55 protein-coding genes and 4 tRNA genes are annotated in these 56,378 nt (G+C 74.6%); 42 read left to right on the forward strand and 17 right to left on the reverse strand.

Annotation, left to right across the window (positions count from 1 at the left end; all coding sequences use genetic code 11):
* Window positions 1–55 precede the first annotated feature (55 nt).
* Genes ACK586_RS11405 through ACK586_RS11420 form a run of 4 tightly spaced genes read right to left on the reverse strand, consistent with a single transcriptional unit; the run spans window position 56 to window position 4,185 of the window.
* Window positions 56–913 carry an ABC transporter ATP-binding protein gene (locus ACK586_RS11405; RefSeq protein WP_409330599.1) on the reverse strand — a complete coding sequence of 286 codons (858 nt, stop codon included), beginning with the start codon at window positions 911–913 and terminating at the stop codon, window positions 56–58.
* Window positions 910–1,923, reverse strand: a complete 1,014-nt coding sequence (locus ACK586_RS11410) for an ABC transporter ATP-binding protein (protein ID WP_409330600.1) — start codon at window positions 1,921–1,923, stop codon at window positions 910–912. The genes ACK586_RS11405 and ACK586_RS11410 overlap by 4 nt, the downstream gene beginning before the upstream one ends.
* On the reverse strand, window positions 1,913–2,929 hold the full coding sequence (locus ACK586_RS11415) for a branched-chain amino acid ABC transporter permease (RefSeq protein WP_409330601.1): 1,017 nt from the start codon (window positions 2,927–2,929) through the stop codon (window positions 1,913–1,915). The genes ACK586_RS11410 and ACK586_RS11415 overlap by 11 nt, the downstream gene beginning before the upstream one ends.
* Before the next feature lie 5 nt (window positions 2,930–2,934).
* On the reverse strand, window positions 2,935–4,185 hold the full coding sequence (locus tag ACK586_RS11420) for a branched-chain amino acid ABC transporter permease (protein ID WP_409330602.1): 1,251 nt from the start codon (window positions 4,183–4,185) through the stop codon (window positions 2,935–2,937).
* Window positions 4,186–4,488: 303 nt separating this feature from the next.
* Here ACK586_RS11420 and ACK586_RS11425 point away from each other — a divergent pair, with 303 nt between their 5' ends.
* Window positions 4,489–5,136, forward strand: coding sequence for a GNAT family N-acetyltransferase (locus tag ACK586_RS11425; RefSeq protein WP_409330603.1), 648 nt, complete (start codon window positions 4,489–4,491; stop codon window positions 5,134–5,136).
* A 6-nt stretch (window positions 5,137–5,142) separates the two neighbouring features.
* On the opposite strand, the gene ACK586_RS11430 is transcribed toward ACK586_RS11425, so the two are convergent.
* On the reverse strand, window positions 5,143–5,550 hold the full coding sequence (locus tag ACK586_RS11430; protein WP_409330604.1) for a PaaI family thioesterase: 408 nt from the start codon (window positions 5,548–5,550) through the stop codon (window positions 5,143–5,145).
* A gap of 81 nt (window positions 5,551–5,631) precedes the next feature.
* Between ACK586_RS11430 and polA the strand changes: the two genes are divergently transcribed.
* Complete coding sequence (gene polA, locus ACK586_RS11435; RefSeq protein WP_409330605.1) at window positions 5,632–8,370, forward strand: DNA polymerase I; 2,739 nt, start codon at window positions 5,632–5,634, stop codon at window positions 8,368–8,370.
* A 202-nt stretch (window positions 8,371–8,572) separates the two neighbouring features.
* Here polA and ACK586_RS11440 read toward each other — a convergent pair whose 3' ends face one another.
* Complete coding sequence (locus ACK586_RS11440) at window positions 8,573–9,403, reverse strand: class I SAM-dependent methyltransferase (RefSeq protein WP_409330606.1); 831 nt, start codon at window positions 9,401–9,403, stop codon at window positions 8,573–8,575.
* A gap of 233 nt (window positions 9,404–9,636) precedes the next feature.
* On the opposite strand from ACK586_RS11440, the gene rpsA reads away from it, so the two are divergent.
* Entirely contained in the window at window positions 9,637–11,100 is a 1,464-nt protein-coding gene (gene rpsA / locus ACK586_RS11445) for a 30S ribosomal protein S1 (protein ID WP_409330607.1), read from the forward strand.
* Window positions 11,101–11,268: 168 nt separating this feature from the next.
* Here rpsA and ACK586_RS11450 read toward each other — a convergent pair whose 3' ends face one another.
* Window positions 11,269–11,538, reverse strand: a complete 270-nt coding sequence (locus tag ACK586_RS11450) for a hypothetical protein (protein ID WP_409330608.1) — start codon at window positions 11,536–11,538, stop codon at window positions 11,269–11,271.
* A 148-nt stretch (window positions 11,539–11,686) separates the two neighbouring features.
* Here ACK586_RS11450 and coaE point away from each other — a divergent pair, with 148 nt between their 5' ends.
* The gene (gene coaE / locus ACK586_RS11455) at window positions 11,687–12,289 is read left to right on the forward strand and encodes a dephospho-CoA kinase (RefSeq protein ID WP_409330609.1); all 603 of its coding nucleotides are present in this window, start codon (window positions 11,687–11,689) and stop codon (window positions 12,287–12,289) included.
* A gap of 74 nt (window positions 12,290–12,363) precedes the next feature.
* Here the strand turns inward: coaE and ACK586_RS11460 are convergent.
* The 4 genes from ACK586_RS11460 to ACK586_RS11475 form a co-directional block, all read right to left on the reverse strand.
* Window positions 12,364–12,435, reverse strand: a tRNA-Val gene (locus ACK586_RS11460).
* Between the two features lie 50 nt (window positions 12,436–12,485).
* Window positions 12,486–12,556 (reverse strand) — tRNA-Cys (locus ACK586_RS11465).
* A gap of 43 nt (window positions 12,557–12,599) precedes the next feature.
* A tRNA-Gly gene (locus ACK586_RS11470) sits at window positions 12,600–12,672 on the reverse strand.
* A gap of 67 nt (window positions 12,673–12,739) precedes the next feature.
* Entirely contained in the window at window positions 12,740–13,180 is a 441-nt protein-coding gene (locus ACK586_RS11475; protein ID WP_409330610.1) for an SsgA family sporulation/cell division regulator, read from the reverse strand.
* Window positions 13,181–13,308: 128 nt separating this feature from the next.
* Here ACK586_RS11475 and ACK586_RS11480 point away from each other — a divergent pair, with 128 nt between their 5' ends.
* The 4 genes from ACK586_RS11480 to ACK586_RS11495 all read left to right on the forward strand — a co-directional run bounded on the left by ACK586_RS11480 (window position 13,309) and on the right by ACK586_RS11495 (window position 15,504).
* The gene (locus tag ACK586_RS11480; RefSeq protein ID WP_409330674.1) at window positions 13,309–13,938 is read left to right on the forward strand and encodes a sigma-70 family RNA polymerase sigma factor; all 630 of its coding nucleotides are present in this window, start codon (window positions 13,309–13,311) and stop codon (window positions 13,936–13,938) included.
* Entirely contained in the window at window positions 13,935–14,870 is a 936-nt protein-coding gene (locus tag ACK586_RS11485) for an anti-sigma factor domain-containing protein (RefSeq protein WP_409330611.1), read from the forward strand. The genes ACK586_RS11480 and ACK586_RS11485 overlap by 4 nt, the downstream gene beginning before the upstream one ends.
* 26 nt (window positions 14,871–14,896) lie before the next feature.
* Complete coding sequence (locus ACK586_RS11490) at window positions 14,897–15,406, forward strand: PGPGW domain-containing protein (protein ID WP_409330612.1); 510 nt, start codon at window positions 14,897–14,899, stop codon at window positions 15,404–15,406.
* Between the two features lie 26 nt (window positions 15,407–15,432).
* Window positions 15,433–15,504, forward strand: a tRNA-Val gene (locus ACK586_RS11495).
* Window positions 15,505–15,562: 58 nt separating this feature from the next.
* Here the strand turns inward: ACK586_RS11495 and ACK586_RS11500 are convergent.
* A complete protein-coding gene (locus ACK586_RS11500; protein ID WP_409330613.1) occupies window positions 15,563–16,114 on the reverse strand; it encodes a dihydrofolate reductase family protein in 552 nt (183 codons plus the stop codon).
* Window positions 16,115–16,250: 136 nt separating this feature from the next.
* Between ACK586_RS11500 and ACK586_RS11505 the strand changes: the two genes are divergently transcribed.
* The 22 genes from ACK586_RS11505 (at window position 16,251) to ACK586_RS11610 (ending at window position 37,749) form a co-directional block, all read left to right on the forward strand.
* Window positions 16,251–16,670 carry an acyl-CoA thioesterase gene (locus tag ACK586_RS11505; protein WP_409330614.1) on the forward strand — a complete coding sequence of 140 codons (420 nt, stop codon included), beginning with the start codon at window positions 16,251–16,253 and terminating at the stop codon, window positions 16,668–16,670.
* A 44-nt stretch (window positions 16,671–16,714) separates the two neighbouring features.
* Window positions 16,715–17,104 (forward strand): HNH endonuclease, encoded by a 390-nt coding sequence (locus ACK586_RS11510; protein ID WP_409330615.1) that lies wholly within the window; start codon window positions 16,715–16,717, stop codon window positions 17,102–17,104.
* Between the two features lie 10 nt (window positions 17,105–17,114).
* On the forward strand, window positions 17,115–17,693 hold the full coding sequence (locus ACK586_RS11515; RefSeq protein WP_409330616.1) for an MOSC N-terminal beta barrel domain-containing protein: 579 nt from the start codon (window positions 17,115–17,117) through the stop codon (window positions 17,691–17,693).
* Between the two features lie 190 nt (window positions 17,694–17,883).
* Window positions 17,884–18,864 carry a CapA family protein gene (locus ACK586_RS11520; RefSeq protein WP_409330617.1) on the forward strand — a complete coding sequence of 327 codons (981 nt, stop codon included), beginning with the start codon at window positions 17,884–17,886 and terminating at the stop codon, window positions 18,862–18,864.
* A 97-nt stretch (window positions 18,865–18,961) separates the two neighbouring features.
* Complete coding sequence (gene thrS / locus ACK586_RS11525; protein WP_409330618.1) at window positions 18,962–20,989, forward strand: threonine--tRNA ligase; 2,028 nt, start codon at window positions 18,962–18,964, stop codon at window positions 20,987–20,989.
* Window positions 20,986–21,558, forward strand: a complete 573-nt coding sequence (locus ACK586_RS11530) for an HIT family protein (RefSeq protein ID WP_409330619.1) — start codon at window positions 20,986–20,988, stop codon at window positions 21,556–21,558. The genes thrS and ACK586_RS11530 overlap by 4 nt, the downstream gene beginning before the upstream one ends.
* 1 nt (window position 21,559) lies before the next feature.
* A complete protein-coding gene (gene pgsA / locus ACK586_RS11535; RefSeq protein WP_409330620.1) occupies window positions 21,560–22,192 on the forward strand; it encodes a phosphatidylinositol phosphate synthase in 633 nt (210 codons plus the stop codon).
* A complete protein-coding gene (locus ACK586_RS11540; RefSeq protein ID WP_409330621.1) occupies window positions 22,189–23,187 on the forward strand; it encodes a phosphatidylinositol mannoside acyltransferase in 999 nt (332 codons plus the stop codon). Before pgsA ends, ACK586_RS11540 begins: the two co-directional genes overlap by 4 nt.
* Window positions 23,187–24,347: a glycosyltransferase family 4 protein gene (locus ACK586_RS11545; protein ID WP_409330622.1), complete on the forward strand. Its 1,161-nt coding sequence runs from the start codon at window positions 23,187–23,189 to the stop codon at window positions 24,345–24,347. Before ACK586_RS11540 ends, ACK586_RS11545 begins: the two co-directional genes overlap by 1 nt.
* 59 nt (window positions 24,348–24,406) lie before the next feature.
* Window positions 24,407–24,946 carry a LemA family protein gene (locus ACK586_RS11550; protein ID WP_409330623.1) on the forward strand — a complete coding sequence of 180 codons (540 nt, stop codon included), beginning with the start codon at window positions 24,407–24,409 and terminating at the stop codon, window positions 24,944–24,946.
* A gap of 65 nt (window positions 24,947–25,011) precedes the next feature.
* A complete protein-coding gene (pdxS, locus tag ACK586_RS11555; protein WP_409330624.1) occupies window positions 25,012–25,917 on the forward strand; it encodes a pyridoxal 5'-phosphate synthase lyase subunit PdxS in 906 nt (301 codons plus the stop codon).
* Window positions 25,918–25,936: 19 nt separating this feature from the next.
* Window positions 25,937–27,061: a heparan-alpha-glucosaminide N-acetyltransferase domain-containing protein gene (locus ACK586_RS11560; protein ID WP_409330625.1), complete on the forward strand. Its 1,125-nt coding sequence runs from the start codon at window positions 25,937–25,939 to the stop codon at window positions 27,059–27,061.
* A gap of 11 nt (window positions 27,062–27,072) precedes the next feature.
* Window positions 27,073–27,735, forward strand: coding sequence for a pyridoxal 5'-phosphate synthase glutaminase subunit PdxT (pdxT, locus tag ACK586_RS11565; RefSeq protein WP_409330626.1), 663 nt, complete (start codon window positions 27,073–27,075; stop codon window positions 27,733–27,735).
* Window positions 27,732–28,481, forward strand: coding sequence for a YebC/PmpR family DNA-binding transcriptional regulator (locus tag ACK586_RS11570; protein ID WP_409330627.1), 750 nt, complete (start codon window positions 27,732–27,734; stop codon window positions 28,479–28,481). Before pdxT ends, ACK586_RS11570 begins: the two co-directional genes overlap by 4 nt.
* A gap of 130 nt (window positions 28,482–28,611) precedes the next feature.
* Window positions 28,612–29,172, forward strand: a complete 561-nt coding sequence (gene ruvC, locus ACK586_RS11575; RefSeq protein WP_409330628.1) for a crossover junction endodeoxyribonuclease RuvC — start codon at window positions 28,612–28,614, stop codon at window positions 29,170–29,172.
* Window positions 29,157–29,813, forward strand: a complete 657-nt coding sequence (gene ruvA / locus ACK586_RS11580) for a Holliday junction branch migration protein RuvA (protein WP_409330629.1) — start codon at window positions 29,157–29,159, stop codon at window positions 29,811–29,813. Before ruvC ends, ruvA begins: the two co-directional genes overlap by 16 nt.
* Window positions 29,810–30,934 (forward strand): Holliday junction branch migration DNA helicase RuvB, encoded by a 1,125-nt coding sequence (gene ruvB, locus ACK586_RS11585; protein ID WP_409330630.1) that lies wholly within the window; start codon window positions 29,810–29,812, stop codon window positions 30,932–30,934. The genes ruvA and ruvB overlap by 4 nt, the downstream gene beginning before the upstream one ends.
* A 172-nt stretch (window positions 30,935–31,106) precedes the next feature.
* Window positions 31,107–31,460: a preprotein translocase subunit YajC gene (gene yajC, locus ACK586_RS11590; RefSeq protein WP_409330631.1), complete on the forward strand. Its 354-nt coding sequence runs from the start codon at window positions 31,107–31,109 to the stop codon at window positions 31,458–31,460.
* 7 nt (window positions 31,461–31,467) lie between these two features.
* Window positions 31,468–33,189, forward strand: a complete 1,722-nt coding sequence (gene secD / locus ACK586_RS11595) for a protein translocase subunit SecD (RefSeq protein WP_409330632.1) — start codon at window positions 31,468–31,470, stop codon at window positions 33,187–33,189.
* Window positions 33,186–34,583, forward strand: a complete 1,398-nt coding sequence (gene secF, locus ACK586_RS11600) for a protein translocase subunit SecF (RefSeq protein WP_409330633.1) — start codon at window positions 33,186–33,188, stop codon at window positions 34,581–34,583. Before secD ends, secF begins: the two co-directional genes overlap by 4 nt.
* Complete coding sequence (locus ACK586_RS11605) at window positions 34,580–35,173, forward strand: adenine phosphoribosyltransferase (RefSeq protein ID WP_409330634.1); 594 nt, start codon at window positions 34,580–34,582, stop codon at window positions 35,171–35,173. Before secF ends, ACK586_RS11605 begins: the two co-directional genes overlap by 4 nt.
* Window positions 35,174–35,289: 116 nt before the next feature.
* On the forward strand, window positions 35,290–37,749 hold the full coding sequence (locus ACK586_RS11610) for a RelA/SpoT family protein (protein ID WP_409330635.1): 2,460 nt from the start codon (window positions 35,290–35,292) through the stop codon (window positions 37,747–37,749).
* Between the two features lie 93 nt (window positions 37,750–37,842).
* Here the strand turns inward: ACK586_RS11610 and ACK586_RS11615 are convergent, their stop codons facing one another.
* From ACK586_RS11615 to ACK586_RS11625, 3 genes are read right to left on the reverse strand one after another with little or no spacing between them, the layout of a single operon-like run.
* The gene (locus ACK586_RS11615; RefSeq protein ID WP_409330636.1) at window positions 37,843–38,418 is read right to left on the reverse strand and encodes a thioredoxin-like domain-containing protein; all 576 of its coding nucleotides are present in this window, start codon (window positions 38,416–38,418) and stop codon (window positions 37,843–37,845) included.
* Entirely contained in the window at window positions 38,415–39,122 is a 708-nt protein-coding gene (locus ACK586_RS11620) for a peptidylprolyl isomerase (RefSeq protein ID WP_409330637.1), read from the reverse strand. Before ACK586_RS11620 ends, ACK586_RS11615 begins: the two co-directional genes overlap by 4 nt.
* Window positions 39,119–39,964, reverse strand: a complete 846-nt coding sequence (locus ACK586_RS11625) for a peptidylprolyl isomerase (RefSeq protein WP_409330638.1) — start codon at window positions 39,962–39,964, stop codon at window positions 39,119–39,121. Before ACK586_RS11625 ends, ACK586_RS11620 begins: the two co-directional genes overlap by 4 nt.
* A gap of 177 nt (window positions 39,965–40,141) precedes the next feature.
* On the opposite strand from ACK586_RS11625, the gene ACK586_RS11630 reads away from it, so the two are divergent.
* The 5 genes from ACK586_RS11630 (at window position 40,142) to ACK586_RS11650 (ending at window position 46,130) form a co-directional block, all read left to right on the forward strand.
* Window positions 40,142–40,840, forward strand: coding sequence for an MBL fold metallo-hydrolase (locus ACK586_RS11630; RefSeq protein WP_409330639.1), 699 nt, complete (start codon window positions 40,142–40,144; stop codon window positions 40,838–40,840).
* Between the two features lie 17 nt (window positions 40,841–40,857).
* Entirely contained in the window at window positions 40,858–42,120 is a 1,263-nt protein-coding gene (gene hisS, locus ACK586_RS11635) for a histidine--tRNA ligase (protein ID WP_409330640.1), read from the forward strand.
* The gene (locus tag ACK586_RS11640) at window positions 42,117–43,103 is read left to right on the forward strand and encodes an aldo/keto reductase (RefSeq protein ID WP_409330641.1); all 987 of its coding nucleotides are present in this window, start codon (window positions 42,117–42,119) and stop codon (window positions 43,101–43,103) included. The genes hisS and ACK586_RS11640 overlap by 4 nt, the downstream gene beginning before the upstream one ends.
* Before the next feature lie 31 nt (window positions 43,104–43,134).
* Entirely contained in the window at window positions 43,135–44,922 is a 1,788-nt protein-coding gene (aspS, locus tag ACK586_RS11645) for an aspartate--tRNA ligase (protein WP_409330642.1), read from the forward strand.
* A 116-nt stretch (window positions 44,923–45,038) separates the two neighbouring features.
* Complete coding sequence (locus ACK586_RS11650) at window positions 45,039–46,130, forward strand: pyridoxal-phosphate-dependent aminotransferase family protein (protein ID WP_409330643.1); 1,092 nt, start codon at window positions 45,039–45,041, stop codon at window positions 46,128–46,130.
* A gap of 84 nt (window positions 46,131–46,214) precedes the next feature.
* Here the strand turns inward: ACK586_RS11650 and ACK586_RS11655 are convergent, their stop codons facing one another.
* Window positions 46,215–47,072: a hypothetical protein gene (locus tag ACK586_RS11655; protein WP_409330644.1), complete on the reverse strand. Its 858-nt coding sequence runs from the start codon at window positions 47,070–47,072 to the stop codon at window positions 46,215–46,217.
* Between the two features lie 172 nt (window positions 47,073–47,244).
* Window positions 47,245–48,117: an aldo/keto reductase gene (locus ACK586_RS11660; RefSeq protein ID WP_409330645.1), complete on the reverse strand. Its 873-nt coding sequence runs from the start codon at window positions 48,115–48,117 to the stop codon at window positions 47,245–47,247.
* A 57-nt stretch (window positions 48,118–48,174) separates the two neighbouring features.
* On the opposite strand from ACK586_RS11660, the gene ACK586_RS11665 reads away from it, so the two are divergent.
* The 7 genes from ACK586_RS11665 (at window position 48,175) to ACK586_RS11695 (ending at window position 56,367) form a co-directional block, all read left to right on the forward strand.
* Complete coding sequence (locus tag ACK586_RS11665) at window positions 48,175–49,515, forward strand: replication-associated recombination protein A (RefSeq protein WP_409330646.1); 1,341 nt, start codon at window positions 48,175–48,177, stop codon at window positions 49,513–49,515.
* Window positions 49,516–49,629: 114 nt separating this feature from the next.
* Entirely contained in the window at window positions 49,630–50,055 is a 426-nt protein-coding gene (locus ACK586_RS11670; RefSeq protein WP_409330647.1) for a DUF948 domain-containing protein, read from the forward strand.
* Complete coding sequence (locus ACK586_RS11675; protein ID WP_409330648.1) at window positions 50,055–50,342, forward strand: hypothetical protein; 288 nt, start codon at window positions 50,055–50,057, stop codon at window positions 50,340–50,342. Before ACK586_RS11670 ends, ACK586_RS11675 begins: the two co-directional genes overlap by 1 nt.
* 54 nt (window positions 50,343–50,396) lie before the next feature.
* Entirely contained in the window at window positions 50,397–53,099 is a 2,703-nt protein-coding gene (gene alaS / locus ACK586_RS11680) for an alanine--tRNA ligase (RefSeq protein ID WP_409330649.1), read from the forward strand.
* Window positions 53,100–53,105: 6 nt separating this feature from the next.
* Window positions 53,106–53,786, forward strand: a complete 681-nt coding sequence (ruvX, locus tag ACK586_RS11685) for a Holliday junction resolvase RuvX (protein ID WP_409330650.1) — start codon at window positions 53,106–53,108, stop codon at window positions 53,784–53,786.
* Window positions 53,783–55,546, forward strand: coding sequence for an endolytic transglycosylase MltG (gene mltG / locus ACK586_RS11690; RefSeq protein ID WP_409330651.1), 1,764 nt, complete (start codon window positions 53,783–53,785; stop codon window positions 55,544–55,546). The genes ruvX and mltG overlap by 4 nt, the downstream gene beginning before the upstream one ends.
* On the forward strand, window positions 55,546–56,367 hold the full coding sequence (locus ACK586_RS11695; protein ID WP_409330652.1) for a shikimate dehydrogenase: 822 nt from the start codon (window positions 55,546–55,548) through the stop codon (window positions 56,365–56,367). The genes mltG and ACK586_RS11695 overlap by 1 nt, the downstream gene beginning before the upstream one ends.
* Window positions 56,368–56,378: the final 11 nt, after the last annotated feature.

Raw genomic sequence — 56,378 nt, forward strand, 5'->3', positions numbered from 1 at the left:
CCCCCCCCCCCCCCCCCCCCCCCCCCCCCCCCCCCCCGCCGGGGGAGCAGGGAGGTCAGTGGGCCTTGGCCAGCGTCCCCAGGTAGAGCTCGATGACCTTGGGGTCGTTCATCAGCGACCTGCCGGTGTCGGTGTAGGCGTTGCGGCCCTGGTCGAGCACGTAGCCCCGGTCGCAGATCTGCAGGCAGCGCCGGGCGTTCTGCTCGACCATGATGATCGAGACCCCCGTCGCGTTGATCCGCCGGCAGCGGATGAAGACCTCGTCCTGGTACGCCGGCGACAGACCCGCCGACGGCTCGTCGAGCAGCAGCACCGACGGCGACATCATCAGCGCCCGGCCCATGGCCACCATCTGCCGCTCGCCGCCCGACAGCGCCCCGGCCTTGCCCTTGCGCCGCTCGCCGAGCAGGGGGAACAGGTCGACGACGTAGTCGAAGCGCTCCGCGAATGTCTTCGGCCGCAGGTAGACGCCCATCTGCATGTTCTCCTCGATGGTGAGCGAGGGGAACACGTTGTTGTTCTGCGGCACGTAGCCGACCCCGAGCGACACCAGCCGGTGGGCCGGCGCGGACGTGATGTCCTCGCCGCGCAGCGTCACCGACCCCGAGCGCACCGGGATCAGGCCGAAGAGGGTCTTGAGCAGGGTGGACTTCCCGGCGCCGTTGGGGCCGATGATGCCGACGAGCTCGCCGTCCTGCAGGTAGAAGTCGGCGCCGCGCAGGATGTTGACCCCCGGCACGTAGCCGGCGACGAGGTCGTCGGCGCGCACGAGGGCGCCCTCGGCCAGCCGCAGGTGCTCCTCCCGCGTCGCGGCCTTCTCCGCGGGGGAGAGCTCGGCGGTACCGACGGCGGCCTCGTCGGCCCGGGTGACGTCCTCGCCGGACTCGTCGACGTCGAACAGCGGCTCGCTCATCGCTGGGTCCCCTCGCGGTCGGTCTGCTCCGAGCTCAGGACCTCACCGTCGATGCCCTCCTCGGTGGCGATGGCCGCCTGGGCCTCGGCGAGCACCCGGTCCTCCTCCTCGACGGTCAGCGGCGCGTCGTGGTGGGCGCCCAGGTAGGCGTCGACGACGGCCTGGTTCTGGCTGATCGACTCGGGCGGGCCCTCGGCGATGACCCGGCCGGCGGCCATGACCACCACCCAGTCGCTGATGTCGCGGACGACGTCCATGTCGTGCTCGACGAAGATCACGGTCATGCCCTGCTCGCGCAGGTCCTTCACGTGGCCGAGCAGGCTCTGGGTCAGGGCGGGGTTCACCCCGGCCATCGGCTCGTCGAGCATGACGACCTTCGGGTCGCTCATCAGCGCGCGGGCCATCTCGAGCAGCTTGCGCTGACCGCCGGACAGGGTGCCGGCGAAGTCGTCCTTCTTGGCGTCGAGCTTGAAGCGGGCGAGCAGGTCGAGGGCCTTCTCGGTGTTCGCCCGCTCCTGCGCCCGCCAGGCGCCGGGGACCAGGGAGCGGAAGAAGTTCTCCCCGCGCTGGTCCTGCGCGCCGAGCAGCATGTTCTGCAGGACCGAGAGCCGCGACAGGGCCTTGGTCAGCTGGAAGGTCCGGACGACGCCGAGCCGGGCCACCTGGTGCGGCGACAGCTTGCCCAGCGGGCGGCCGTCGAACGACCACGTGCCGGAGTTGGGCTGGTCGAAGCCGGTGAGCAGGTTGAACAGCGTCGTCTTCCCGGCACCGTTGGGCCCGATCAGCCCGGTGATCCCGCCCCGCTGGATCTCGAGGTGGTCCACCGACACGGCGGTGAGGCCGCCGAACGTGCGGGTCACGCCGTCGACGACGACCGCCGCGTCCGGCTTGGCGACGCCGACCTCCCAGGGCACGTCCCGCAGGGCGGCCTGGGCGAGCCGGGCCGGAGCGGCGCCGGTCGCGGACGACTGCGACGCCGCGGTGGCTCCGTGCGGCTGGTCAGCGGGCATCGAGCATCACCTCTCGTCGGTCACCCAGGATGCCCTGGGGCCGGAAGATCATGAGGAGCATCAGGCCCACTCCGATGATGATGAACCGGATGTAGGCGATGTCGGTGGTCGACAGCAGGTCGTTCCACTGGAACAGGCCGAAGAACGAGCTGCCCTCCGACACCAGGGCGGCCAGCGCGCTGTCGGAGAACGCGATGATGAACCACAGCAGCATCGCGCCGATGACCGGTCCGATGACGGTGGCCGCGCCGCCGAGGATCAGCGCGCCGTAGGCCAGGAACGTGTTGGCGTTCTGGTACTGGTCGGGGTTCTGCGACCCGGTGCCGACGGCGTAGATCATGCCGCCGAGCGCCCCGAAGAGGCCGCCGAGGACCAGCGACTGCATCTTGAACGCGTAGACGTTCTTGCCCAGCGCCCGCGCGGCGTCCTCGTCCTCGCGGACGGCGCGCAGCACGCGGCCCCACGGGCTGCGCATCAGCGCCCAGACCAGCAGGCAGGCGAGCAGCACGATGGACCAGCCGATGGTGATCACCCACAGCTCGCTGCCGCGCCAGCGGGTGCCGAGGATGTCGAAGCGGCCGCTGACCGACCACGGGCAGAGGGCGAAGAAGCTGCTGTTGAAGTTGAACAGGCCCGAGGTGCTGCCGGTGATCTCCGAGGAACCCACCGACCGGAACAGCAGTCGCAACGCCTCTGCCGACGCGATGGTGACGATCGCCAGGTAGTCGGCGCGCAGGCGCAGCGTGGGCAGGCCCAGCAGCAGCGCCAGGATGACCGCGGCGCCGAGGCCGACGACCACGCCGACCCAGAACGGCAGCCCCCACTGGGCGACGGAGATGGCGATGCCGTAGCCACCGACCATCGCGAAGGCGATCTGCCCGAAGTTGAGCAGGCCCGTGTACCCGAAGTGCAGGTTCAGCCCGATGGCCAGGAGCGCGAAGAACACGGCCTGGTAGGCGAACATCGCACGGATGCCCAGGACCAGGGCGTCGAGGAACTCACCCATGGCGGTCAGCCGATCCGGGCGCGGCTGCCCAGGATGCCCTGGGGCCGGACGACGAGGATGAGGATCAAGAGCAGCAGCCCTCCGACGTACTTCATGTCGTCGCGGATGACGAGCGTGGACATCTGCACGAAGACGCCGACGATGATGCTGCCGACGAGGGCGCCGTAGGCCGTTCCCAGACCGCCGAGCGTGACGCCGGCGAACATGAGCAGCAGGAGCCGGAAGCCCATGTCCCACTGGACCTGGTCGGACAGGCCGAGCAGCACGCCGCCGAGGGCGGCCAGCGCACCGCCCATGACCCAGACGACCAGGATGACCCGGTTGACGTCGATGCCCGACGAGGCCGCCAGGTCCCGGTTGTCGGCGACCGCGCGCATGGCCTTGCCGATCCGGCTGCGCTGCAGCATCACCGCGACGCCCACGAGCACGATCAGCGAGATGATGATCGAGAACAGGTCGCGGTCGGTGAGCGCGAAGGCGCCGTAGTCGCGGGCTCGCTGCGACTGGTAGTCGATGTAGGGGTTGGAGCGCCCGCCGTAGACGGTCTGGATGAGGTAGCGCGCCGCCAGCGACAGGCCGATCGAGACGACCAGCGCCGCGATCAGCCCGGTTCCGCGCCGGCGCAGGGGCCGCCAGAGCCCGAGCTCGTTGAGGGCGCCCACCAGGCCGCCGATGATCACGGCGATGACTGCCGAGGCGATGAGCGGGATGCCGCCGTCGACGTTGAGGTAGAAGGCGACGATCGCGCCGATGGTGACCAGCTCGCCGTGCGCGAAGTTCGTCAGGCCCGTCGTCCCGAAGATCAGCGACAGGCCGACCGCGCTGATGGCGATGAGCAGCCCGAAGCGCAGTCCGTCGACGAAGAGCTGGACGGCGAGGATGCGCCCGCTGCCGCCCCCGCGCTCGCCGTCGGAGAGCGCGAAGTTGACCGGCAGCCGGCGGCCCTCCTCGACCGAGACCTGCACGGAGTCCCCGGCCGATCCGAGGGACACCCCCTCGGGCAGGGCGTCGGCGTCGAGCGAGACGACGTAGTCGCCGGGACCGGGCAGGTCCACGGCGAAGCGGCCCCGGTCGTCGGTCTCGACCGTGTCGACCTCGTCCCCGCCGGCGGTCTCGACGGTGACCTCGACCCCCGCGATCGGGCCGGTCGCGCCGGTGGTCAGCGTGCCGCGGACCTGCTCACCCTCGGCGGAGGCGATACCCGGCGTCAGCGCCGTGATCGCCAGCCCGAAGAAGGTGACCAGCAGCAGCCGCAAGAGGACGTGCCGCCGGTGCGACGGTCGGTGGCCGGTCGTGCCGGCCTGCCCCGCGGTAGGGGACGGCGTCCGACGGGGGTCTTCCCGGCGGACGCGATCTGGCGCGTGCGTCACGCGTGCTCCCTGCGTGTGAGTGGAGCACGGAAGGTAACCCACACATGGTGCACAACAGTTCCGTCCCCGGTCACCTGTGACCGTTCCGCGACCAGCACTCCTGCCACGGCAGTCACGCCGACGGCGTGCCGAGGTGCTCCCCGCGGTCGCCGGTGCCACTCTGCGCCCACCGTCCAGGGGAGGCATCCGGTGCCCGGTTCCGGTTCTCTGTCGCGCGTCCCGACGCGCCCCGCGCGTCCCGACGACCTGCCCGCCGTGCTCGACCTGGTCCAGCGGCACCGGGCGGAGTCGCACGCGGAGGAGGTCCTCTCGGGGCGGCCGCCGGGCGCGTCCGCGGCGGCGGGTCTGCGCCGGTTGCTGGCCGATCCCGGGTTCAGCGTCGTCCTCGCCGTCCTCCCCGGGCCGGCCCCGACCGGGGGCGGACCCGCCGGGGAGCAGGTCGCGGGCCTGGTCGTCCTCGGCCTGGACCCGCTGTCGGTCGTGCTGGGCCGGCCCCAGGTGACGGTGGACGGCCTCGTGGTGCACGCCGACCACCGACGCCGCGGTGTCGGGGCGGCCCTGCTGGGTGCGGCCGCCGCGCACGCCGAGCGCTGCGGCGCAGCGCACGTGGTCGCCGCGGCCGGGCAGGGTGCGGAGCGGCAGCGGTTCTTCGCGCGGCTGGGGTTCGCCCCGCTGCACACGCGGCGGATCGTGTCCCGCGGCACCCTGGTCCGGGCGCTGGGCGCCCGGCAGCGGGGGGACCTGCTCGGATTCGTGGCTCGGCGGGCACCCGCGCGCCGGCGCCTGCCGCTGCGGGCCGCACCGGTGCCCGGTGGAGCACGGGTCCGCGGCGCCTGACCGGTCTCAGGCGCCGGCGGCCAGGCAGGTCAGCCGCGCGGTCGCGGTGACCCGGCCGGCGTCGTCGGTGACCTCGACGAGGAATGTCGAGAGGGTGCGACCCCGCTTCACCGGGGTGGCGACGGCGGTGACGCTGCCCGAGGTGGCCGCGCGCAGGTAGCTGGCGTTGAGCTCGACGCCGACGACGCGCCGGCCCGGGCCGGCGTTGACGGCGGCGGCGACCGAGCCGACGGTCTCGACCAGCGCGCAGGTGGCGCCGCCGTGCAGCAGGCCGTAGGGCTGCTCGTTGCCCGCCACCGGCATCGTCGCCGCGACGCGTTCGGGGGAGAAGTCGGTGATCCGGATGCCGAGCTTCTCGTCGAGCGGGCTGCCCGGCAGCGTCCCCATCCAGTCCGGCGGTGCGGTGGTCGTCACTCACGGCACGCTAGCCACGGGACCGCGGCGCACCGCTCGCGGGCCCGGGGCTGTCGGTGGGCGCACCTAGGATCGCGGGCGATGTCCGCACCGGTCACCACCTCCGCGCCCGCCGCCCCCTCGACGTCGAGCGGGCCGCGCCCGCGTCTGCTGCTGCTCGACGGGCACTCGCTGGCCTACCGGGCCTTCTTCGCCCTGCCGGTCGAGAACTTCTCCACGACCACCGGCCAGCCGACCAACGCCGTCTACGGCTTCACGTCGATGCTGATCAACGTGCTGCGCGACGAGGCGCCCACGCACCTCGCCGTCGCGTTCGACGTCGGCCGCACGACCTTCCGCAGCGAGATCTACGCGGAGTACAAGGCGAACCGGTCGGAGAGCCCGACCGACTTCCGCGGGCAGGTGAGCCTGATCCAGGAGGTGCTCGCCGCGCTCCACGTGCCGGTGATCACCGCCGAGGGCTTCGAGGCCGACGACGTCATCGCCACGCTCACCGTGCAGGCCGTCGACGCCGGCATGGACGTGCTGATCTGCACCGGTGACCGCGACGCGCTGCAGCTGGTGAACGAGCACGTCACCGTCCTCTACCCGCGCAAGGGCGTGTCCGACCTGACCCGGTTCACGCCCGAGGAGGTCGAGGCCAAGTACGGCCTGACCCCGGCCCAGTACCCGGATTTCGCGGCGCTGCGCGGCGACCCGAGCGACAACCTGCCCAGCATCCCGAGCGTGGGGGAGAAGACCGCGGCCAAGTGGGTCCGGGAGTACGGCTCGCTGGACCAGCTGGTCGACCGGGTCGACACGGTGAAGGGCAAGGTGGGCGAGAAGCTGCGCGAGCACCTGTCGTCGGTGCTGCAGAACCGGCGGCTCACCGAGCTCGACCGCGCGGTGCCCCTGGAGCTCGGCCCGGTCGACCTCGCGGTCCGGCCGTGGGACCGCAACGAGGTGCACACGCTGTTCGACAACCTGCAGTTCCGGGTGCTGCGGGACCGCCTGTTCGCGACCCTGTCGAGCGCGGAGCCGGAGGTCGAGGGCGGCTTCGAGGTGACCGCCGACGACCTCGCGCCGGGCGGGCTCGGGGCGTGGCTGGACGCGCACGCGCGCGGGCGCACCGGGCTGGTCTTCCGTGGCACGTGGGGCCGGGGCACCGGTGAGCTGACGGGGCTGGCGCTGGCCGCCGGCGACGACCACGCGACCTTCGTCGACCTCGGCGCGGACCTCGACGCCGGCGACGAGCAGGCGCTGGCCGCCTGGCTGGCCGACGCAGACCGCCCGAAGGTCGCCCACGACGTCAAGGGCCCGCTGCTGGCGGTCTGGGCGCGCGGCTGGGAGCTGCGCGGGCTGGTCAGCGACACCGCACTGGCGGCGTACCTGGCCACCCCGGGGCAGCGGTCGTTCGACCTGGCCGACCTCGCGGTGCGCTACCTGCGCCGCGAGCTGAGGGACGCCGCCGCCCAGGAGGGCCAGCTGACGCTGGAGGGGATGGGGCCCAGCGAGGCCGATCTCGCGGCCGAGGCGGCGCACGCCGACGTCCTCAAGTCGGTGGCGGTCAACGACCTGTCCGACGCGCTGGAGTCCGTGCTCGGCCAGCGCGGTGGCGACTCGCTGCTCGGTGGGATCGAGCTACCCCTGACCCGGGTCCTCGCCGCGATGGAGTACCGCGGCATCGCCGCCGACCTGGACTTCCTGCACGAGTTGCAGCGAGAGTTCGCCGACGGCGTCGCGGCCGCGGCTGCCGAGTGCTACGCGGTCATCGGCCACGAGGTGAACCTCGGGTCGCCCAAGCAGCTGCAGACCGTGCTGTTCGACGAACTCGCGCTGCCCAAGACGAAGAAGATCAAGTCCGGCTACACGACCGACGCCGAGGCGCTCACCTCCCTGCTCGCGCAGACGGGGCACCCCTTCCTCGAGCACCTACTGCGCCACCGGGACGTGACGCGGCTGCGCACGGTGATCGACGGGCTCATCCCGATGGTCGACGACGGCGGCCGCATCCACACGACGTTCCAGCAGACGATCGCCGCCACCGGCCGGCTGTCCTCGACCGACCCGAACCTGCAGAACATCCCGATCCGCACGGCCGAGGGCCGCCGCATCCGGCAGGCGTTCGTGGTCGGGAGCGGCTTCGAGTCGCTGATGACCGCCGACTACAGCCAGATCGAGATGCGAATCATGGCGCACCTGTCCGGCGACGCGGGGCTCATCGAGGCCTTCACCTCGGGGGAGGACCTGCACTCCTTCGTGGCGTCGAAGGCCTTCGACATCCCGATCGAGCAGGTCGACCCGGAGATGCGCCGGCGGATCAAGGCGATGAGCTACGGCCTGGCCTACGGGTTGTCGGCCTACGGGCTGGCCCAGCAGCTGCGGATCACCCCCGAGGAGGCGCGCGGCCAGATGCACGCCTACTTCGAGCGCTTCGGCGGCATCCGCGACTACCTCGACTCCGTCGTCGACGAGGCCCGGCAGACCGGCTACACGGTCACCACGCTGGGCCGCCGCCGGTACCTGCCCGACCTCACCAGCGACAACCGGCAGCGGCGCGAGATGGCCGAGCGGATGGCGCTGAACGCGCCCATCCAGGGATCGGCCGCCGACGTCATCAAGGTCGCGATGCTCCGCGTGGAGGAGGCCATCGCCGCGGAGGGGCTGCGGTCGCGGATGCTGCTGCAGGTCCACGACGAACTGGTGCTGGAGGTGGCACCGGGGGAGCGCGCGGCGCTGGAGGCCCTGGTCCGCCGCGAGATGGCGGGTGCCGCCGAGCTGTCGGTTCCGCTGGAGGTCTCGGTCGGCTTCGGCTCGAGCTGGGACGCGGCGGCGCACTGAGTGATCCGTCGGCCTCCGGCCGACACCGCCGCCAGGTGCCGTCCCCCGTTGCGTGGAGCCGTTGCCCATGTCCGGACCGGGGGACCCTGCGGGCCCCCGCGACCGGTCCACTCCGGCGTGCTGCCGTTCCCGACCGGACCGGCCCCGATCGCGGACCGGCCGGAGCCACGGGACTCCCTCACCCTCGACGTGAGGTGGAGGGTCAGGGTCGGTGCGCGACCAGGATCAGCGTGCCCGGCACGAGCGCGCCGCGGGCGGGGGACCACTGCCCCCACTCCTGCGTCCGGCCGGGGGTCCACTCCGGCTCCACGAGGTCCTCGAGCACCAGTCCCGCACCGACCACCGCCCGCACCCAGTCACCGACCGTGCGGTGGTGCTCGACGTAGGTGGCGCGGCCGTCGTCGTCGGTCTCCACGTACGGGGTCCGGTCGAAGTAGGACGACGTCACGGTCAGGTCGGCCGGATCGGGGGAGTCGGGCAGCGGCCAGCGCATCGGGTGGTTCACCGACGCGACGACCCGGCCACCGGGGCGCAGCACCCGGGCCACCTCGCGCAGGGCGCCCTCGACGTCGGCCACGAACGGGAGACCGCCGAAGGCCGAGCAGACGACGTCGACCGACGCACCGGCCAGCGGCAGCGCCCCGACGTCGGCCTGCAGCAGCGGGACGTCCACCCCCGTCTCCCGGTTCAGCCCGGCCGCCCGAGCCAGCATCCCGGCGGACAGGTCCAGCGCGACGACGTCGGCGCCGGCCCGCCGGAGCCAGCGGGCGCAGGGCGCGGATCCGCAGCCCACCTCGAGCACCCGGCGTCCGGCGACGTCCCCGAGCAGCCGGGCGTCGGCCTCGCGCAGCCCCTCGGGGCACCACAGGAAGTCGACGTCTCCGAGGTCGGCGCCGTGCTCGGCGAGGTAGGCCGGGGCGGCCGCGTCCCACCAGCGGCGGTTGGCGCGGACCGACTCGTCGTCACCGGCGCGGCGGCGCGCGACACCGCCGGCGGCGGGGTAGCCGTCGGGGCCCAGGGGCAGGGAGCTCATCACCCCGGAGCGTGACACGCCGGGGCTGCCCTCCCCGTGCGGACCCAGGTGGACCCCGGTGCCCGGGGCTCCGTACCATGGGGAATGCGCCAGAGGTCTGTCAACGCTGTCCCTCACCGGGGGTTCCTGCCCTTCTCGAGTTCCAGCGCGCGCCGGCTCTCCCCGCTCCCCGCGGTCACCCGGCCGCGGGACGTCCTGTCCCTACGCATCCCCCGTCCGGAGCACTCGACCACATGACCTCCACCCAGGTCCGTCCGAACAGCACCCCGCAGGTCGCGGTGAACGACATCGGCACCGCCGAGGACTTCCTCGCCGCGATCGACCAGACGATCAAGTACTTCAACGATGGCGACATCGTCGAGGGCGTCATCGTCAAGGTCGACCGGGACGAGGTGCTGCTGGACATCGGCTACAAGACCGAGGGCGTCATCCCCTCGCGCGAGCTGTCCATCAAGCACGACGTCGACCCGAACGAGGTCGTCAGCGTCGGTGACGAGGTGGAAGCCCTCGTCCTCCAGAAGGAGGACAAGGAAGGCCGCCTGATCCTGTCCAAGAAGCGCGCCCAGTACGAGCGCGCCTGGGGCACGATCGAGGCGAAGAAGGAAGCCGACGAGGTCGTCACCGGCACCGTCATCGAGGTCGTCAAGGGCGGTCTCATCCTCGACATCGGCCTGCGCGGGTTCCTCCCCGCCTCGCTGGTCGAGATGCGCCGCGTCCGCGACCTGCAGCCCTACGTGGGCCGCGAGCTCGAGGCCAAGATCATCGAGCTCGACAAGAACCGCAACAACGTCGTCCTCTCCCGTCGCCAGTGGCTGGAGCAGACCCAGTCCGAGGTCCGCAGCGAGTTCCTCAACAAGCTCGCCAAGGGCCAGGTCCGGACCGGCGTCGTCTCCTCGATCGTCAACTTCGGTGCCTTCGTGGACCTGGGTGGCGTCGACGGCCTGGTGCACGTGTCCGAGCTGTCCTGGAAGCACATCGACCACCCGTCCGAGGTCGTCGAGGTGGGCCAGGAGGTCACCGTCGAGGTCCTCGACGTCGACCTGGACCGCGAGCGCGTCTCCCTGTCGCTGAAGGCGACGCAGGAGGACCCGTGGCGGCAGTTCGCCCGGACGCACCAGATCGGCCAGGTCGTGCCCGGCAAGGTCACCAAGCTGGTTCCCTTCGGCGCCTTCGTCCGCGTCGACGAGGGCATCGAGGGCCTGGTGCACATCTCCGAGCTGGCCGAGCGCCACGTGGAGATCCCCGAGCAGGTCGTGCAGGTCGGCGACGAGATCCTGGTCAAGGTCATCGACATCGACCTCGACCGCCGGCGGATCTCGCTGTCGCTCAAGCAGGCCAACGAGGGCGTCGTCGGCGAGGAGGACCAGTTCGACCCGGCCGCCTACGGCATGGCCGCGTCCTACGACGCCGAGGGCAACTACATCTACCCGGAGGGCTTCGACCCGGAGACGGGCGAGTGGCTCGAGGGCTTCGACGAGGCCCGCGAGACCTGGGAGCGGCAGTACGCCGAGGCCCAGGCCCGGTTCGAGGCGCACCGCAAGCAGATCGCCGCGGCCAAGGAGGCCGACGCCGAGGCCGCCGCGGGCGGGAACTACTCCTCCGGCGCGGACGAGGGCCCGTCCGACACCTCGGGCGGCACCCTGGCCAGCGACGAGGCGCTCGCCGCGCTGCGGGCCAAGCTCGCCGGCGGGGAGTGAGCTCCTACGTGCTGAGGTGAGCTGACGCGCTCGACCACGGAGGCCCAGGACCGACCGGTCCTGGGCCTCCGTGCTGTCCGGGGCCCGGCGGCGATCCGGTCGTGCGTGCCGGCGCGGGGGAGTGCGGACGGCGGGGGCGGGCGGGTGCGCGCTCCCGCCCCCACCGCGTCAGAGGCTGAGGATGATGGCGAAGGCGGTGCGCGGGCGGCCGCCGGAACCGGCGAGGAACGCCCAGGTGTGCCGCCCTGCCGGCGCGCTGGTGGTCAGCCAGCGGAGGAAGGCGTTGCGCGGCCGGACGTCGGCCGCCTCGCGCTGCGCGAGCCGCTCGCGGACTCCGGGCAGGTCGCTCGCCCGCACGCCGGAGGGCCGGTCGAGCCGGTGCCGGCCGCGGGAGCCGGCGGGGGAGGACGGGGTGGTGGCCTGCAGGGGACGGGACATCGCGGTTCTGCCTTCCTCGGTGGCGTGGGGTGATCGCCGGGGCGGACGTTATGCAGCGTGACCCGTGTGACTGGTGCGACGCGCCGGGCGGGACGGGCGCGTGTTACCTGTCCGTGATCGTTCCCGGCGTGCTGGCTACTGTCCGTACGTGCTGCGCATCGGGTTGACGGGTGGGATCGGGTCGGGGAAGAGCACCGTGTCGCGGCTGCTCGCCGAGCGCGGAGCGGTGGTGGTGGACGCCGACGCCATCGCCCGCGAGGTCGTCGAGCCCGGCACGCCCGGTCTCGCGGCGGTCGTGGCCGCCTTCGGCGAGGGAGTCCTCGCCCCTGACGGTGCGCTGGACCGGCCGGCGCTGGGCGCGATCGTGTTCGCCGATCCGGGCGCCCGAGAGCGGCTGAACGCGATCGTGCACCCGCTGGTGCGCGAGCGGGCCGCCGAGCTGGCGTCCGCGGTCCCCGCCGACGGGGTCGTGGTGCACGACATCCCGCTGCTCGTCGAGTCGGGGCAGGGCCGGGCCGGTGCCCACGACCTCGTGCTGGTCGTCGAGACCGATCTGCACACGCGCCTGGAGCGGCTCGTGCAGCGGGGGATGACCGAGGCCGACGCGCGGGCGCGCATCTCCGTGCAGGCGACCGACGAGCAGCGGCGGGCGGTCGCCGACGTCGTCCTCGACAACAGCGGGACGCCCGGCGAGCTCGCCGCCCAGGTGGACCGGTTCTGGACCGAGCACGTGGCGCCCCGGCTGGGGTGACCCGCCGCGGGCCGGGGCGAGGGCCCCGGGACGACGAGGGGCCCCGACCTGCTGGTCGGGGCCCCTCGTGCCGGTGGGCGATACTGGGTTCGAACCAGTGACCTCTTCCGTGTCAGGGAAGCGCGCTACCACTGCGCCAATCGCCCGGGGTCCGGTCTGCCGACCGGCCCGCTCCACCGCTCTCGCGAGCGAGACGAGGTGGAGACGGGATTTGAACCCGTGTAGACGGCTTTGCAGGCCGTTGCCTCGCCTCTCGGCCACTCCACCGCACACACGGGCGCCGGTCTCGCGACCAGCGCCCGAGGTTCCGAGCGGACGACGGGATTCGAACCCGCGACCCTCACCTTGGCAAGGTGATGCTCTACCAACTGAGCCACGTCCGCGTTACAGAGAGAACACTACACGGCCGGGCGGACCGGTTTCACGGGGGGTCCCGTGCCGGTTGCGCGGTCAGTGGCCCCCGGGGTCCGTGCCGCCGGACAGCAGCGCCGCGAGCTCGTCGTCGACCTGCAGCACCGACGCCTCCGCGCCGACGGGCACCAGTTCCTCGGTCCGCCGCAGGAAGGTCGCGACCACCGCGCGCGACACCTCGAAGAGGGCCTCGCCGGACGGTGCCCGCAGGTGCAGGAAGAGGACGTCGCCGGTGGCGCGCACCGGCCAGAGCCGGACGTCGCCGTCGCCGGCGGGTCGGTCCAGCCCCGTCCGCAGCAGATCGCGGGCCACCAGCCAGGAGACGCCGTCGTCGGCGTCCGCGTCGCCGAACGAGATCCGCACGGCGAAGGGGTCGGCCACCTCGTAGCCGAGCGTCGCGGGCACCTCGGTCCAGGAGTGCGGGCCGACGAGGTGCAGCGTCGTGCGGGAGGAGTGTCCGGGGGTGGAGCGGCGCGCCATGACGGTGCAACGACCGAGGGGCGGCCGGGGTCACGCAGCCGAACACCCGGGCGTGTCGCGATCACGCGCCGGGGTCGGGGCGCAGGGCGAACCGACTCGGTGCCGGAGAACGAAGGACCCGTGTGACGATGGGAACCGTGAGCCGTCCCGCGCGTCGACTCGGGGACGATCCCGGGGACGCCGACCTCGTCGCCCGGCTGCGCGCGGGTGACCGGTCGGCGGTCGACGACCTCTACGAGCGCTTCCGCCGCCCGGCCTACGCGCTGGCCCGCCGCGTCCTCGCCGACGACGTGCTGGCCGAGGACGTGCTGCAGGACGCCTTCCTCGCCGTGTGGCGCGACCCCGGCGCCTTCGACGGCGCGCGCGGGAGCTTCTCCTCGTGGTTCCTGGCGATGGTCCACCACAAGGCCGTCGACGCCGTCCGGCGGGAGGAGTCGCAGCGCCGCCGCCAGGCGCGCGCCGAGGACGAGGTCGCGCTGGCCGAACCCACCGCGACCGCCGACGTCGAGGACGACGTCTGGGGACGGGTCGTCGCCGACCGCGTCCGCAGCGCACTGGGCAACCTGCCGGAGGCCCAGCGCGAGGCGCTGACGCTGGCGTACTACGGCGGCTACACCCAGCGGGAAGTGGCGGCCCTCACCGACGCGCCGCTGGGCACGGTGAAGACGCGCATGCTGGCCGGGATGCGACGGCTGCGGACCGAGCTCGGCGGGACCGCGGGCGCGGCGCTCGGCGGTGCCCTGGGGACGACCCGATGAGCGAGCGGCGGGTGTCGCGGCCGGACCCCGGCGGGCACGGGACCTTCGACGAGTTCGCGGTCGGCTGGGCGCTGCACGCGCTCGAGCCGGAGGACGAGATCGTCTTCTCGGCCCACCTGCCCGGCTGCGCCCGCTGCGCGCAGACGGTCGCCGAGACCACCGAGGTGATGGGCGCCCTCGCCCAGGACATCCCCCGGGCCGAGCCGGGCCCCGGTCTGCGCGACCGGCTGCGCGCGGCCGTGGAGGAGACGCCGCAGGTGCCGTCGCCTGCCGTGCCGCCACGCCCCGAGCAGGCCGCCGAGCCGCCCGCCGGCGAGAGCACGGAGCCTCCCGCAGCCCCCGCCGCGCCGCGGTCCGCCCCGGCAGGCGACCCGGGGCCGGCCGCCGGGGCGGCCCGGGCCACCGGCTTCCCGGCCTACCGACCGCGGGACGCCGAGCCGTCTCCGGCCGACCCGCCGCCGCCCTGGCGCCGGGTGCTCCCCAACGCGCTCGTGGCCGCCGCCGTGGCCGCGATCCTCGGGTTGGGCAGCTGGAACGTCGTCCTCAGCGACGCTCGGGACGACGCCGTGGCGCGGGCCACCGAGCAGGCCGAGGTGGTGCAGTCCCTCCTGGAGCCGGGGACGGCGACCATCGCCCCGCTCTCCGGGGACGACGGGCAGGTGGCCACCGTGGTGGCCCGCGACGCGCAGGTGCAGGTGGTCACCCAGGGGCTGGCGCTCAACGACCGGGAGTCGCAGGTCTACGTCGTGTGGGGCATGAGCGGAGGGGCACCCGCGCCGCTGGGTACCTTCGACGTGACTCGTTCACGAACCGACGTGCAGACCGTACGCTCCACCACGACCGGGCTGGACGACTTCGAGGGCTACGCCATCAGCCTCGAGCCGGGCCGTGCGGCGCCGTCGGAACCGACGGTGGTGGTGGCGAGCGGGTAGGTGACGAGCTGAGCGAGCAGGAGACGGTGGCCGCCCCCGGGCGCGCCCCGCTGCCCGGGCCCCGGCGCGGCGAGCCGGCCGGTGGCGGGCCGCCCTCGGCCGACGAGAAGCGGCGGGCGCACTTCGCCGAGGACGGCGTCCGGTCGCTGCGCGAACGCGTCGCCGAGACCGCCTGGCGCCGCCGGATCGCCGCCCGGCGCAGCACCGACCACGCCTACCGCGTCGGCGTCGGCATCGTCGGCGGGCTGATCGTCGCGGTCGGGCTGGTGACCATCCCGCTGCCCGGTCCCGGCTGGCTGACCGTCATCGCGGGGCTCTTCGTGCTCGCCAGCGAGTTCTTCTGGGCCGAGCGCCTGCTGGACTTCACCCGGCGCAACGTGAAGGCCTGGACGGACTGGCTGGGCCGCCGGCCGATCTGGGTCCGCGGCCTCGTGGGGCTGGCCACCGCGGCGTTCGTGTACGGCGTCCTCGTGGTGACCCTGCACCTCACCGGCGTCCCCTCGTGGGTGCCGGGGTGGGTTCCGCTCTGGCGGTAGGCGTCTGGCACAATCGACGGCGCACCGGGCGATTGGCGCAGTGGTAGCGCGCTTCGTTCACACCGAAGAGGTCACTGGTTCGAACCCAGTATCGCCCACCCGCACGAGGGTCCCAGGTCGGCAGACCTGGGGCCCTCGGCGTTCCGGGGGGCGCGGTCAGCGCGCGGCCGGGCCGTAGGTCAGGTGCGCGACCCCGTTGGACAGCGCGTCGGCGCCCAGCAGCGACAGCGGGGTCTTCGCCGTCCCCTCCGGGAACAGGCGGATCCCCTCGCCCACGGCCACCGGGTAGACGAACAGGTGCAGCTCGTCGACGAGTCCGTCGGCGACCAGGGCACGGACCAGCGTGGCGCTGCCGCTGACGTACAGGTCGCCCTGGGCCCTGAGCTCCCGGATGCGGTCGGCGTCGTAGCCGCCGAGCACCGAGGAGTTGCGCCAGACGGACTCCGCGTCGGTCAGCGTCGAGGAGACGACGTGCTTGGGGGTGTCGTTGAAGAACGGTGCGCCGGGGTCGTCCTCGACGGTGCGGGTGGACCACGCCGGGGCGAACATCGTGAACGTCGTGCGGCCCAGCAGGATGCCCTTCGCGGGGGCCGTCAGCGAGCCGATCGACGCGGCCAGGTCGTCGGGGAACCCGTAGTCCATCGTCCACATCGGGGCGTCGACGACGCCGTCGACCGTCGTGAACTCGTGCACCCTGATCGCGCCCATGTCTCCTCCTGAGTGGCTCGCAGCGGCCCGGCGGCCGCCGGGGGAAGTCTGTCGGAGCAGGGACGGCGGACGGCGCGACTACTCATCGGTGGTGGCCCGGCCGCGGTCCGGGACCGCCCGGCTAGCGTGGGCGGACGTGCCCGTGCTCACCCGCCCCGTTGCCGCCCGGCCGTACCCGGACGGGTCCGAGCGCGAGGGTGCCCACGCCCCCCACTACCTGGTGGTCGAGGCGGTGTCCCAGGTGTGGGAGCAGGTGCTGCTGGACCTGGACGACGGGGTCCTGGCGCCGCGCGACATCGCGGTGGTCCGGGCGGCCTTCGACTACCGGCACGAGGTGTTCGTGGCGCCGGCGGACTTCGAGGTGGACGTCGTCCGGATCGGGCGCACCTCGGTGGAGCTGGCCGTCCGCGTGCGCCAGGGCGGCCGGCCCGTCGTCGACGCGCAGGTCGTCGTGGCCCACGTGGACCCCGCCCGCACCGCCGCCGTCCCGCTCAGCGACCGCCAGCGCGCCGCGCTGGCGACGATCGCCGTCCCGGCGCCGGCCCCGGCCGGCTGACCGCCGGCCCTGCGCGGGGCGCCGATCGCGCGGACCATGGGGGAGTGCCCCAGCCCGATCGCGCCGCCCGGTTGACCGCGGCGCTGGACCGGGACGGCGCCACGTGCATCTGGTGCGGCCGGGTCCTCGGCGGGCTGGTGCCCCCGACCACCGAGCACGTCGTGCCCCGGGTCAAGGGCGGCCCCTCCTGGCCGGAGAACGAGGTCGCGGCCTGCCGCCGGTGCAACGCGGCCCGCGGTCACGTGGCGCCGGTGGAGTGGCTGGAGGAGTGCCGCCGGCGGGGCTGGGCACCCGACGCGGCGCGGCTGGAGCGGTCGCTCACCGCGCTGGCCGCGGCGATCGCCGAGCGGGGCGGCCAGCGGCGCGCCCGGCCCTACCTCGACGCCCAGCTGCGCCGGCTGCGGCGCCGGGCCCCGCGCGCGGCCGGTGCGTAGCGTGCCGACCGTGGAGACGGTGGTCGGCACGGTCGAGCAGGTGGCCGTGTACCCGGTGAAGTCCCTCGGCGGCCGCACGGTGCGCGCGGCGGACGTCGACGCCGCCGGGCTGCGCGGCGACCGGGCGTACGCGGTGGTCGACGCGACGACCGGTGAGCGGCTGACCGTGCGGACGACGCCGCGGATGCGCGAGGTCGTCGCCACCGGGGACGCCGCGGCCGACACCGGGACGCTCACCGCGGTGCTGGGCCGACCCGTGCGGCTGGCCGCCTCCGCGGCCGGCCCGCAGGTCGACGCGGCCGCCGTCCACCTGGTCAGCCGGCAGGCGGTGGACCGGGCCGCGGCCGGGGACGTGCCCGAGGGGTGCTCGGCCGGCGACCCGAGGGCCAACCTGCTCCTGGACCTGGTGGACGGCGCCGCCGACGAGCGGTCCTGGATCGGCCGGCACCTGCACGTGGGGGACGCGGTCCTGCGGCTGACCCGCCTGCCCAAGCACTGCCTCGGGGTCTATGCCGAGGTCGTGCGCGCCGGCGCCGTGGCGGTCGGCGACCCGGTGAGGCTGAGCGGTCCGGAACCGTCGCGCGGCTAGCCTGGCGGGCGTGCCGACGCCGGGGTCGCGCTGCCGCGCCGCAGCGTTCGCCGCCGTGCTCCTGCTCGCCGGGTGCGGCTCCGCGGCGCCGGAGCCCGGACCGGCGCCGGGGCCCGGACCGGAGCCGGCGTCGGAGCCGGCCCGGACGGAGCCCACCGCCCCGGTCCCCCCGACGCCGACGCCGGAGGAGATGACCCTCGTCGCGACCGGTGACGTGCTGGTGCACCAGGGACGGGCGCTCACCTCCGGTGCGGAGCTCCCGGGGGGCGGCTACGACTTCTCCCCGGTGCTCGCGCCGATCGCGCCGATCGTGTCCGCGGCCGACCTCGCCGTCTGCCACCTGGAGACGCCGGTCGCTCCACCCGGCGGGCCCTACTCCGGGTATCCCCGCTTCGCCGTGCAGCCGGAGATCGTCGACGCCCTGGCCGCGGCCGGCTACGACCTGTGCTCCACGGCGTCCAACCACTCCCTCGACGCCGGCACCGCCGGCCTGGTCCGCACCCTCGACGCCCTCGACGGTGCCGGGATCGCGCACACCGGGACCCATCGCACGGAGGCGGAGGCCACCACGCCGACCCTCGTCGAGGTCGGCGGGGTGACCGTCGGGCACGTGGCGGCCACGTTCTCCCTCAACGGCGTGCCGCTGCCCGACGGCTACGAGTGGTCGGTGGACGTCGTCGAGGTGCCCGACGTGGCGCCCCTGCTCGAGGCGGCGGCCCGGGCTCGTTCGGCCGGGGCCGACATCGTGGTCGCCAGCCTGCACTGCTGCGCCGAGTACGACCACGAGCCGACCGCGGCGCAGGAACAGGCGGTGGCGGCGCTGCTCGCCTCGCCCGACGTCGACCTCGTGCTCGGGCACCACGCCCACGTGGTGCAGCCGATGGCCCGCATCGGGGACGAGTGGGCGGCCTACGGGCTCGGCAACGCCCTGGCCGAGCACGCGACCCGCGGTCACGCCACCGAGGACTCCGTCATCGCCCGCTTCACCGTCGCGCGCGGGACCGACGGGCGGTACGGCGTCGTCCTCGCCGAGGCCGTGCCCGTCACCATCGAGCTCGGAGCGGACGCCGTCCGCGTCGTCCCGGCCGGCCCGGAGGCGTACGCGCGGATCGCCGCCGTGCTCGACGCCCGTGGCGCCGTGGCCGACGGTCTGCGGATCGTCCCGCGCTGACCGGCGACGCGCTCCGAACGGGGGTGCGCCGGTGGATACCCTGCAGGTGTCCCGGCCGCCCGGCCGGGACACCGCCGGACCACCCGTAGGAGACACCGTGCCTGCCGCGCCCACCCCCGCCGCCGTCGCCCCGATCCGGGTGCCGGCCGGGACGACGGCCCAGCAGGCGCTCAAGGACGCCGGCATCCCGCTCAAGGGACCCGACGGCGCCGTCGTCGTCCGCGACCTGGCGACCGGTGACCTGAAGGACCTCGCCTGGACTCCGGAGGCCGAGGCGGAGGTCGAGCCCGTACCGGCCGCCAGCCCCGACGGGCGCGCGGTCATCCGGCACTCGGCCGCGCACGTGCTGGCCCAGGCCGTCCAGGACCTGTTCCCCGGGACCCGGCTGGGCATCGGCCCGCCGGTCGAGAACGGCTTCTACTACGACTTCGACCCCGAGCGGCCCTTCACCCCCGAGGACCTGCAGGCGCTCGAGAAGCGGATGACCGAGATCGTCCGCGCCGGGCAGCACTTCGCCCGCCGGGAGATCAGCGACGCCGACGCCGAGGCCGAGCTCGCCTCCGAGCCGTACAAGCTCGAGCTCATCGGGCTGAAGGGCGGCGCCGGGGAGGTCGCCGAGGGCGCCGACGTCGAGGTCGGCGGCGCGCAGCTGACCATGTACGACAACCTCGACGCCCGCACCGGCGACCGGGTCTGGACCGACCTGTGCCGCGGGCCGCACCTGCCGCGCACCAGCACGATCCCCGCGTTCTCGCTGACCCGCAGTGCCGCCGCCTACTGGCGGGGGAGCGAGAAGAACCCGCAGCTGCAGCGCGTCTACGGCACCGCGTGGGAGAGCAAGGAGGCCCACAAGGCCTACCTCGAGCAGCTGGCCGAGGCCGAGCGCCGCGACCACCGCCGGCTGGGTGTCGAGCTCGACCTGTTCAGCTTCCCCGACGAGATCGGCTCCGGTCTGGCCGTCTTCCACCCCAAGGGCGGGGTCGTCAAGCGGGAGATGGAGGACTACGTCCGCCGCCGGCACATCGAGGAGGGCTTCGACTACGTCGGCAGCCCGCACATCAGCAAGGGCGGCCTGTTCGAGACCTCCGGGCACCTGCCGTACTACGCCAACACCATGTTCCCGCCGATGGAACTGGAGAACAGCGAGTACTACCTCAAGGCCATGAACTGCCCGATGCACAACCTGATCTTCCGGTCGCGCGGGCGGTCCTACCGCGAGCTGCCGCTGCGCTTCTTCGAGTTCGGGTCGGTGTACCGGTACGAGAAGTCCGGCGTCGTGCACGGCCTCACCCGGGTCCGCGGGCTGACCCAGGACGACTCGCACAGCTACGTCACCCCCGAGCAGGCACCCGGGGAGATCCGGCACCTGCTGGCCTTCGTGCTCGGGCTGCTGCGCGACTTCGGCCTCGACGACTACCACCTCGAGCTGTCGACCCGCGGGGAGTCGGAGAAGTTCATCGGCTCCGACGAGGAGTGGGCGCAGGCCACCGCCGTCCTCGAGGAGGCGGCCCGCGAGACCGGCCTGGAGCTCGTCCCCGACCCGGGCGGCGCGGCGTTCTACGGGCCGAAGATCTCCGTGCAGGCCCGCGACGCCATCGGCCGGACCTGGCAGATGTCGACCATCCAGTACGACTTCAATCAGCCCGCCCGCTTCGGCCTCGAGTACACGACCCCCGGCGGCGACCGGGCGCAGCCGGTGATGATCCACTCGGCGAAGTTCGGCTCCATCGAGCGGTTCTTCGGCGTGCTCACCGAGCACTACGCGGGCGCGTTCCCCGCGTGGCTCGCGCCGGTCCAGGTCGTCGGCGTCCCGGTCACCGACGAGCAGGTGCCCTACCTGACCGACGTCGCGCTGCGGTTGGAGGCGCGGGGCATCCGGGTCGAGGTCGACGACTCCGACGACCGCATGCAGAAGAAGATCCGGACGGCCAGCAAGCAGAAGGTGCCCTTCGTGCTCATCGCCGGGGCCACCGACGCCGAGGCCGGCGCGGTCTCCTTCCGCTTCCGCGACGGCAGCCAGCACAACGGCGTCCCCGTGCAGCAGGCCGTCGACGCGATCGCCGGCTGGGTGGCCTCGCGGGCCAACGCCGACCCGTCGGCCGACGCGCTGCAGGTGGCCGGATGACGGAGCAGGACGACGGCGTCACCATCGCGGTCTCCAGCGACGACGGCGGCCCGGCGACCGTCTTCGAGCACCTGTGGACGCCGTACCGGATGGCCTACATCCGCGGCGAGGGCAAGCCGACCGGCACGCACGACTGCCCGTTCTGCCTCATCCCGCAGATGGACGACGAGGAGGGGCTGGTCGTCGCCCGCGGGCGCACGGTGTTCGCGGTCCTCAACCTCTACCCGTACAACGCCGGGCACCTGATGGTCGTGCCCTACCGGCACGTGCCCGACTACACCGACCTGACGCCGGCGGAGGTCGCCGAGCTCGGCGCCTTCACGCAGACGGCGATGCGGGTGGTGCGCTCGGTCAGTGGCGCGCACGGGTTCAACATCGGCATGAACCAGGGGTCGGTCGCCGGCGCCGGCATCGCCGACCACCTGCACCAGCACGCCGTGCCGCGCTGGGGCGGGGACACCAACTTCATGCCGGTCATCGGGCTGACCCGGGTGCTGCCGCAGGTGCTGCGCGAGACGCGGGCGCTGCTGGCGGCCTCGTGGCCCGGGGCCGGCGCCGGGGAGGGCTGAGGTGCTCGGCTCGGGAGCCCGGGCAGCCGTCGGGCGGCTCTGGGCGCCGGTGGTCGCCACGCTCCTGCGCGCGGGGGTCACCGCCGACGCGGTGACGGTGACCGGCACCCTGGGGGCGGTCGCCGGCGCGCTCGGTCTCCTCGCGACCGGCCACCTGTTCTGGGGCGTGTTCACCGTGACCGTGTTCGTGCTGCTCGACATGCTCGACGGCGCGCTGGCCCGCGCCCGCGGCGGCGGCTCGGTGTTCGGCGCGGTGCTCGACTCCAGCCTCGACCGGCTGGTCGACGCCGCGGTGTTCGGCGCGCTGGTGTGGTGGTTCACCGGCGCGGGGGACAACCGGCTGCTGGCCCTGCTCGCGCTGCTCTGCCTCGTCCTGTCGGTGCTGACCAGCTACGTCAAGGCACGTGCCGAGGGCGTGGGCCTGCGCTGCGACGTCGGGATCGTGGAGCGCACCGAGCGCCTCATCCTGGTCCTGACCGGCACCGGGCTGTACGGGCTCGGTGTGCCGTACGCGGTCCACGTCGGGCTGTGGCTGCTGCTGGCGGGCAGCCTCGTCACCGTCGTGCAGCGGGGCGTGGAGGTGCACCGCCAGGCCCGGGGGCGGCGGCTGCCCAGCGCCCCGACGGCGCCGTGACGGCACAGCCGCGGGAGGCCGCCGTCCCGGTCGCCGAGGGTGCTCCGCCCGCCGGGGTGCGGGAGCGGGTCACCGCCCGGCTCACTGACCTGGGCTTCGCCGCCGGGTGGGGCGCGGTCAAGGCGCTGCCCGAGCCGGTGGCCCGCGCCGGCTTCGTTGCCGCCTTCGACCGGGTGGCCCGCCGCGACGGGCGCGGGGTCCGCCAGCTGCGCGCCAACCTGCGGGCGGTCACCGCCGCCGGCGGTCTGGACGAGGCGGCGCTCGACGCGCTGACCCGCCGGGCGATGCGCTCCTACGGCCGGTACTGGCAGGAGGCCTTCCGGCTGCCGCGGCTGGATCCCGCACGCATCGTCCGGGACACCGTGACCGAGGGCCGTGAGCACATGGACCGGGCCCGGGCGGCCGGCCGGCCGGTGGTCGCCGCCCTGCCGCACAGCGGGAACTGGGACGCCGCCGGGGTCTGGTTCATCGAGTACCTGGGCGGGCCGTTCCTGACCGTCGCCGAGCGGCTGCGGCCGGAGTCGCTCTACCGGCGCTTCGTCGCCTTCCGCGAGTCGCTGGGCATGCGGGTCGTGCCGCTCACCGGCGACCCGCAGCCCAGCGGCACCGTGCTCCGGGAGTGGCTGGACGGGGGCGGCGCGGTCTGCCTGCTCTGCGACCGGGACCTCGGCCGGCCCGGCGTGCCGGTGACCTTCGCCGGGCGGCCGACCACGATGCCCAGCGGCCCCGCGCTGCTCGCGGCCCAGACCGGCGCGGCGCTCGTCCCCGCCGTCCCCTCGTTCACCGCCCGCGGATGGCGGGTGGTGTTCCACCCCGAGGTGCCCCTCGACGGCGGCGGGCGGCTGCGCGACCGGGTGCACGCGGCGACCCAGCAGGTCGCCGACGCGTTCGGGGGCACCCTCGCCCGGTACCCCGAGGACTGGCACATGCTGGCGCGGATCTGGCCCGACGTACCGCCGGACCCTGCCGCCGCGGACCGGCCGGAGCGCGCCTGATGCGGATCGGGCTGGTCTGCCCCTACCACTGGGACCGTCCCGGCGGCGTCCAGTACCACGTGCGCGACCTCGCCGAGACCCTGCGCGAGCTGGGCCACCACGTCGAGGTGCTGACGCCGGCCGAGCACGAGGAGTCGCTGCCCGCCGAGCACGTCACCTTCGCCGGGCGGACGGTCCCGATCCCCTACAACGGGTCGATGGCCAGCGTGCAGTTCGGCCCGATCTCGGCCGCGCGGGTGCGCCGCTGGCTGCGCGAGGGCCGCTTCGACGTCGTCCACGTGCACGACCCGGCGCCGCCCTCGATCGGGCTGCTCGTGCTCATCCTCGCCGAGGGCCCCATCGTGGCGACGTTCCACGCGGCGACCGTGCGGTCCAAGTGGCTCGTCGCCTGGGGCCCGGTGATCCGCCCCTGGCTGGAGCGGATCAGCGGCCGGATCGCCGTCTCCGACTTCGCCCGCCGGCTGCAGGTCGAGCACCTCGGCGGCGACGCCGTCGTCATCCCCAACGGCGTGCACGTCGCCGTCTTCGCCGAGGGCCCGGAGCTGCCCGGCCGCAGCCGCGGCTCCGCGAACCCGACCATCGGCTTCCTCGGCCGCTACGACGAACCCCGCAAGGGGCTGCCGGTGCTGCTCGAGGCGATGCGCGACGTCGTCCGGCGCCACCCGGCCGCCCGCCTGCTCATCGCCGGCCGCGGCAACCCCGACGCGCTGCGCGCGTCGATCGCGCCGGACCTGCGGCCGCACGTCGAGCTGCTCGGCGAGCTGCCGGAGGCGGACAAGGCGGCCTTCCTGCGGTCGGTCGACGTGTACTGCGCGCCCAACCTGCTGGGGGAGTCCTTCGGGATCATCCTCATCGAGGCGCTGGCGGCCGGGGCGCCGATCGTCGCCAGCGACCTCGACGCCTTCGCCGCGGTCCTGGAGGACGGCGCCGTGGGCGACCTGGTCCGCCGCGGCGACGCGACCGCGCTGGCGGCCGCGCTCGGGGACCTGCTGGCCGACCCGGCCCGGCGCGCGGAGCTGTCGGAGCGCGGCCGGGCGGCGGCCCGGGGCTACGACTGGTCGGTCGTCGCCCGGCGCGTGCTGGCTGTCTACGAGACCGTCGTGCTGCCCGACGGTGCAGCGGTGACCGCCACCGACGACGACGCCGGGGTGTCGGGCTGACCGGGGGCGGGCCGGGCCGGCAGCCCCTGCGGCGGCGCGTGCGGCGCTAGCCTCCGGCCGTGGGTCTCTCCGTCTGGACGGTCGTCGCCGGCGTCGTCGTCGCGCTGCTCGTCGCCTGGACCGTGTGGACCCTCACCCGGCTGCGCCGCCTGGAGGGACGCGTGGACCGCGCGCGCACGGCGCTGGAGACCCAGCTGCGGCGGCGGGCGGCCCTGGCCGCCGAGATCGCGCGCGGCGGCGCCGCGGCCCTCGAGCCCGAGCGCGCCGGCCGCCTGGCGCGGGCCGCCGACGGTGCCCGGCTGCCCTGGACGCCGGACCGCGAGCAGGCGGAGAACCTGCTCGGCCGGGAGCTGCGCGGGCTGGTGCAGGAGCTGCCCGCGACGGAGAAGGCGCTGGCCGCCGACCTCGCCGGTACCGCGCAGCGGGTCGCCCTGGCCCGACGCTTCTACAACGACGCGGTCCGCGACACCCGGGAGCTGCGCGGCCGCCGGTTCCCCCGGCTCCTGCGGCTGCACGCCCGTCGCCCGCTGCCGCGCTACTTCGACATCGACGACAGCTACGGCGAGCTGGTGCGCACCGCCGGGCACCGGCGCCCCTGACCGCTCCGTACGATGGAGGGGGTCCACCGAGGGACCGACCCCCGATCTGCTGCGAGGCCACTTCCATGTCGACGTCCGACCGACCCACCCCGGCCACCGGCACGACCGCGGTCAAGCGCGGCATGGCCGAGCAGCTCAAGGGGGGCGTCATCATGGACGTCGTCACCCCCGAGCAGGCGAAGATCGCCGAGGACGCCGGCGCGGTCGCCGTCATGGCGCTGGAGCGGGTGCCCGCCGACATCCGCGCGCAGGGCGGGATCGCGCGGATGAGCGACCCGGACATGATCGAGGGGATCGTCTCGGCGGTCTCGATCCCGGTGATGGCCAAGGCGCGGATCGGGCACTTCGTCGAGGCGCAGGTGCTGCAGAGCCTGGGCGTGGACTACGTCGACGAGTCCGAGGTGCTCACCCCCGCCGACGAGGCGCACCACATCGACAAGCACGCGTTCACCGTGCCGTTCGTGTGCGGGGCCACCGACCTGGGCGAGGCGCTGCGCCGCATCGCCGAGGGCGCGGCGATGATCCGCTCCAAGGGCGAGGCCGGCACCGGCAACGTCGTCGAGGCCGTGCGGCACATGCGGGCCATCCGCGCCGGCATCCGCCGGCTGACGACCCTCGACGAGACCGAGCTGTTCGTCGCCGCCAAGGAGCTGCGCGCCCCGCACGACCTGGTGGCCGAGGTCGCCCGGACCGGCGCGCTGCCGGTCGTGCTGTTCACCGCCGGCGGCATCGCCACCCCCGCCGACGCGGCGATGATGATGCAGCTGGGCGCCCAGGGGGTGTTCGTCGGCTCGGGCATCTTCAAGTCCGGCGACCCCGCCCAGCGCGCCGCCGCGATCGTGCAGGCCACCACCTTCCACGACGACCCCGATGTGATCGCCAAGGTCTCCCGCGGCCTGGGCGAGGCGATGGTCGGCATCAACGTGACCACGCTGCCGGAGTCCGAGCGGTTCGCCACCCGCGGCTGGTGAGCCGGCCCGCCGCGGCTCGGTGAGCCCTGCGGCCGCCGGCGGCCGGATCGGCGGTGTGGACCTCGCCCGTGGCGTCGCGGTCCTGGGCATGTTCGGCGCCCACATGGGCATCGGGCGCGACGCGGAGCTGGACTGGGCCCCGTCGACGTGGCCGGCCGTGGTCGACGGGCGCTCGGCGGTCCTCTTCGCCGTCCTCGCCGGGGTGTCGATCGCCCTGCTCTCCGGCGGGCGGGAGCCGGCGGCGGGGGAGGAGCTGGTCCGGGCGCGGGTGCGCGTGCTCGTGCGGGCCGCGTGGATCTTCCTGATCGGCGGTCTGCTGGAGCTGCTCGGCACGTTCGTCGCGGTGATCCTCGGGGTCTACGCCGTCCTGTTCGTGCTCGCCGTGCCCTTCCTCCGCTGGCCACCCGGCCGGCTGCTCGTCCTCGCCGCGGTGCTCGCCGTCGTCGCCCCCGTCGTGGACCTCGTCGCCGGGCAGCTGGTCACCGAGCGCGGCGGGACGGACCTGCCGTTCGCCCGGCTCGTCGTCACCGGCTTCTACCCGGCGCTGATCTGGTGGACGTTCGTCCTGGTGGGGCTCGCCGTCGGGCGGCTCGACCTGCGCGCGGCACGGACGCGGGCCGGCCTGGTGGGCGCCGGCGCGGCGCTGGCCGTGCTCGGCTACGCGGGCGGGTGGCTGACCACGCGCACCTGGGCCGGCGGCCGGGCCTCCGACCGCATCGGCGAGGGGTACCGGCACGTCGGGGAGCTCGACCCGGCGTGGCTCAGCGGCGCGGCGCCGCACGGCGGGACGACGTTCGAGGTCGTGGGCTCCACCGGCGTGGCGCTGGCCGTGCTGGGGCTGTGCCTGGCGCTGGCCGACGGCGCGCCGTGGCTGGTCCGGCCGGTCGCCTCCGTCGGCGCCCTGGCCCTCTCCGTGTACGCCGCGCACCTGGTGGCGATCGCGCTGATCGACCCCGGCTTCCCCGCCGGGACCGGCCTGTGGCTGCGCTTCTGCGCCGTCGCGCTGGTCGCGGCGACCCTGTGGCGGACGCTAGTCGGCCGCGGCCCGCTCGAGTGGGTGCTCGCCCGGAGCTCGCGCGCCGCGGCGCGCCCGCCGCGGGCGGGTGGGGCGGCTGCCCGCGGGGCGGTGCCGCCCGCGCCGTAGATTGGCCGGCCGTGCGTGGAGGACCGGTCGTGGGCGTGCTGGCCCTGCAGGGAGACGTCCGCGAGCACCTCGCCGCGCTGGCCGCCGAGGGCGTCCCCGCGGTGCCGGTGCGGCGGCCCGAGGAGCTCGCCGGGGTCGACGGGCTGGTGATCCCGGGCGGGGAGTCGACGACCATCGCCAAGCTCGCCACCCGCTTCGGCGTCCTCGGCCCGCTGCGGGACGCCGTCCGGTCCGGGCTGCCCGCGTACGGCTCCTGCGCCGGGATGATCCTGCTGGCCGACCGGCTGCTCGACGCGCCGCCCGGTCAGGAGACGGTCGGCGGGCTGGACGTGACCGTGCGGCGCAACGCCTTCGGCCGGCAGGTCGACTCCTTCGAGTCCCGCGTGCAGCTCACCGGCACCGGCCTGGACGGACCGCCGGTGCCCGCCGTCTTCATCCGCGCACCGTGGGTGGAGGAGGCCGGGGCGGGCGTCGAGGTGCTCGGCCGGGTCGTCGGCGGACCGGGCGACGGTAAGATCGTGGCGGTTCGCCAGGGGGACCTCCTGGCCACCAGCTTCCACCCCGAGCTGACCGGGGACCGCCGGGTGCACGCGCTGTTCGTCGAGATCGTGCGCAGTGCCCGGGAGCGCAGGTCCGGCGCCGTCGCCGGGGAGGAGAGGAGACCACCGCCATGAGCGGCCATTCCAAGTGGGCGACCACGAAGCACAAGAAGGCCGGGATCGACGCCAAGCGGGGCAAGCTCTTCGCGAAGCTGATCAAGAACATCGAGGTCGCCGCCCGCACCGGCGGCGGAGACCCGGCCGGCAACCCGACGCTGTTCGACGCCATCCAGAAGGCGAAGAAGAGCTCGGTGCCCAACGACAACATCGACCGCGCGGTCAAGCGCGGGTCCGGCGCGGAGGCCGGCGGCGTCGACTACCAGGGCATCACCTACGAGGGCTACGCGCCCGGCGGGGTCGCCGTCCTCATCGAGTGCCTCACCGACAACAAGAACCGGTCGGCCATGGAGGTGCGCACGGCCATGACCCGCAACGGCGGGTCGATGGCCGACCCGGGCTCGGTGGCCTACCTGTTCTCCCGCAAGGGCGTCATCGTCGTGCCGGCGGCCGAGGGGGTCGACGAGGACTCGGTCCTCATGGCCGTGCTCGACGCCGGCGCCGAGGAGGTCCGCGACCAGGGCGACTCCTTCGAGGTCGTCTGCGAGCCCGGCGACCTGGTCGCCGTGCGCAGTGCGCTGCAGGACGCCGGGATCGACTACGACTCCGCCGACGCCGGGTTCGTGCCCAGCGTGAGCGTCGAGCTGGACGAGGAGACCGCGGGCAAGGTCTTCCGGCTCGTCGACGCGCTCGAGGACTGCGACGACGTACAGAACGTGTACGCGAACTACGACGTCTCCGACGAGGTGCTCGAGAGAATCTAGGACCCCCCTCCCGCCTCGCACGCTCGGCGCGGGCCCCTGCGAGCCGGTCATCGGTGTGTTGCGGCGCTGGTCGTCGGCCGCACCGGCTAGCCTCGGTCGAACACCAGTTCGGCAGTGGTCAGGAGGCTCCATGCGGGTGCTGGGCATCGATCCCGGCCTCACCCGGTGCGGGTGGGGCGTCGTCGACGGCCGCCCCGGCGCCCGGCCGGTCGCGGTCGGCGTGGGAGTGGTCCGCAGCTCGCCGGAGCTGGAGCTGGAGCTGCGCCTGCTGGAGCTGCACACGGCCGTCACCGCGCTGCTGCGCGAGCACCGGCCCGACGTGGTGGCCATCGAGCGGGTCTTCACCCAGAACAACAAGGGCACGGCCACCGGCACCGCGCAGGCGGCCGGGGTGGCGGCGCTGGCCGCGGCCCAGGCCGACCGGCCGGTCGCCTGGCACACGCCGAGCGAGGTCAAGGCCGCGATCTCCGGCAGCGGCCGGGCCGACAAGGAGCAGGTCGCACTCATGGTGACCCGGGTGCTCGGGCTGGCCGCCGCGCCGAAGCCGGCCGACGCGGCCGACGCCCTGGCCCTGGCCGTCTGCCACGTGTGGCGGGGCCCCGCGCAGCACCGGCTGCGCGTCGCAGCCCTCGCCGGAGGAATCGGAGCGGGCGTCCGACCGCGGACGCTCCCGCGTTGGCAGGGGGTCTGACCGTGATCGCGAGCGTGCACGGCCGGGTGGCGGCGGTGTCGCCGGACGGCGCCGTGGTGGAGGTCGGCGGCGTGGGCCTGGCCGTGCAGTGCACGCCGGGCACCATCGCCCGGCTGCAGGTGGGGGAGAGCGCGCGGCTGTCGACCAGCCTCGTCGTCCGCGAGGACTCGCTCACCCTCTACGGCTTCGCCGACGACGACGAGCGGCAGCTGTTCGAGCTGCTGCAGACCGCCAACGGGGTGGGGCCGCGGCTGGCCCAGGCGGTGCTGGCGATCCACCCGCCCCGGGAGGTGCGCCGCGCCGTGTCGATGGCCGACGTGAAGGCGCTCATGCAGGTGCCCGGGATCGGCAAGAAGGGCGCCGAGCGGTTGATCCTGGAGCTGCGCGACCGGCTCGGCACCACCGCGACCGACACGTCGCTCGACGGCCCCGCCCTGCCGGCGGGCACGGTGCCGCTGACGCCGATCGCCCCCTGGCGTGACCAGCTCACCGCGGCTCTGGTGGGCCTGGGCTGGTCGGGCAAGGAGGCCGAGACGGCGCTCGCCGCTCTCGCCCCGGTCGCCGAGGAGCAGCAGGAGAACGGCGGCGTGCAGATCGCCGCCCTGCTCCGGCAGGCCATCCAGCTCCTGGGGCGGTCGTGAGCGCGCCGTTCGACCGGGGGCTGCCCGCCGAGGTCGACGACGACCTCGGCCGCCAGTTCGCCGTGTCCCCGCAGGCCGGCGAGGAGGAGCGCGTCGTCGAGTCGGCGCTGCGCCCGCACTCGCTGCACGACTTCATCGGCCAGCCGAAGGTCGCCCGCCAGCTGGCCCTGGTGCTCGAGGGAGCCAAGCGCCGCGGCCGGCCGCCGGACCACGTGCTGCTGTCCGGTCCGCCCGGGCTGGGCAAGACCAGCCTCGCGCTCATCATCGGCTCGGAGCTGGGCACCTCGGTGAAGATCACCAGCGGGCCGGCCATCGAGCGGTCCGGCGACCTGGCGGCGATGCTGTCCAACCTCGGCCCCGGTGACGTGCTGTTCATCGACGAGATCCACCGCATCGCCCGGCCGGCCGAGGAACTGCTGTACATGGCGATGGAGGACTTCCGGGTCGACGTCGTCGTCGGCAAGGGGCCCGGCGCCACCGCCATCCCGCTGGACATCAACCCCTTCACGCTGGTCGGCGCCACCACGCGGGCCGGGCTGCTGACCGGGCCGCTGCGCGACCGCTTCGGCTTCGTCGGCCAGATGGAGTTCTACGAGCCGGCCGAGCTGCAGCAGGTGCTGGCCCGCAGCGCCGAGCTGCTCGGCGTGGAGCTGACCCCCGACGGGTCGGCGGAGATCGCCGGCCGCTCGCGGGGCACCCCGCGGATCGCCAACCGGCTGCTCCGCCGGGTGCGCGACTACGCCGAGGTGGAGGCCGACGGCCGGGTGACCCTCGCGGTCGCACGGGCGGCGCTGGCCCTCTACGACGTCGACGACCTCGGGCTGGACCGGCTCGACCGTGCGGTGCTCGAGGCGCTGGTCGTGCGCTTCGGCGGCGGGCCGGTCGGCGTCTCCACCCTGGCGGTCGCGGTCGGAGAGGAGTCGCACACCGTCGAGGAGGTGTGCGAGCCGTTCCTCGTCCGCGCCGGCCTGCTCGCGCGGACGCCGCGGGGCCGGGTGGCCACGGAGGCGGCCTGGCGGCACCTCGGTCAGCCGCTCCCGCGCGGCGGTCTCCCGCTCGGCAGCGGCTCACCCGTCACGTTGGCCCCGCGCCCGGACCCCGAACCGCTCTTCGACGCCTAGACTGCCTGTCGCTGGCGCGCAACTCGACCGAGGAGACGGTCCGGCCGGCCGTGCGCTCCACGGCTGGTCGCTGCGCGCCCCAGTGATGTGAACAGCCGACGTACCCGAGCGGTCCCGTCCCGGATCGCACCGACCGCGCGCAGTCCCGGCGCGGTAGAGAGGCACCCCTGCCGTGGAGTTCTTTCCCCTGATCCTGCTCGCGCTGGCCTTCGTGCTGCTCATCGTGATGCCGGCGCGCCAGCGCAAGCGGATGGCGGCCCAGCAGCAGCAGATGCAGGAGTCCCTGCAGCCGGGGACGCCCGTCATGACGACCAGCGGCATGCACGGCACGGTGTCGGGCAAGACCGACACCACCGTGGACGTCGAGGTCGCGCCGGGGGTGGTCGTCACCTTCGCGCTGCAGGCCATCCTCGAGGTGCGCAAGCCGGTGACCGCCGGCTCCGACGCCACCTCCACCGACGGTGCGACCCCTGGCGACGACACCCCGGGCATCGTCGACGGCGGTCCCGCCGACCAGAACCGCTGAGCTTCCCGTGGCCAACCGCCAGCTCCCCGCGCGCCGGTACTTCGCCGCGTTCCTGCTGATCGTCGCCGGGCTCTACGCCCTGGTGTTCTTCACCGGCGACACCCGCACCCCGCAGCTGGGGCTGGACCTGCGCGGTGGCACCACGGTGACGTTGTCGGCGCAGACGCCCGGCGGGGGTGCACCCGACCCGGAGGACCTGGAGCTGGCCCGCCGGATCATCGAGCAGCGCGTCAACGGCCTGGGCGTCGCCGAGGCCTCGGTGGTCACCGAGGGCAACACGAACATCGTCATCTCGGTCCCCGGGGAGGACGGCGAGCAGGCCCGCGAGCTCGGCCAGACCGCCCAGCTGAGGTTCCGGCCGGTGATCTGCCCGTCGGTGACCGATCTCACGGGCCTGTGCTCGACGCTGGACAACACGGTGACCGGGTCGGCTCCGGACGCCCCGGCGGAGCCCGCCGACGGCACCGCGCCCACCGACGGCACCGCGCCCACCGACGGCACCGCGCCCACCGACGGCACCGCGCCCACCGACGGCACCGCGCCCACCGACGGCACCGCGCCCACCGACGGTTCGGCGCCCCCGGCCGATCCCGCGGAGCCGACCACGCCGGCGGTCGCGGCGAGCGCCGAGGAGGCGGCACCCGCCTACGACGCGCTGCGCTGCGATGCGCAGGACGAGCCGGTCCTGCCCGCCGATCCCGGCTCCTACGTCGCGGCCTGCACCGAGGACGGGCAGGGCAAGTACCTGCTGGGCCCGGCGATCATCGAGGGCACCGAGATCGAGGACGCGCGGGCCGGCACGCAGCAGGGCACCGGCGAGTGGATCGTGCTGCTGGACTTCAACGGCAACGGTGAGCAGACCTGGGCCGAGTACACGATCGCCCACCAGCAGGAGCAGGTGGCGTTCACGCTCGACGAGCGGGTCGTGTCCGCGCCGGTCATCCAGTCGGCCATCACCAGCAACCCGACGACGATCACCGGGCAGTTCGACCAGGCCGGCGCCGAGGAGCTGGCCAACCAGCTGCGCTACGGCGCCCTGCCGCTGACCTTCTCCCAGGCCACCGCGCAGTCGATCTCCACCGAGCTGGGCGAGGAGCAGCTGCAGGCCGGGCTGATCGCGGGCGCCATCGGCGTCGGGCTGGTCTTCGTGTACGCGCTGGTCTACTACCGGCTGCTCGGGCTGGTGATGATCGCCAGCCTCCTGCTGTCGGCGGTCGTCGTCTACGGCTGCCTGGTGCTGCTCGGCCGGCAGATCGGCTTCACCCTCAGCCTCGCCGGGATCGCCGGGTTCATCGTGTCGATCGGCATCACCGCCGACTCGTTCGTCGTCTACTTCGAACGGCTCAAGGACGAGATCCGCGAGGGCCGCGCGCTGCGCTCGGCCGTGCCGCGGGCCTGGGTCCGGGCGCGCCGGACGATCCTCTCGGCCGACGCGGTCAGCTTCCTGGCGGCGGCCATCCTGTACTGGCTGGCCATCGGGGACGTGAAGGGCTTCGCGTTCACGCTGGGCATGTCGACCGTCCTCGACCTCGTGGTCGTCTTCCTGTTCACCCACCCGCTGATGGTCGTGCTCGCCCGCTTCCGGTCCTTCGGCAGCAGCCGCTTGTCGGGCCTGGGCGCCAGCCTCGACCGTCCCCGCGCCCCGCGTTCCGCGGCCGCGGGCGAGCGCGAGCTGGTCGGTGCCGGGACCGGCGCGGGCAGCACCGCCATCGACAGGAGCCTCACATGAGTCGCGACGAGTCCCGGCCCGACGAGGAGATCGCGGTCGGCACGGACGCCGACGAGCGGCGGGACGCCTCGTCCGCGGCCGCCGACGCGGCTGCTACCGCCGACGACGACGCGCTGGCCGACGCCGGGCTCCCGCAGGAGGGCGCGGCCGCGCCGCGCCGGCCGCAGCGCCGCGCCTCGCTGGCCCACCGGCTCTACAACGGCGAGGCGGGGCTGGACGTCGTCGGGCGCAGCCGGTTGATCTACCGGATCACCGCCGTGGTGGTGCTGCTGTGCATCGCCACGCTCGCGTTCCGCGGGTTCAACTTCGGCATCGACTTCTCCGGTGGCAACAGCTTCCGGCTGCCCGGGACCATCGAGCAGCTGACCGAGGTCCGCGAGGCCGCCGAGGACACCGGCGCGCAGGTCGCCTCGGCCCAGGTCGTCGGCGGCAACTCCATCCTGCTGCGCACCGAGGGCCTGGACAACGACGGCGAGCGCGCGGTCGTCGCGGCGGTCGCCGAGGCGGCCGGGGTCGACGCGGACCAGGTCAGCCCCGAGGCGGTGAGCGCGGAGTGGGGCTCGGACATCACCCAGCAGGCGCTGGTCGCCCTCGTGGTGTTCCTGGTGGCGGTGATCGCCTTCCTCGCGATCAGGTTCCAGCCGAAGATGGCCATCGGGGCGATCGCCGCGCTGCTGCACGACATCGTGCTGACCGCCGGCGTCTACTCGCTGATCGGCTTCGAGGTGACGCCGGCCACGGTGGTCGGCTTCCTGACGATCCTCGGCTTCTCGCTGTACGACACCGTCGTCGTCTTCGACAAGGTCGACGAGAACGTGCGAGACCTGGAACGGTCCGCCCGCATGACCTGGGGCGAGGCCGCGAACCTGGCGGTCAACCAGACCCTGATGCGCTCGATCAACACGTCGGTGATCGCCCTGCTGCCCGTCGCCGGGCTGCTGTTCGTCGGCGTGGGCCTGCTGGGGGTCGGCACCCTCAAGGACCTCGCCCTCGTGCTCTTCGTCGGACTGGCCGCGGGCACCTACTCGTCGATCTTCCTGGCCACCCCGATCGTCGCCGACCTCAAGGAGCGCGAGCCGGAGGTGGTGGCCCTGCGCAAGCGGGTGCTCGCGCGGCGCGCCTCGGCCGCCCGCGAGGCGGCGGGCCGGGGCACCGGCCCCGGGCGCGGGCCCGTGGCCAGCGCCCGCCGCGCCCCGGCGGCCCGGCGGCAGGCCACGGTCGGCGCGGGGGCGCGCGAGGAGGACCTCGGGCCGGTCCGGGCCGACGTGGTCGTCGAGTCGCCGTCCTCGGTGGGACCGGCCGAGCCCCGCTCGGGTGCCACGGCGGCGCCGCGCCCCGGCGCACGGCCGCAGCGGCCGGCCGGCCGCCGTGGTGGCGGCAGGAAGCGCCGGTGACGGAGCCGGCCGGGGCGCAGGAGCCCCTCGACGAACTGGTCGCCTCGCTGGCGGTGGACGTGCCCGACTTCCCCGAGCCGGGGATCGTCTTCCGCGACCTGACCCCGGTCTTCGCCGACGGGCCGGCTTTCCGCCGTATCGTCGGAGGGTTGGCGTCGGCGGCGTCGGTCGACCCGCGGGTCGCCGCGCTGAGCTCCGCCCGCGACGGGGCGCACCCCGGCTTCGACGTCGTCGTGGGGGTCGAGGCGCGCGGCTTCCTGCTGGCCGCCGCGGTCGCCCTCGACGCCGGGGTCGGGGTGGTGCCGGTGCGCAAGGCCGGCAAGCTGCCCCGCGGCCGGGTGTCGGCCAGCTACGACCTGGAGTACGGGTCGGCGACGCTGGAGATGCACACCGACTCCGTCACGCCGGGTCAGCGGGTGCTCGTGGTGGACGACGTGCTCGCCACGGGCGGCACGCTGTCCGCGGCCATCGGGCTGGTGGAGGAGCTGGGCGGGGTGGTCACCGCCGTGTCCGTGGTCGTCGAGCTCGCCGACCTCGGTGGCCGCCAGGTCCTGGCGCCGCACACCGTGCACTCCCTCTGGACCGCCTGAGGCACGGGCGGCGCCGGGCGCCACCGGACGGGGCTGCGGCCCGGCGGTTCGCGGGACCGGAGGGCCACCCGTCTAGCATGGGAGGGTCCGTCCTCCTCGAGCCCGCAGGAGTTCCCGTGGCCCCCGACGCCGCCGCCACCAACGTGGCTGCCGGGCGTCCGGGAGGGGTGCCGCCGGCCGCGGAGCCGGCCGCCCTGCCGCCCGGTCCCCCGGCGGCCGAGCGCGCGCCGCTGCCGGCCCGGCCGCTGGTGCGCCGTCCCGACGACGTGGGGTCCGAGCCGCCCGCCGAGAACGACGCCGCGGCTCCACGCCGCCGGGTCCGCGACCGGCTGGCCCGACGGATCGTCGCCGGGCAGCGCAGTCCGGTCGTCCGCCCGGTGCTCGAGCCGCTGGCCGCCCTGCACCGCCAGAGCCACCCCAAGGCCGACCTGGCGCTCCTGCAGCGCGCCTACGACGTCGCCGAGGCCGCGCACGCCAGCCAGAAGCGCAAGAGCGGCGACCCCTACATCACCCACCCGCTGGCCGTGTCGACCATCCTCGCCGGCCTGGGCATGGACACCACGACGCTCATCGCGGCCCTGCTGCACGACACGGTCGAGGACACCGGTGTCACGCTGGAGTCGATCACGGAGGACTTCGGGCCCGAGGTCGCGCACCTGGTCGACGGGGTCACTAAGATCGACAAGGTCAAGCTGGGCGACGCCGCCCAGGCCGAGACGATCCGCAAGATGATCGTCGCGATGTCCCGGGACCCGCGGGTCCTGGTGATCAAGCTCGCCGACCGGCTGCACAACATGCGCACGCTGCGCTTCCTCCCGCCGGAGAAGCAGGAGAAGAAGGCGCGGGAGACGCTGGAGATCCTCGCCCCGCTGGCCCACCGGCTGGGCATGAACACCATCAAGTGGGAGCTCGAGGACCTCGCGTTCGCGACGCTCTACCCCAAGCGCTACGACGAGATCGTGCGACTGGTCGCCGAGCGGGCGCCGTCGCGCGACACCTACCTCGCCGAGGTCGCCGCCTCGGTGACCGACCAGCTCAAGGCCGCCGGCATCGAGGCCGTGGTCACCGGCCGGCCCAAGCACTACTACTCGATCTACCAGAAGATGATCGTGCGCGGCCGCGACTTCACCGACATCTGGGACCTGGTCGGGATCCGGATCCTGGTCGACTCGGTCCGCGACTGCTACGCGGCGCTGGGCATCATGCACGCCCACTGGCAGCCTGTGCCGGGGCGCTTCAAGGACTTCGTGGCGATGCCGAAGTTCAACATGTACCAGTCGCTGCACACGACCGTGATCGGTCCGCAGGGCAAGCCGGTCGAGCTGCAGATCCGCACGCACGACATGCACCGCACCGCCGAGTACGGGATCGCCGCGCACTGGAAGTACAAGGAGAAGGCCCGGGCCGGCGGCCGGCCGGCGGCGGGGGAGTTCGGGGCGTCCAAGGCGGGGTCCCCCGACGACATGCTGTGGCTGCGCCAGCTGCTGGACTGGCAGCGCGAGGCGCAGGAGCCCGGGGAGTTCCTGGAGACGCTGCGCTACGACCTCGGTCCGCAGGAGGTCTTCGTCTTCACGCCCAAGGGCGACGTGGTGAGCCTGCCGGGCGACTCCACCCCGGTCGACTTCGCCTACGCCGTGCACACCGAGGTCGGCCACCGGTGCATCGGCGCCCGCGTCAACGGCGCCCTCGTCTCGCTGGACAGCCGGCTGACCAACGGCGACGTCGTGGAGATCTTCACCTCCAAGTCACCGACCGCCGGCCCGTCGAAGGACTGGCTGACCTTCGTCGGGTCCTCCCGGGCGCGCACCAAGATCCGGCAGTGGTTCACCAAGGAGCGCCGCGAGGACGCCGTCGAGGCCGGCAAGGACGCGCTGACGCGGGCGATGCGCAAGGCGGGCCTCCCGCTGCAGCGGCTGCTCGGCGGTGAGGCGCTGTCCACGCTGGCCAAGGACCTCCGGTACGCCGACGTCACCGCGCTGTACGCCGCGGTGGGGGAGAACCAGCTCTCGGCCGCGTCGGTGGTCGAGAAGCTCATCGCGGCGCTGGGCGGCACCGAGGGAGCGGTCGAGGACATCGCCGAGACGGCGATCCCCACCCGCCGGGTCGGTCCCCGGCGCAGCACCGGCGGCGACCCCGGCATCGTCGTGCACGGCATGAGCGACGTGTGGGCCAAGCTCGCCAAGTGCTGCACCCCCGTGCCCGGGGACGAGGTGCTCGGCTTCGTCACGCGCGGCGGCGGCGTCAGCGTGCACCGCACCGACTGCACCAACGCCGCCGACCTGCAGCGCAAGCCCGAGCGGCTGGTCGAGGTCGAGTGGGCCAGCCAGCCCGGCTCGGTGTTCCTGGTCGCCATCCAGGTGGAGGCCCTCGACCGGCACCGGCTGCTCTCCGACGTCACCAAGGCCCTGGCCGACGAGCGGGTCAACATCCTGTCCGCCTCGGTGCAGACCAGCCGCGACCGCGTCGCCATCAGCCGCTTCACCTTCGAGCTCGCCGACCCCGCCCACCTGGGCGCGGTGCTGCAGACCGTCCGCAACGTCGACGGCGTCTTCGACGTGGAGCGCGTCACCGCCTGACCGGCGTGGCCCTGATCGGGTCAGCCGGTCAGGACGCGTCCTGCCTCAGCACAGCGGTGGCGCAGGACCCTCCGCGGTGCGGGAGGACGCCGTTCAGGCCGTCTCTGGGTCGGCCAGGAACGCCGGGTTCTCGCAGGTGGCTCCCGGTTCGGGGGTCGTCCCGGGGTTCTGCGTGAACTCCTGGGCGAAGGCCTCCAGCCGCGGGTCGTCCACGGAGTCGGTCGCGAGCTGGTGGTTCCAGGACTGGATGCTCACGGGCCGGCCCAGCCCCGTGTAGGGCGACATCATCCGGTACGGGACGCCGTCGACGAGGGCGGCCAGGGTCGCGACGTCGCCGTCGGACAGCAGGTCCGGGTCGTAGGTGACCCACACGGCACCGTGCTCCAGGGAGTGCACCGCGTTCTCGTGCCGGATGTCGACGTCGTACACCGTGCCCGTGCAGTCCGCCCAGGAGGGGTCGTGCGGCCCGCCGACCGGCGGGGACTCCGCGTAGTCGACGCCCGAGGTCACGTGCTCCTGGCCCACTGCGTAGTCGTACTCCTGCACGGACGACGGGCCGCCCCCGCCGCCCGCCGGCGAGGCGGTGCCGGTGACGGTCGAGGTGCACCCGGCCGCCGCGCCGGCGGCGAGCAGCGTCGCTCCGGCCAGCCGCGCGGCCCGGGAGCTCACGCGAGGACCTCGGCCGACTCGATGACGAGGTCCTCCTCGGGCGCGCCGCCGCCGGGACTGGGCTCGAACGCGCCGTCGTGGCCGGCCGCGGCGATCTCCTGCACGACGGCGAGGCCGGCGTCGTCCAGCGTGCCGACGACGGTGTAGGCCGGCGGGAGCCGGGTGTCGACGTAGCAGATGAAGAACTGGCTGCCCGTCGAGCCGGGCCGGCCGCTGTTGGCCATGGCCACCGAGCCGGCCGGGTACTGCGTGTCGGCGGTGACCTCCTCGGCGAACCGGTAACCCGGCCCGCCGGTACCGGTGCCGGTCGGGTCGCCGCACTGCAGGACGCCGAACGCCGGCTGGTCGACCAGCCGGTGGCAGGGGCTGCCGTCGAAGAAGCCGGTGTCGGCGAGGTAGCCCATGCTGGCCGCCGCGCACGGGGCGCCGGCGGAGTCCAGCGTGATGGTCAGCTCCCCCTGGCCGAGCGTCATGGCGACCGTCGTGGTGCCCTCGGCGGCGACCTCGGCCGGTGGGGTGCCGACGTCGACGCCGCTGCCGTCGGGGACCCAGTCGCAGGCGACGGTCGCCCCACCGATCCCGGGGCCGCCCGGCCCGCCCTCGCTCTCCCCGGGCGATGCGGTGCCGGGCACCTCGGCGGCGCAGCCGGTGAGGAGCACCGCCGCGAGGGCCGTCAGGGCGAGCGCGGCGCGCGGCCGCGTCACTGCACGACCGTCACGGACTCGATGGTCACCGGGGTGTTGGGGGCTCCGCCGCCGGGCGAGGGCTCGAAGGAGCCGTCGTTGCCTGCCGCGGCGACCTGGTCGAGCACCGCGAGGCCGGCCTCGTCGACCGTCCCCACCGGGGTGTAGCTCGGCGGGAGCTCGGTGTCGACGAAGCAGAGGAAGAACTGGCTGCCGGTCGAGCCGGGCTGGCCGCTGTTGGCCATCGCGATGGTGCCGCGCGGGTAGGTGGTGCCCTGGGGCACCTCCTCGAAGAAGCGGTAGCCGGGCCCGCCGGTACCGGTGCCGGTCGGGTCGCCGCACTGCAGCACACCGAACGCCGGCTGGTTGACCATGCGGTGGCAGGGGCTGCCGTCGAAGAAGCCGACCGAGGCGAGGTGGGTGAAGCTGGACGCCGCGCACGGGGCCTGCGCCCGGTCCAGGGTGAAGGTCATGGCGCCGGCCGACGTGGACACGGCCAGGGTGCTGGTGCCCTCCGCGGGAGTGGCCTCCTCGTCGGGCGGCAGGCCGACGTCGGTGCCGGAGCCGTCGGGGGCGAAGTCGCAGGTCACCGTGCCGTCGGGGTTCACCACCGGCGGGGCCGGCGACTCGGGGGCCGTGGCCGGGTCCGTGGCGGAGGTCGTCCCGTCGGCGACGGTGGGGTCGTCGTCGTCCCCGCCGAGCACGGCCACGAGCAGCACCGCGCCCGCGACGAGGACGACCGCGGCGACGGTCACGGTGACGAGCAGGTTGCGGCGGCGCCTGCGGGCCAGCTCGGCGCGGCGCTCCAGCTGGCGCTGCAGGTGGCGCTGGGCAGCCTGGCGTCGCTGCTTGTTGCTCGGCACGGGGGGACGCTCCTCGGGGCGTGCGGGTGCTGCGGGGCCGGCCCGGGCGACCGCGCCCGGGCGGGCCCCCGCCGGTCGGCTCGCGAGTCTAGGCGGCCGGGCTGGGGATCCCCGGGCACGCACGGGGCGGGTCGGGCAGCAGCACGCGCGGTGATCACGCCCGCGTAACCTGCACGGGTGCTCATCCGCTCGTTCCCGGCCGGCGCCTTCGGCACCAACTGCTACGCCGTCGCCACCGGGCGGGGCCAGGAGTGCGTCGTCGTCGACCCCGGCATGGACGCCGTCGGCCCCCTGTCCCAGCTGCTCGCCGAGGACGGACTCAAGCCCGTCGCCGTCGTCCTCACCCACGGCCACCTGGACCACACCTTCTCCGTGGTGCCGGTGTGCGAGGGCTACGACATCCCCGCCTACATCCACCCCGCCGACACCGGCATGCTCAGCGACCCGGTCGCGTGGCACGGGCCGGCGCTCGCGCCGCTGATCCGCGGCGCGCGCCTCCCCGACCCGTCGGAGGTCCGGACGCTCGACGACGGTGCGGTGCTGGAGCTGGCCGGAGTCACGCTGACCGTCCGGCACGCGCCGGGGCACACGCAGGGCTCGGTGGTGTTCTCCCTGGACCTCGGGGAGTCGCCGGGGCTGCTGGCCGGTGACGTCCTGTTCGCCGGGTCGGTCGGCCGCGTCGACCTGCCCGGGGGGTCCTGGGAGTCCATGCTCGGCTCGCTGCGCGACGTCGTCCTCCCGCTCGACGACGCCACGGTCGTGCTCCCCGGCCACGGCCCGGCCACGACCATCGGCCGGGAGCGCGCCACGAACCCCTACCTCGCCGAGGCCGCGGCCTCCGCCGCCGGTCCGGCGCCGAAGGGGCGTGGATTGTGAGTCGAACGGGGGGCGCTGTGAGCGGGCTGAGCGCGCCGAAGGGCACCTTCGACACGCTGCCGCCGGACTCCGCGCGCTTCCTGGCCGTCCGCGACCTGCTCACCGCGCCGCTGCGGCGGGCCGGCTACGGCTACGTCGAGACGCCGGTGTTCGAGGAGACCGCCGTGTTCTCCCGCGGCGTGGGGGAGTCCACCGACGTCGTGACGAAGGAGATGTACACCTTCGACGACCGCGGCGGCCGCTCGCTCACCCTGCGCCCCGAGCTGACCGCGGGCCTCATGCGGGCGTTCATCGAGCACCGGCTCGTGCAGGGCGCGCTGCCGGTGAAGCTGTGGACCGTCGGCTCGGCGTTCCGCTACGAGCGGCCGCAGGCGGGCCGGTTCCGGCACTTCACCCAGGTCGACATGGAGGCCCTCGGGGTCGACGACCCCGCGCTGGACGCCGAGGTGGTGGCCCTGGGCGTGCAGGGGTTCCGCGATCTCGGGCTCACCGACTTCGAGCTGCTGCTGACCTCGCTGGGCGATGCGACCTGCCGGCCGCAGTACCGCGAGCTGCTCGTCGCGCACCTGGAGAAGCTCGACCTCGACGAGGACACCCGCCGCCGGGCGGCGATCAACCCGCTGCGGGTGCTCGACGACAAGCGGCCCGAGGTGCAGGCACAGCTCGACGACGCCCCGCTCATGGTCGACCACCTGTCGGACTCCACGAGGGCGCACTACGACGCCGTCCGCCAGCACCTGACCGACCTCGGCGTGACCTGGACCGAGGCGCCGCGGCTGGTCCGCGGCCTGGACTACTACACGAAGACGACGTTCGAGTTCGTGCACGCAGGCCTCGGCGCGCAGTCGGCGATCGGTGGCGGCGGCGGCTACGACGGGCTGTCGGCGGCGCTCGGCGGCCCGGACGTCTCCGGCATCGGCTACGCCGTCGGGGTGGACCGGACGCTGCTCGCGGTGCAGGCCGAGGGGCTCGACATCGGCGCCGCGGCCGGCGTGCAGGCCTTCGTCGTCCCGCTGGGGGCCGAGGCCAAGCGGCTGGCGGTCCGGTTGGTCGGGCAGCTGCGGGCAGCCGGGATCGCGGCCGACACCGTGTACGGCGACCGCGGCCTGAAGGGCGCGATGAAGGCCGCCGACCGCTCCGGGGCCACGCACGCCGTCGTCATCGGTGAGCGGGACCTCGCCGACGGCGTGGGGCAGCTCAAGGACCTGCGCACCGGCGAGCAGACCGCCGTCCCGGTCGGGGAGCTGTTCGAGACCGTGCGTGCAACGGTGGGGGCATGAGCATGGAGCAGCGGCCGCTGGGCCGGACCGGGGCCGAGGTCGGCGTCGTCGGCCTGGGCACGTGGCAGCTGGGCGGCGACTGGGGCGACGTCGACGACGAGGCGGCCGAGGCGGTGCTCGAGGCGGCGCTCGACGCCGGGGTGACCCTGCTCGACACCGCCGACGTCTACGGCGACGGCCGGTCCGAGGAGCGGATCCGCCGGGCGCTCGTGCTGCGGTCCGAGCGCCCCTTCGTCGCGACCAAGGCCGGCCGGCGCGCGGACCCGTTCACCGCCGAGCAGTACACGCCGGAGAACCTGCGGGCCTGGGTCGACCGCTCGCGCCGCAACCTGGGCGTGCAGACCCTCGACCTGGTCCAGCTGCACTGCCCGCCGGCCGCCGTCTACTCCGACGAGCGCGTCTACGACACGCTCGACGGGTTCGTCGCCGACGGCTCCATCGCCGCCTACGGCGTCTCGGTGGAGACCGTCGCCGAGGGGCTCACCGCGCTGCAGCACCCCGGCGTGGCCACCGTCCAGGTCATCCTCAACGTGTTCCGCCGCAAGCCGCTGGAGGAGCTGCTGCCCGCGGCGCAGGCCGCCGAGGTCGGGATCCTGGCCCGGGTGCCGCTGGCCAGCGGGCTGCTCACCGGGAGGTACGACGAGTCGACGACGTTCCCGGCCGACGACCACCGCACGTTCAACCGCAACGGCGAGGCCTTCGACGTCGGTGAGACCTTCTCCGGCGTCCCGTTCGACGTCGGGGTCGCCGCGGCCCGCGAGGTCGCCGAGATCGCCGGGGACGCCCCGACGGCGGCCTTCGCGCTGCGCTGGGTCATCGACCAGCCCGGCGTCACGACGGTCATCCCCGGCGCCCGGAACGTGGAGCAGGTGCGCGGCAACGTCGCCGCCGCCGGTATGCCGCGCCTCACCGAGGGTCAGCTCGCCGACCTCGAGCGGGTGTACGACGAGCGCATCCGCGCGCACGTGCACAACCGCTGGTAACCCGACCTCCCCCCACAGAGAGAGATCCCCCGTGCTCCGCACCCATGACGCCGGCACCCTGCGCGCCTCCGACGCCGGCTCGCAGGTCACCCTCGCCGGCTGGGTCGCCCGCCGCCGCGACCACGGCGGCGTGGTCTTCCTCGACCTGCGCGACGCCTCCGGCTACGTGCAGGTCGTCGTCCGCGAGGAGGAGGCGCACGCCCTCCGCAACGAGTACTGCGTGCTGGTCACCGGGGAGGTCCGCCGGCGGCCGGCGGGCAACGAGAACCCCGAGCTGCCCACCGGCGAGATCGAGGTCGTCGCCGGTGAGCTGCGGGTGCTGTCGTCGGCCGCCCCGCTGCCCTTCCCGATCGAGACCGACACGGCCGCCTCCGACGACGTCCGCTACCGGTTCCGCTACCTGGACCTGCGGCGCCAGGACCCGGCCCGGATCATGCGGCTGCGCAGCGAGATCAACCGGATCGCGCGGACCGCCATGGCCGGTCACGGGTTCACCGAGGTGGAGACGCCGACGCTGACCCGCTCGACGCCCGAGGGCGCCCGCGACTTCGTCGTCCCGGTCCGCCTGCAGCCGGGCAAGTGGTACGCCCTGCCCCAGTCGCCGCAGCTGTTCAAGCAGCTGCTGATGATCGGCGGGCTGGAGCGCTACTACCAGATCGCCCGCTGCTTCCGGGACGAGGACTTCCGCGCCGACCGGCAGCCGGAGTTCACCCAGCTGGACTTCGAGATGAGCTTCGTCGAGCGCGACGACGTCCTGGCCATCGCCGAGGACGTCGTCCGCGCGCTGTGGCGGGAGCTGGCCTCCTACGAGGTGCCGGAGATCCCCCGGATGACCTACCGCGAGGCGATGGACCGGTTCGGCTCCGACAAGCCCGACCTGCGCTTCGGCGTCGAGCTGACCGAGCTCACCGAGTTCTTCGCCGGGACGCCGTTCCGGGTGTTCCAGGCGCCGTACGTGGGTGCGGTGGTCATGCCCGGCGGCGGCTCGCAGCCGCGGCGGGCGTTCGATGCCTGGCAGGACTGGGCGCGCTCCCGCGGCTCCCGCGGCCTGGCGTACGTGACGATCGCCGAGGACGGCACGCTCGGCGGTCCGGTCGCCAAGAACATCTCCGACGCCGAGCGGGCGGGCCTGGTCGAGGCCGTCGGCGCGGAGCCCGGGGACTGCGTGTTCTTCGCCGCCGGTGCCCGCCGCACCTCCCAGGAGCTGCTCGGCGCCGCGCGCAACGAGATCGCCAGGCGGCTGGAGCTGATCGAGCCCGGCACCTGGTCGTTCCTCTTCATCGTCGACTTCCCGATGTTCGAGGAGACCGAGGACGGCGACTGGACCTTCATGCACCACCCGTTCACCTCGCCCACGCCCGAGTGGCGCGACCGCTTCGCCGAGGACAAGGGTGCCGCGCTGTCCGACGCCTACGACATGGTGATCAACGGCAACGAGGTGATGAGCGGGTCGGTGCGCATCCACGACGCCGGCCTGCAGGAGCGGGTGTTCGAGACCCTCGGCATGTCGCGCGAGGAGGCCCGGGAGCGCTTCGGCTTCTTCCTCGAGGCCTTCGCCTACGGCCCGCCGCCGCACGCCGGCGCCGCGCTGGGCTGGGACCGGCTGACCGCGCTGCTCGCGGGCGTCGACTCCATCCGCGAGGTCATCGCCTTCCCCAAGACAGGTGCGGGCTTCGACCCGCTGACCGGGGCGCCGACACCGATCACCGAGGCGCAGCGCACGGAGGCCGGCATCGACGCGGAGGCCGACGAGCCGCCGCTGCCCGCCGAGCCGGGCGCGCCGGGGCCGACGTCGACGCACGTGACCATCCGCCCGTGACCGCTGCGACGTCGCCCGCCCGCGTCGACGAGATCTGCACAGTCGACGGCATCAGCCGCTGATGCCGTCGACTGTGCAGATCTCGTCGAGGCCGGGTGACCGCTAGCGTGCAGTCCATGCCGCTGCGCGCCCGCACCCTGCTCGGTCCCGGCCCGTCCAACCCCTACCCGGAGGCGACGGTCGCCCTCGGGCAGCCGCTGCTGGGGCACCTCGACCCGGTCTTCCTCGGCGTCCTGGACGAGACCTCCGACCGGCTGCGGCAGCTGTTCGGGACGGCGAACCGGCGCACCCTGCCGCTGTCGGCCACGGGCTCGGCGGGCATGGAGGCGGCGTTCGTCAACACCGTCGGCCCCGGGGACGTCGTCGTCGTGGCCGTGAACGGGCTGTTCGGCGAGCGCATGGTCGACGTCGCCTCGCGCTGCGGCGCCGAGGTCGTGCAGGTCGACCACGAGTGGGGGCAGCCGGTCGACGCCGAGCGGGTGCTGGCCGCTCACCCGGGGCCGAAGCTGATCGCCGCCGTCCACGCCGAGACGTCCACCGGCGTCCGATCCGACCTCGCGCCGCTGGCCGCCGGCAAGGGCGACGCCCTGCTGCTCGCCGACTGCGTGACCTCCCTGGGCGGCATCCCGGTGCGGCTGGACGAGTGGGGCGTCGACCTGGCCTACTCCGGCTCGCAGAAGTGCCTCGGCGTGGCGCCGGGGCTCGCGCCGTTCACGATCGGCGACCGCGCCTGGGAGCGGCGGGTCGAGAAGCCGCAGAGCTGGTACCTCGACCTCGGCATGCTCGGCGGGTACGCCGGCGAGGCGGCCGGCAGCGGCGGGCGGACCTACCACCACACCGCGCCCACCGGCATGGTCGTCTCCCTGCACGCGGCGCTGGGCCGGATCCTCGAGGAGGGCCTGGACGCCGTCCACGCCCGGCACGCCGAGGCCGGCCGGCTGCTGCACGAGGGGCTGGCGGAGCTGGGGCTGGAGCTGTTCGCCGCCGAGGGACACCGGCTGCCGGAGCTGACCACGGTGCGGGTGCCCGAGGGCGTCGACTCCGCGAAGGTCCGGGGCGAGCTGCTGGAGCGCTACGACCTGGAGATCGGCGGCGGTGTCGGGGCCCACGCCGCGACCGTGTGGCGGATCGGCCTGATGGGGGCCAACGCCCGGCCGGAGAAGGTGGCGCTCGTGCTGGCCGCGCTCCGCGAGGTCCTCGGCCGCTGACCTCGTTGATCATCGTCGGGTGGCTGTCCTGCCCGGCGCGGCGTCCAGCCACCCGACGATGATCACCGCGGCGGGTCGGCGTCGTCAGCGCCAGCCGCGGCTCATCAGGGCCCGGCGGGTCCTCTCCAGCACCGTCGTCCGGTGCAGGTGGCGCTTGGCGAAGCGGAGGACCAGCCAGCCGTCGGCCCCCATCAGCGAGTAGCGCTCGATGTCGGTGCCGAAGGTGGCGGCGTCGGCGTGGTGCGCGCCCTCGTACTCCAGCAGCACCCGCCAGCGCGGATAGCCGAGGTCCCCGTGCGCGACCTCGTTCCCCCGGCGGTCGAGGACCGGCACCTGCGGCTCCGGATCCGGCAGGTCGCTGGTCGTCAGCCAGTACCGCATGAGGCTCTCGGGCCGCGACATCGACTTCGGTGACAGCAGGGGCGCGCAGGCCCGTGCCCGGACCACGCCCCGCACCCGCCGGCCCCGCGCCAGCCGGGCGGACAGCTCCTCCGGGGTCATCCGCCGGCGCCGCAGGAGCGCGTCGCCGACCGCCACCAGCTCGTCGGCGGGGAGGACGGCGGCGAGGTCGAGGAACGTCTGCGGCCCGGAGGTCACCCGCAGCCGGTCGAGCTCGACGACGTCGGCCGGGGACAGCGCCCGCCCGTGGACGACGAACTCGGCCCGTTGCGGGAGCACCCGCCGCGGCGTGAGCGCGACGTGGTGCCGGGCGGGTGCGTCCACCCAGGCGCCCAGCAGGGCCGCGGCGGTCCGGTGGCTGTACGCGGCGTCCGGGGGCAGGACGGTGGCGAGCACGCGCAGCCGTTCGCGCAGGTCGATGGCGTCGTCCAGGCGGACGACGAGGTCGTGGGCCATCCGGACGTAGGACGAGCCGCGCAGCTGGGCGCGGGTCAGGCCGGCCGCTCGTGCGGAGGCGGCCGAGAAGGTCGGGGGCAGGGTCATGCCCGCGCACGCTGCTCCGCCGCGCGGTGCCCGGGAGCCGTCGCGGGAGGGCTGTGGAACCGCGTCCGGGGTGTGGACGACGCGTGATCATCGGCGAGTGGTCGACCGCCACGCCGGGGGGAGCGACCACCTGCCGATGATCACCGCGGAAAAGGGGGGGAGGGGGGCGTGCTCAGCCGGCGAGGCGGGTCAGCTGCTCGGGGGTCAGCCGCAGGTCGGCCGCGGCGGCGGAGTCGGTGATCGACGCGGGCCTGGACGCGCCGGGGATCGGCAGGACGACGTCGGCCTGCGCCAGGTGCCAGGCCAGGGTCACCCGGTAGACCGAGACGTCCAGCTCCTCCGCCACCTCGGCGAACGACGGCGCCGTGGCGTCCAGCGAGCCGGCGGCCGTGACCCCGCCGAAGGGGCTCCACGGCAGGAACGCCAGGCCGTGGCCGGCGCAGTGGGCCAGTTCGTCGGCGGAGAAGCGCCAGCCGGGGGAGAACTGGTTCTGCACGGCGACCAGCGCGTCGCCGAGCACCGACCGGGCGACGTCGATCTGCGCGATGTCGGCGTTGGAGACACCGACCATGCGCACGAGGCCGGCGTCGTGCAGCGACCGCAGCCCGGCCATCGACTCCTCCCACGGCGTCTCGGGGTCGGGGCGGTGGAACTGGTACAGGTCGATCGCGTCGACGCCGAGCCGGCGCAGCGACCCCTCGCACGCGCGCCGGAGGTACCCGGGCGTGCCGTCGAGGCCCCAGTCGCTGCCCTGCCGGGTGTGCCCGCCCTTGGTGGCCACGAGGACGCCGTCGGTGCTGCCGCCGTAGGAGCGCAGCGCCCGCGCGACCAGTTCCTCGTTGTGGCCGAACTCCGCCTCGTCGCGGGCGTACGCGTCGGCGGTGTCGATGAGCGTGACCCCGGCGTCCAGGGCCGCGTGCACGACAGCCTCTGCCTCCTCCGGGGAGGGCCGGCCGGACTTGGTCGACAGCGGCATGGCGCCCAGGCCGATGGCGCTGACCGGGACGCGGCCGACGGTGTCGTTGCCGATGCTGCGCTGCTGCACGGGGGGAGCCTCTCGTAGACGGTGAGGCTGTCGTGCCCCGCGGGTAGCGTCGCAACCGTGAGTTCGCTGTTCGACGAGCCGGCCGGGGCCGCGGGCGAACCCGCCGCCGTCGACCCGGGGGCACCGCTGGCCGTGCGGATGCGGCCGCGGTCGCTGGAGGAGGTCGTCGGCCAGCAGCACCTGCTCGGCCCCCGGTCGCCGCTGCGCCGGCTGGTCGAGGCCGACGAGCCGATGTCGCTGGTCCTCTACGGCCCGCCCGGCACGGGCAAGACCACCCTGGCGCACGTCATCTCGCTGGCCACCAAGCGGCAGTTCGTCCAGCTCTCGGCGCTCGACTCCGGGGTCAAGGAGGTCCGTGCGGTCATCACCGCGGCCAAGCGCGAGCTCACCTACGCGGGCCGGCGGACCGTCCTGTTCATCGACGAGGTGCACCGCTTCTCCAAGACCCAGCAGGACTCGCTGCTCTCGGCGGTGGAGGACCGCATCGTCAGCCTCATCGCGGCCACCACCGAGAACCCGTTCTTCTCCGTGGTCAGCCCGCTGCTGTCGCGCAGCCTGGTGCTGGCGCTGCAGCCGCTGGCCGACGACGACGTCCGCGCCCTCCTGGACCGCGCGCTGAGCAGCGAGCGCGGGCTCGACGGCGCCGTGACGCTGAGCCCGGAGGCCGAGGAGCACCTGGTGCGCATCGCCGGCGGCGACGGGCGCAAGGCGCTCACCGCGCTGGAGTCCGGCGCCGGCGCGGCGCTCGCGGCGGGCGCGGAGGAGATCGACCTGGCCACGCTGGAGACGGCGGTGGCCCAGGCGGCGGTCCGCTACGACCGGCAGGGCGACCAGCACTACGACGTCGCCAGCGCGCTGATCAAGTCCATCCGCGGCAGCGACGTCGACGCGGCGCTGCACTACCTGGCCCGGATGGTCGAGGCGGGGGAGGACCCCCGCTTCATCGCCCGGCGGCTGGTCATCAGCGCCAGCGAGGACATCGGGATGGCCGACCCGACGGCGCTGCAGACCGCGGTCGCCGCGGCGCAGGCGGTGCAGCTCATCGGCATGCCCGAGGGGCACTTCCCGCTCGCCCACGCCGTCGTCCACCTGGCCACCGCCCCCAAGTCCAACGCGGTCACGGTGGCCATGGGGGAGTCGGTCGCCGACGTGCGGGCCGGCCTGGCCGGGCCGGTGCCGCCGGGCCTGCGCGACGCGCACTACGCGGGGGCGAAGAAGCTCGGGCACGGCGGTACCTACCGGTACCCGCACGACGCGCCCGACGGGATCGTCACCCAGCAGTACCCGCCCGACGCCCTGGTCGGGCGCGACTACTACCGGCCGACCCAGCGCGGCGCCGAGGGGCCCGTCGCGGCGCGGCTGCCGAAGCTGCGGGCGATCCTGCGGCGCGGCCGCTGACCACCGGCCCCACCTCTCCCGCGCGCGGCACGGGTCCGGGGGCCCGCCGACTACTGTGATCCCGCCGGGGGAACGGTGCCCGGCCGCAAGCCGACGACGAACAGGAGACCGCGCGTGTCCGCAGGAGAGTGGGCCGGACTCATCGCAGCCCTGGCGCTGGTGCTGCTGGTCGTGCTGCTGGCCGTCCCGCTGCTCAAGCTGGGCCGCACGCTGGACGAGACGACGCTGACCATCCGGCAGGTCCGCGAGCAGAGCCAGCCGATCCTGGCGCAGGCGACCACCACGGTCACCCACGTCAACAGCAACCTCGAGCGGGTCGACGACATCACGGGCAACGCCGCCAACGTGTCGAGCAACGTCGCCGCGCTGACCAGCGTCGTGGCCGCCACCCTCGGCAGCCCGCTGATCAAGGTGGCCGCGTTCAGCTACGGCGTCCGCAGCGCCGCACGCAAGCGCCGCGAGGGCCAGGCCATCGCCGAGGCCGCCCTGCGGGACAAGGAGGCGCGCCGCGCGCGCCGGGCCGCCCGGCGGGCCGCCTGATGCGCCGGCTGTTCTGGCTCGCGATGGGCATCACCATCGGCGCCCTCGTCGTCCGCAAGCTGTCGGCGGCCGCGGAGAAGCTGACGCCGCAGAGCGTGGCCGGTGCGCTGGTGGAGGGCCTGCGGGACCTCGCCGACGCGATCGGCGAGTTCGGTGCCGACGTGCGGGCCGCCGCCTCCGCACGCGAGGACGAGCTGCGGTCGGGGACCGGCCTGGACGCGCCGCTGCCCGAGCGCACGGCCGTCGAGCTGCCCGGCCGGCACAGCGCTCCGCCGCCCGCCCGCTGACCTCCGCCGGCGCCGCCGGACCGGCGCCCCACCCCTGAGAACCCCGAGTAGGACATGCAGACCGCCGAGATCCGCCGCCGCTTCCTCGAGCACTTCGCCGCCCGCGGCCACACCGTCGTCCCCAGCGCGTCGCTGGTCTCGCCGGACCCGTCGCTGCTGTTCACCGTCGCCGGCATGGTGCCGTTCATCCCCTACCTCACCGGCCGCGAGCCGGCGCCGTTCCCGCGCGCGACCAGCGTGCAGAAGTGCGTCCGCACCCTCGACATCGAGGAGGTGGGCAAGACCACCCGGCACGGCACGTTCTTCCAGATGAACGGCAACTTCTCCTTCGGTGACTACTTCAAGGAGGGGGCGATCCAGCACGCCTGGGACCTCGTCACCGGGCGCCTGGAGGACGGCGGGCTGGGCTTCGACCCCGACCGCATCTGGGTCACCGTCTACCTGGACGACGACGAGGCCGCGCAGGCCTGGCACCGCATCGCCGGCCTGCCGGTCGAGCGGATCCAGCGGCTGGGCAAGAAGGACAACTACTGGCACACCGGGGCCGACGGCCCGGGCGGGCCCTGCTCGGAGATCTACTTCGACCGCGGCCCCGAGTTCGGGCCCGACGGCGGACCGCTGGTGGACACCGGCGGCGACCGGTTCCTCGAGATCTGGAACCTCGTCTTCATGCAGTACGAGCTGGCCGACGTGCGCAGCAAGGAGGACTTCCGCGTCGTCGGCGAGCTGCCCAGGAAGAACATCGACACCGGCATGGGCCTGGAGCGGGTCGCCTTCCTGCTGCAGGGCGTGGACAACATGTACGAGATCGACGAGGTCGCCCCGGTGCTGCGCCGGGCCGCGGACCTGGCCGGGGTCACCTACGGCAAGGACCACCACACCGACGTGCAGCTGCGCGTGGTCGCCGACCACGTGCGCAGCGGCCTCATGCTCATCGGCGACGGCGTCACCCCCGGCAACGAGGGCCGCGGGTACATCCTGCGCCGCCTGCTGCGCCGGTCGATCAGCGCGATGAAGCGGCTGGGCGTCGACGAGGCGACCCTGCCGGTGCTGCTGCCGGTGTCCCGGGACGCGATGGGCGCGGGCTACCCGGAGCTGGTCACCGACTTCGCCCGCATCTCCGCGGTCGCCTACGCCGAGGAGGAGGCGTTCCGCCGCACCCTGAGCTCCGGCACCGCCCTGTTCGACACCGCGGTGCGCGAGGCCAAGGCCAAGGGGACGCCGTCGCTGACCGGCGAGCAGGCGTTCTCGCTGCACGACACCTACGGCTTCCCCATCGACGTGACCCTGGAGATGGCCGCCGAGCAGGGTGTCGCCGTCGACGAGGCCGGGTTCCGCGGGCTCATGCAGCAGCAGCGCGACCGCGCCCGCGCCGACGCCCGGGCCAAGCGCACCGGCTCGGTCGACGTGCTGGCCTACCGCCGGCTGCTGGCCGAGCACGGGCCGACCGACTGGCAGGCCTACGAGGCGCTGCGCACCGACTCCCGGGTCCTCGGCCTGATCACGGACCTGGCCGACGACCTGACCGGCTCCGACGGTGCGGCCACGGTCGCGGGCCCCGGCGAGGTCACCCGCGTCGTGCTGGACCGGACGCCGTTCTACGCCGAGTCCGGCGGCCAGGTCGCCGACGCCGGCGTCCTGACCTGGGACGGTGGCCGCGCCGAGGTGCTCGACGTGCAGCGGCCGGTCAAGGGCCTGGTCGCCCACCAGGTGCGGGTCCTCGAGGGCGAGTTGCGCACCGGCGTCGAGCTGACCGCGCAGGTCGACCGCGAGTGGCGGCTGTCGGCCTGCCAGGCGCACTCGGGCACCCACGTGGTGCACGCCGCGCTGCGCCAGGTGCTCGGCCCGCAGGCGCTGCAGTCCGGCTCGTACAACCGCCCCGGGTACCTGCGGCTGGACTTCGCCTGGCAGGGAGCGCTCGGCACCCAGCAGCGGACCGACATCGAGGACGTCGCCAACGCCGCCGTGCGTGCCGACCACGCGGTGACCGCCAGCTACATGACGCTGCCCGAGGCGCGGGCGATCGGCGCCCTGGCGCTGTTCGGCGAGACCTACGGCGAGCAGGTCCGCGTCGTGGAGATCGGTGGACCGTGGTCCCGGGAGCTGTGCGGTGGCACCCACGTGCGTGGCAGCGCGCAGGTCGGCACGCTGGCCCTGACCGGCGAGTCCTCGGTCGGCTCCGGCTCCCGCCGCGTCGAGGCCGCCGTCGGTCTGGAGGGCTTCCGCTACCTGGCCCGCGAGCGCGACCTCGTCCGCCAGCTCGGTGAGCTGCTCAAGACCCCGGCCGACGGCCTGGTCGACCGCGTGAGCGGCATCCTGGCCCGGCAGCGCGAGACCGACCGGGAGCTCGCGGCCCTGCGGTCGCAGCAGACGCTGGCCGCCGCCGGCGCGCTGGCCGCCGCCGCGGCCGACGTCGACGGGATCGCCCTGGTCACCGGCTCGCCGCAGGGCTTGAACGGCGGCGACCTGCGCACCCTCGCGCTCGACGTGCGCGGCCGTCTCGGCGACCGCCCCGCCGTGGTCTTGCTCGCCTCGGACTCCGGGGGCAAGGTGGCCCTGGTGGCGGCCGTCACGCCGGCCGCGCAGGACCGGGGTCTCTCCGCCGGGGACCTCATCAAGGTGGCCGCCGGGCCGGTCGGTGGCCGCGGCGGTGGCAAGGCCGACGTCGCCCAGGGGGGCGGTACCGACCCCGACGGCATCCCCGCGGCCCTCGCGGCCGGCGACCAGGCGGTCCGCGACCGCGCATCCGGAAGGTGAGCTGAGATGCCCGAGCAGCGCTACGACCCCGAGGAGACCGGCCCGGCGGGACCGCGGCGCGTGCAGCGCCCCGCGGTCCCGCCGGCGCGGCCACGTCCGGCCGGCCAGCCGCCGACTCAGGAGCAGCCGGTGCACCACGCCACCACGGAGATCGACCTGCGCGGCGCCGGCTTCCCGCCGGTGCGCAACGAGACCACCGAGATCGACCTGTCCCGCGGCCTGCCCGCCGGTCTGCCGCCGCTGCCGCCGCGCCGCGGCCGGCAGGGCCGCCGGCTGGGCCTGGACGTGGGCACGGTCCGCGTCGGGGTGGCGCTGTCCGACCCGACCGGCACGCTGGCCAGCCCGCTGGAGACCGTCCAGCGCGCCCGCGACGAGTCCGACCTGGACCGGATCGCGGCGCTCGTCGTGGAACACGAGGTGACAGAGGTGATCGTGGGGGAGCCGCGGCACCTGTCGGGTGCGTCGGGCGCCTCGGCACGCGAGGCCCGTGCCTACTCTCGGGCCCTGGCCGGGCGCATCGGCGCCGTGCCCGTGCACCTCGTCGACGAAAGGCTCTCCACCGTGACCGCAGCCGGATCCCTGCGGGCGAGCGGGCTCGACAGCCGCCAGCAGCGCCCGGTGATCGACCAGGCCGCCGCCGTGGTCATCCTGCAGGCGTATCTCGACGCCCAGCGGGGGCGCTCGTGAGCTTCCCGACCCCGCCCGGCGGGCGGGGTCGGCACACCGGGCCGGACGGGGCCGGCCAGTCGCTGAGCGCCTGGGCGGCCGGGCTGCCCCGGCAGCAGGCCCCGGTGCGGCCGGACCCGGAGACCACGGTGGGCCCGGCGCCGGCGGCACCGCCCCGCCGCCGCGCGGGTGTCATCGACCGCGAGCACGCCCCCGACTTCCCGATCGCCGAGTACGCCCGGCACTCCTCGCCCGACGACGACCGCACCGGCCGCATGCCCGGCCTCGGAGACGCCCCGGCAGACCCCCCGCCACCGCCCGGAACGCAGGCCGGCCCCCCGCTGCCCCCGCGGCCGGCCGGCACGTGGTCCCGGCTGCAGCGCCGTGGCGACGTCCCGCCGGACGAGGAGGCCACGGTGGCCCAGCCGGCGGTCGGTTCCGCGGTGCCGCCGCCTCCGGCCGGCGGGTCCGCCGGCCACCCGCACACCTCGCCCCGGCCCGGCCCGGACCGGCCCGATCCCCGCACCACGGGTGCCCCCGCCCCGGACGCGCACGACGCCCACGGCGACCACCTCCCGGGCGACCACGAGCCGGGCGGCCACGACGGAGCCGACCACGACGACGACGCGACCGGCGGCCTCGAGGTCATCGGCGACGACGGGCACCCCGACGACGGGCACCCCGACGACGGGCATCCCGACGACGAGCATGCCGACGACGGGTATGCCGTGTCCGGCCCGCGCCGCCGACGGCGCAGGCCGCTGGCCGTCGTCCTCTCCCTGGTCGTGCTCGCCGCGCTCGTGGGCGGCATCGTCTACGGCGGGAAGGCGCTGATCGACCTCGTGAACCCCGCCGCCGAGGACTACGCGGGCGCGGGCACCGGCAGCGTGCAGGTGCGGGTGTCCGACGGTGACACGCTCAGCGACATCGGCCGCACGCTCGTCGACGCCGACGTGATCGCGTCCGTGCGCCCGTTCGTGACCGCCGCCGAGTCGCGGCCGGCCGCGCGGGGCATCCAGCCCGGCGTCTACGGACTGCGCCAGCAGATGAGCGGCGAGGCCGCACTCGACCTGCTGCTCGACCCGGCCAGCCGGCTGTTCTCCCGCGTCACCATCCCCGAGGGCTTCACCGTCACCCGGGTGCTGGAGCGGCTCGCCGAGGAGACCGACACCCCGGTCGAGGAGCTCAACGCCGCGGCGGTCGACCCGGCTGCCACGGGGCTCCCGGCGTACGCCAACGGGCTGCTCGAGGGCTGGCTGTTCCCGGCCACCTACGACTTTGAGCCGGAGACGACGGCGGCGCAGATGCTGGCGACGATGGTCAGCCGGACGGTGCAGACGCTGGACCGGCTGGGCGTGCCCGAGGACCAGCGGCTCACCGTGCTCACCAAGGCGAGCCTGGTGCAGGCCGAGGCGGCGCTGCCCGAGGACATGGGCATGGTCGCCCGGGTCCTGGAGAACCGGCTGGGCATCGGCATGGCGCTGCAGCTGGACAGCACGGTCAACTACGCCACCGGGAACACCGGGATCACCACCACCGCCGAGGACCGGGCCAACCCCTCGCCGTACAACACGTACTACGCACCGGGGCTGCCCCCGGGCGCGATCGGCAACCCGGGCGAGCAGGCGATCAACGCGGTGCTCGACCCGACGCCGGGCCCGTGGATCTACTTCGTCACGGTGAACCCCACCACCGGCGAGACCCGCTTCGGGACCACCGCCGAGGAGCACGCGGCGAACGTGGCGCTGTTCCGGCAGTGGCTGGCGGAGAACCCGGACTGATGCGGGCGGCGGTCCTCGGCCGGCCGGTGACGCACTCGCTGTCCCCGCTGCTGCACCGGGCGGCCTACGCCGCGCTCGGCCTGACCGACTGGACCTACGACGCCCTCGACGTGGGCGTCGAGGAGCTGCCCGAGCTCATCGCCGGCCTGGGACCGGAGTGGCGCGGCTTCTCGGTGACGATGCCCTGCAAGCAGGCCGCGGTGCGTGCGGCCGACGTCGTCGACCGCCTGCCGCGGTTGCTGGGCGCGGCCAACACCCTGGTGCGGACGGTGGACGGCGGCTGGCGGGCCGAGAACACCGACGTCGGCGGCGTGGGCGCGGCGCTGCAGATCGGGCTGTCGCTCGACGCCGCCGAGCCCGTGCCGCACGCGGCGCTCCTCGGCGCCGGCGGCACCGCGGTGGCGGCCGCCGTCGCGCTCGCGTCGCTGGGGGCCGAGCACGTCGACGTCGTCGTCCGCGAACCCGCGCGGGCCGGCGAGGTGACCCGCGTGCTCGACGCCCTGGGCGTCGCCTCGACCGTGCACCGCCTGGCCGGAGCCGCGGTGAGCGCGCCGGTCGTGGTGAGCACCGTGCCCATCGACGGCCAGCCCGGGCTGATCGACCTGGGGTGGCGCGCCGGGCAGACCGTGCTCGACGTCCTCTACGCGCCCTGGCCGACCCCGCTGGCGGCTGCGGTGACGGCAGCCGGCGGGGCGGTGATCGGCGGCCTGGAGGTCCTCTTCTGGCAGGCCACCGCCCAGGTCGAGCTCATGACCGGCCACCCGGCACCGATCGAGGAGATGCGCCGGGCGCTGGACGCCCGCACCGGGGCCGGGCGCTGACCGGCGGCGGG

The organism is Trujillonella humicola, from assembly GCF_046233715.1.
Lineage (GTDB): Bacteria > Actinomycetota > Actinomycetes > Mycobacteriales > Geodermatophilaceae > Trujillonella > Trujillonella humicola.

Coding starts and splice junctions, on each gene's coding strand:
- ACK586_RS11405 (WP_409330599.1), bottom strand. CDS start 913: ATGAGCGAGCCGCTGTTCGACGTCGACGAGTCCGGCGAGGACGTCACC.
- ACK586_RS11410 (WP_409330600.1), bottom strand. CDS start 1,923: ATGCCCGCTGACCAGCCGCACGGAGCCACCGCGGCGTCGCAGTCGTCC.
- ACK586_RS11415 (WP_409330601.1), bottom strand. CDS start 2,929: ATGGGTGAGTTCCTCGACGCCCTGGTCCTGGGCATCCGTGCGATGTTC.
- polA (WP_409330605.1), top strand. CDS start 5,632: ATGTCCGCACCGGTCACCACCTCCGCGCCCGCCGCCCCCTCGACGTCG.
- ACK586_RS11440 (WP_409330606.1), bottom strand. CDS start 9,403: ATGAGCTCCCTGCCCCTGGGCCCCGACGGCTACCCCGCCGCCGGCGGT.
- rpsA (WP_409330607.1), top strand. CDS start 9,637: ATGACCTCCACCCAGGTCCGTCCGAACAGCACCCCGCAGGTCGCGGTG.
- ACK586_RS11450 (WP_409330608.1), bottom strand. CDS start 11,538: ATGTCCCGTCCCCTGCAGGCCACCACCCCGTCCTCCCCCGCCGGCTCC.
- ACK586_RS11475 (WP_409330610.1), bottom strand. CDS start 13,180: ATGGCGCGCCGCTCCACCCCCGGACACTCCTCCCGCACGACGCTGCAC.
- ACK586_RS11480 (WP_409330674.1), top strand. CDS start 13,309: ATGGGAACCGTGAGCCGTCCCGCGCGTCGACTCGGGGACGATCCCGGG.
- ACK586_RS11485 (WP_409330611.1), top strand. CDS start 13,935: ATGAGCGAGCGGCGGGTGTCGCGGCCGGACCCCGGCGGGCACGGGACC.
- ACK586_RS11500 (WP_409330613.1), bottom strand. CDS start 16,114: ATGGGCGCGATCAGGGTGCACGAGTTCACGACGGTCGACGGCGTCGTC.
- ACK586_RS11520 (WP_409330617.1), top strand. CDS start 17,884: ATGACCCTCGTCGCGACCGGTGACGTGCTGGTGCACCAGGGACGGGCG.
- ACK586_RS11530 (WP_409330619.1), top strand. CDS start 20,986: ATGACGGAGCAGGACGACGGCGTCACCATCGCGGTCTCCAGCGACGAC.
- ACK586_RS11545 (WP_409330622.1), top strand. CDS start 23,187: ATGCGGATCGGGCTGGTCTGCCCCTACCACTGGGACCGTCCCGGCGGC.
- pdxS (WP_409330624.1), top strand. CDS start 25,012: ATGTCGACGTCCGACCGACCCACCCCGGCCACCGGCACGACCGCGGTC.
- ACK586_RS11570 (WP_409330627.1), top strand. CDS start 27,732: ATGAGCGGCCATTCCAAGTGGGCGACCACGAAGCACAAGAAGGCCGGG.
- ruvC (WP_409330628.1), top strand. CDS start 28,612: ATGCGGGTGCTGGGCATCGATCCCGGCCTCACCCGGTGCGGGTGGGGC.
- secF (WP_409330633.1), top strand. CDS start 33,186: ATGAGTCGCGACGAGTCCCGGCCCGACGAGGAGATCGCGGTCGGCACG.
- ACK586_RS11640 (WP_409330641.1), top strand. CDS start 42,117: ATGAGCATGGAGCAGCGGCCGCTGGGCCGGACCGGGGCCGAGGTCGGC.
- ACK586_RS11650 (WP_409330643.1), top strand. CDS start 45,039: ATGCCGCTGCGCGCCCGCACCCTGCTCGGTCCCGGCCCGTCCAACCCC.
- ACK586_RS11655 (WP_409330644.1), bottom strand. CDS start 47,072: ATGACCCTGCCCCCGACCTTCTCGGCCGCCTCCGCACGAGCGGCCGGC.
- ACK586_RS11675 (WP_409330648.1), top strand. CDS start 50,055: ATGCGCCGGCTGTTCTGGCTCGCGATGGGCATCACCATCGGCGCCCTC.
- alaS (WP_409330649.1), top strand. CDS start 50,397: ATGCAGACCGCCGAGATCCGCCGCCGCTTCCTCGAGCACTTCGCCGCC.
- ruvX (WP_409330650.1), top strand. CDS start 53,106: ATGCCCGAGCAGCGCTACGACCCCGAGGAGACCGGCCCGGCGGGACCG.
- ACK586_RS11695 (WP_409330652.1), top strand. CDS start 55,546: ATGCGGGCGGCGGTCCTCGGCCGGCCGGTGACGCACTCGCTGTCCCCG.